Source organism: Pseudomonas sp. XP2 (assembly GCF_053557975.1).
The window spans coordinates 38,741-90,964 of the sequence record NZ_JBNRIK010000016.1 but is presented as its reverse complement, the minus strand read 5'-3'; the positions used below and the strand labels follow the sequence as shown (position 1 = coordinate 90,964).

The 52,224-nt window shown below is 61.4% G+C and carries 53 protein-coding genes and 3 pseudogenes; 29 read left to right on the top strand and 27 right to left on the bottom strand.

The window, feature by feature from the left end:
- Positions 1–36 precede the first annotated feature (36 nt).
- From ACK1VC_RS17975 to ACK1VC_RS17960, 4 genes are read right to left on the bottom strand one after another with little or no spacing between them, the layout of a single operon-like run.
- A complete protein-coding gene (locus ACK1VC_RS17975; RefSeq protein WP_016489089.1) occupies positions 37–1,146 on the bottom strand; it encodes an agmatine deiminase family protein in 1,110 nt (369 codons plus the stop codon).
- A gap of 3 nt (positions 1,147–1,149) precedes the next feature.
- Positions 1,150–2,235, bottom strand: a complete 1,086-nt coding sequence (locus ACK1VC_RS17970) for an extracellular solute-binding protein (protein WP_031311934.1) — start codon at positions 2,233–2,235, stop codon at positions 1,150–1,152.
- A 2-nt stretch (positions 2,236–2,237) separates the two neighbouring features.
- A complete protein-coding gene (aguB, locus tag ACK1VC_RS17965) occupies positions 2,238–3,134 on the bottom strand; it encodes an N-carbamoylputrescine amidase (protein ID WP_191086968.1) in 897 nt (298 codons plus the stop codon).
- Entirely contained in the window at positions 3,131–4,171 is a 1,041-nt protein-coding gene (locus ACK1VC_RS17960; RefSeq protein ID WP_060517409.1) for an agmatine deiminase family protein, read from the bottom strand. The genes aguB and ACK1VC_RS17960 overlap by 4 nt, the downstream gene beginning before the upstream one ends.
- A 135-nt stretch (positions 4,172–4,306) precedes the next feature.
- Here ACK1VC_RS17960 and ACK1VC_RS17955 point away from each other — a divergent pair, with 135 nt between their 5' ends.
- The 3 genes from ACK1VC_RS17955 to ACK1VC_RS17945 all read left to right on the top strand — a co-directional run bounded on the left by ACK1VC_RS17955 (position 4,307) and on the right by ACK1VC_RS17945 (position 7,687).
- Positions 4,307–5,161: a LysR substrate-binding domain-containing protein gene (locus tag ACK1VC_RS17955; RefSeq protein ID WP_016489085.1), complete on the top strand. Its 855-nt coding sequence runs from the start codon at positions 4,307–4,309 to the stop codon at positions 5,159–5,161.
- Between the two features lie 250 nt (positions 5,162–5,411).
- Positions 5,412–6,623, top strand: a complete 1,212-nt coding sequence (gene fabV / locus ACK1VC_RS17950) for an enoyl-ACP reductase FabV (RefSeq protein WP_095116114.1) — start codon at positions 5,412–5,414, stop codon at positions 6,621–6,623.
- Positions 6,624–6,784: 161 nt separating this feature from the next.
- Positions 6,785–7,687, top strand: coding sequence for an alpha/beta hydrolase family protein (locus tag ACK1VC_RS17945; RefSeq protein ID WP_016489083.1), 903 nt, complete (start codon positions 6,785–6,787; stop codon positions 7,685–7,687).
- Positions 7,688–7,798: 111 nt separating this feature from the next.
- Here ACK1VC_RS17945 and ACK1VC_RS17940 read toward each other — a convergent pair whose 3' ends face one another.
- From ACK1VC_RS17940 to ACK1VC_RS17925, 4 genes are read right to left on the bottom strand one after another with little or no spacing between them, the layout of a single operon-like run.
- Positions 7,799–8,140: a HopJ type III effector protein gene (locus tag ACK1VC_RS17940; protein WP_016489082.1), complete on the bottom strand. Its 342-nt coding sequence runs from the start codon at positions 8,138–8,140 to the stop codon at positions 7,799–7,801.
- Positions 8,133–8,429, bottom strand: coding sequence for a DUF1244 domain-containing protein (locus ACK1VC_RS17935; RefSeq protein ID WP_010955294.1), 297 nt, complete (start codon positions 8,427–8,429; stop codon positions 8,133–8,135). Before ACK1VC_RS17935 ends, ACK1VC_RS17940 begins: the two co-directional genes overlap by 8 nt.
- 9 nt (positions 8,430–8,438) lie before the next feature.
- Positions 8,439–9,176, bottom strand: coding sequence for a dihydromonapterin reductase (gene folM / locus ACK1VC_RS17930; RefSeq protein WP_016489081.1), 738 nt, complete (start codon positions 9,174–9,176; stop codon positions 8,439–8,441).
- 33 nt (positions 9,177–9,209) lie between these two features.
- Complete coding sequence (locus tag ACK1VC_RS17925; protein ID WP_016489080.1) at positions 9,210–9,770, bottom strand: antibiotic biosynthesis monooxygenase; 561 nt, start codon at positions 9,768–9,770, stop codon at positions 9,210–9,212.
- Between the two features lie 218 nt (positions 9,771–9,988).
- Here ACK1VC_RS17925 and ACK1VC_RS17920 point away from each other — a divergent pair, with 218 nt between their 5' ends.
- A complete protein-coding gene (locus tag ACK1VC_RS17920) occupies positions 9,989–10,924 on the top strand; it encodes a MerR family transcriptional regulator (RefSeq protein ID WP_096426750.1) in 936 nt (311 codons plus the stop codon).
- On the opposite strand, the gene ACK1VC_RS17915 is transcribed toward ACK1VC_RS17920, so the two are convergent.
- Together ACK1VC_RS17915 and ACK1VC_RS17910 are read right to left on the bottom strand one after the other, a co-directional pair.
- Positions 10,909–11,526, bottom strand: a complete 618-nt coding sequence (locus tag ACK1VC_RS17915) for a PilZ domain-containing protein (RefSeq protein WP_023047711.1) — start codon at positions 11,524–11,526, stop codon at positions 10,909–10,911. The two genes, ACK1VC_RS17920 and ACK1VC_RS17915, sit on opposite strands and share 16 nt — an antisense overlap.
- A gap of 59 nt (positions 11,527–11,585) precedes the next feature.
- The gene (locus ACK1VC_RS17910; protein ID WP_016489077.1) at positions 11,586–12,014 is read right to left on the bottom strand and encodes a PAS domain S-box protein; all 429 of its coding nucleotides are present in this window, start codon (positions 12,012–12,014) and stop codon (positions 11,586–11,588) included.
- A gap of 116 nt (positions 12,015–12,130) precedes the next feature.
- Here ACK1VC_RS17910 and ACK1VC_RS17905 point away from each other — a divergent pair, with 116 nt between their 5' ends.
- Positions 12,131–12,586, top strand: coding sequence for a flavodoxin (locus tag ACK1VC_RS17905; protein ID WP_060517417.1), 456 nt, complete (start codon positions 12,131–12,133; stop codon positions 12,584–12,586).
- A gap of 126 nt (positions 12,587–12,712) precedes the next feature.
- Here ACK1VC_RS17905 and ACK1VC_RS17900 read toward each other — a convergent pair whose 3' ends face one another.
- Positions 12,713–13,606, bottom strand: coding sequence for a LysR family transcriptional regulator (locus tag ACK1VC_RS17900; RefSeq protein WP_191086967.1), 894 nt, complete (start codon positions 13,604–13,606; stop codon positions 12,713–12,715).
- A 97-nt stretch (positions 13,607–13,703) separates the two neighbouring features.
- On the opposite strand from ACK1VC_RS17900, the gene ACK1VC_RS17895 reads away from it, so the two are divergent.
- The 4 genes from ACK1VC_RS17895 (at position 13,704) to ACK1VC_RS17880 (ending at position 16,874) form a co-directional block, all read left to right on the top strand.
- Positions 13,704–14,090, top strand: a complete 387-nt coding sequence (locus ACK1VC_RS17895; protein ID WP_016489074.1) for a CidA/LrgA family protein — start codon at positions 13,704–13,706, stop codon at positions 14,088–14,090.
- Complete coding sequence (locus ACK1VC_RS17890) at positions 14,080–14,766, top strand: LrgB family protein (protein WP_191086966.1); 687 nt, start codon at positions 14,080–14,082, stop codon at positions 14,764–14,766. The genes ACK1VC_RS17895 and ACK1VC_RS17890 overlap by 11 nt, the downstream gene beginning before the upstream one ends.
- A 176-nt stretch (positions 14,767–14,942) precedes the next feature.
- A complete protein-coding gene (locus ACK1VC_RS17885) occupies positions 14,943–15,848 on the top strand; it encodes an alpha/beta fold hydrolase (protein ID WP_016489072.1) in 906 nt (301 codons plus the stop codon).
- A 114-nt stretch (positions 15,849–15,962) separates the two neighbouring features.
- Positions 15,963–16,874: an SDR family oxidoreductase gene (locus tag ACK1VC_RS17880; protein ID WP_060517420.1), complete on the top strand. Its 912-nt coding sequence runs from the start codon at positions 15,963–15,965 to the stop codon at positions 16,872–16,874.
- Positions 16,875–17,260: 386 nt separating this feature from the next.
- On the opposite strand, the gene ACK1VC_RS17875 is transcribed toward ACK1VC_RS17880, so the two are convergent.
- Positions 17,261–18,043: an IclR family transcriptional regulator gene (locus ACK1VC_RS17875; protein ID WP_016489070.1), complete on the bottom strand. Its 783-nt coding sequence runs from the start codon at positions 18,041–18,043 to the stop codon at positions 17,261–17,263.
- Positions 18,044–18,216: 173 nt separating this feature from the next.
- Here ACK1VC_RS17875 and hmgA point away from each other — a divergent pair, with 173 nt between their 5' ends.
- Genes hmgA through maiA form a run of 3 tightly spaced genes read left to right on the top strand, consistent with a single transcriptional unit; the run spans position 18,217 to position 21,459 of the window.
- Entirely contained in the window at positions 18,217–19,518 is a 1,302-nt protein-coding gene (hmgA, locus tag ACK1VC_RS17870; protein WP_016489069.1) for a homogentisate 1,2-dioxygenase, read from the top strand.
- A gap of 3 nt (positions 19,519–19,521) precedes the next feature.
- Positions 19,522–20,814, top strand: a complete 1,293-nt coding sequence (gene fahA / locus ACK1VC_RS17865) for a fumarylacetoacetase (protein ID WP_016489068.1) — start codon at positions 19,522–19,524, stop codon at positions 20,812–20,814.
- 12 nt (positions 20,815–20,826) lie between these two features.
- Positions 20,827–21,459, top strand: coding sequence for a maleylacetoacetate isomerase (gene maiA / locus ACK1VC_RS17860; protein ID WP_016489067.1), 633 nt, complete (start codon positions 20,827–20,829; stop codon positions 21,457–21,459).
- On the opposite strand, the gene ACK1VC_RS17855 is transcribed toward maiA, so the two are convergent.
- Positions 21,453–22,259, bottom strand: a complete 807-nt coding sequence (locus ACK1VC_RS17855) for a SirB1 family protein (RefSeq protein ID WP_016489066.1) — start codon at positions 22,257–22,259, stop codon at positions 21,453–21,455. The genes maiA and ACK1VC_RS17855 overlap by 7 nt on opposite strands.
- 123 nt (positions 22,260–22,382) lie before the next feature.
- Between ACK1VC_RS17855 and ACK1VC_RS17850 the strand changes: the two genes are divergently transcribed.
- Positions 22,383–23,402 carry a Leu/Phe/Val dehydrogenase gene (locus tag ACK1VC_RS17850; protein ID WP_016489065.1) on the top strand — a complete coding sequence of 340 codons (1,020 nt, stop codon included), beginning with the start codon at positions 22,383–22,385 and terminating at the stop codon, positions 23,400–23,402.
- Between the two features lie 106 nt (positions 23,403–23,508).
- On the opposite strand, the gene ACK1VC_RS17845 is transcribed toward ACK1VC_RS17850, so the two are convergent.
- Positions 23,509–23,772, bottom strand: coding sequence for a YebG family protein (locus tag ACK1VC_RS17845; RefSeq protein WP_016489064.1), 264 nt, complete (start codon positions 23,770–23,772; stop codon positions 23,509–23,511).
- A gap of 321 nt (positions 23,773–24,093) precedes the next feature.
- Here ACK1VC_RS17845 and ACK1VC_RS17840 point away from each other — a divergent pair.
- The 6 genes and pseudogenes from ACK1VC_RS17840 to ACK1VC_RS17815 all read left to right on the top strand — a co-directional run.
- Positions 24,094–24,342 (top strand): annotated as a pseudogene (locus ACK1VC_RS17840) (phosphate-starvation-inducible protein PsiE); the annotation flags it as partial.
- Positions 24,343–24,484: 142 nt separating this feature from the next.
- On the top strand, positions 24,485–24,922 hold the full coding sequence (locus tag ACK1VC_RS17835) for a phosphate-starvation-inducible protein PsiE (protein ID WP_232247562.1): 438 nt from the start codon (positions 24,485–24,487) through the stop codon (positions 24,920–24,922).
- 183 nt (positions 24,923–25,105) lie between these two features.
- Positions 25,106–26,062 carry a hypothetical protein gene (locus ACK1VC_RS17830; RefSeq protein WP_191086964.1) on the top strand — a complete coding sequence of 319 codons (957 nt, stop codon included), beginning with the start codon at positions 25,106–25,108 and terminating at the stop codon, positions 26,060–26,062.
- Between the two features lie 201 nt (positions 26,063–26,263).
- A complete protein-coding gene (locus tag ACK1VC_RS17825) occupies positions 26,264–27,940 on the top strand; it encodes a trypsin-like peptidase domain-containing protein (RefSeq protein WP_449118004.1) in 1,677 nt (558 codons plus the stop codon).
- 541 nt (positions 27,941–28,481) lie between these two features.
- Entirely contained in the window at positions 28,482–29,351 is an 870-nt protein-coding gene (locus ACK1VC_RS17820) for an RES family NAD+ phosphorylase (RefSeq protein ID WP_191086962.1), read from the top strand.
- An 84-nt stretch (positions 29,352–29,435) separates the two neighbouring features.
- A pseudogene (locus tag ACK1VC_RS17815) lies at positions 29,436–29,669 on the top strand (phosphate-starvation-inducible PsiE family protein); the annotation flags it as partial.
- Between the two features lie 3 nt (positions 29,670–29,672).
- On the opposite strand, the gene ACK1VC_RS17810 reads toward ACK1VC_RS17815, so the two are convergent.
- Positions 29,673–29,963, bottom strand: coding sequence for a DUF3509 domain-containing protein (locus tag ACK1VC_RS17810; RefSeq protein ID WP_016489056.1), 291 nt, complete (start codon positions 29,961–29,963; stop codon positions 29,673–29,675).
- Between the two features lie 142 nt (positions 29,964–30,105).
- Between ACK1VC_RS17810 and ACK1VC_RS17805 the strand changes: the two genes are divergently transcribed.
- Complete coding sequence (locus ACK1VC_RS17805) at positions 30,106–32,064, top strand: TadG family pilus assembly protein (RefSeq protein WP_031312088.1); 1,959 nt, start codon at positions 30,106–30,108, stop codon at positions 32,062–32,064.
- Here the strand turns inward: ACK1VC_RS17805 and ACK1VC_RS17800 are convergent.
- Both ACK1VC_RS17800 and ACK1VC_RS17795 read right to left on the bottom strand, forming a co-directional pair.
- A complete protein-coding gene (locus ACK1VC_RS17800) occupies positions 32,049–34,694 on the bottom strand; it encodes an ATP-binding protein (RefSeq protein ID WP_191086961.1) in 2,646 nt (881 codons plus the stop codon). The genes ACK1VC_RS17805 and ACK1VC_RS17800 overlap by 16 nt on opposite strands.
- The gene (locus tag ACK1VC_RS17795; protein ID WP_016489053.1) at positions 34,691–35,134 is read right to left on the bottom strand and encodes a TadE/TadG family type IV pilus assembly protein; all 444 of its coding nucleotides are present in this window, start codon (positions 35,132–35,134) and stop codon (positions 34,691–34,693) included. Before ACK1VC_RS17795 ends, ACK1VC_RS17800 begins: the two co-directional genes overlap by 4 nt.
- Before the next feature lie 75 nt (positions 35,135–35,209).
- Between ACK1VC_RS17795 and ACK1VC_RS17790 the strand changes: the two genes are divergently transcribed.
- Entirely contained in the window at positions 35,210–35,647 is a 438-nt protein-coding gene (locus ACK1VC_RS17790) for a prepilin peptidase (RefSeq protein WP_016489052.1), read from the top strand.
- A gap of 279 nt (positions 35,648–35,926) precedes the next feature.
- On the opposite strand, the gene ACK1VC_RS17785 is transcribed toward ACK1VC_RS17790, so the two are convergent.
- From ACK1VC_RS17785 to cpaB, 8 genes are read right to left on the bottom strand one after another with little or no spacing between them, the layout of a single operon-like run.
- Entirely contained in the window at positions 35,927–36,190 is a 264-nt protein-coding gene (locus tag ACK1VC_RS17785) for a DUF3613 domain-containing protein (protein WP_016489051.1), read from the bottom strand.
- Between the two features lie 15 nt (positions 36,191–36,205).
- Entirely contained in the window at positions 36,206–36,907 is a 702-nt protein-coding gene (locus tag ACK1VC_RS17780; protein ID WP_024717469.1) for a tetratricopeptide repeat protein, read from the bottom strand.
- 10 nt (positions 36,908–36,917) lie between these two features.
- Positions 36,918–37,805, bottom strand: a complete 888-nt coding sequence (locus tag ACK1VC_RS17775; protein WP_016489049.1) for a type II secretion system F family protein — start codon at positions 37,803–37,805, stop codon at positions 36,918–36,920.
- Positions 37,806–37,807: 2 nt separating this feature from the next.
- Positions 37,808–38,689: a type II secretion system F family protein gene (locus tag ACK1VC_RS17770; RefSeq protein WP_197884257.1), complete on the bottom strand. Its 882-nt coding sequence runs from the start codon at positions 38,687–38,689 to the stop codon at positions 37,808–37,810.
- Positions 38,686–39,942, bottom strand: coding sequence for a CpaF family protein (locus ACK1VC_RS17765; protein ID WP_016489047.1), 1,257 nt, complete (start codon positions 39,940–39,942; stop codon positions 38,686–38,688). Before ACK1VC_RS17765 ends, ACK1VC_RS17770 begins: the two co-directional genes overlap by 4 nt.
- On the bottom strand, positions 39,939–41,129 hold the full coding sequence (locus tag ACK1VC_RS17760; protein ID WP_016489046.1) for a protein TadZ: 1,191 nt from the start codon (positions 41,127–41,129) through the stop codon (positions 39,939–39,941). The genes ACK1VC_RS17765 and ACK1VC_RS17760 overlap by 4 nt, the downstream gene beginning before the upstream one ends.
- Positions 41,126–42,364 carry a type II and III secretion system protein family protein gene (locus ACK1VC_RS17755; protein WP_016489045.1) on the bottom strand — a complete coding sequence of 413 codons (1,239 nt, stop codon included), beginning with the start codon at positions 42,362–42,364 and terminating at the stop codon, positions 41,126–41,128. The genes ACK1VC_RS17760 and ACK1VC_RS17755 overlap by 4 nt, the downstream gene beginning before the upstream one ends.
- Positions 42,365–42,382: 18 nt before the next feature.
- Positions 42,383–43,336 carry a Flp pilus assembly protein CpaB gene (cpaB, locus tag ACK1VC_RS17750; protein WP_016489044.1) on the bottom strand — a complete coding sequence of 318 codons (954 nt, stop codon included), beginning with the start codon at positions 43,334–43,336 and terminating at the stop codon, positions 42,383–42,385.
- 292 nt (positions 43,337–43,628) lie between these two features.
- Between cpaB and ACK1VC_RS17745 the strand changes: the two genes are divergently transcribed.
- Both ACK1VC_RS17745 and ACK1VC_RS17740 read left to right on the top strand, forming a co-directional pair.
- Positions 43,629–43,799 (top strand): Flp family type IVb pilin, encoded by a 171-nt coding sequence (locus ACK1VC_RS17745; RefSeq protein WP_016489043.1) that lies wholly within the window; start codon positions 43,629–43,631, stop codon positions 43,797–43,799.
- Positions 43,800–43,821: 22 nt separating this feature from the next.
- The gene (locus ACK1VC_RS17740) at positions 43,822–44,229 is read left to right on the top strand and encodes a response regulator (protein WP_016489042.1); all 408 of its coding nucleotides are present in this window, start codon (positions 43,822–43,824) and stop codon (positions 44,227–44,229) included.
- Between the two features lie 65 nt (positions 44,230–44,294).
- Here ACK1VC_RS17740 and ACK1VC_RS17735 read toward each other — a convergent pair whose 3' ends face one another.
- On the bottom strand, positions 44,295–44,642 hold the full coding sequence (locus ACK1VC_RS17735; protein WP_016489041.1) for an HPF/RaiA family ribosome-associated protein: 348 nt from the start codon (positions 44,640–44,642) through the stop codon (positions 44,295–44,297).
- Between the two features lie 604 nt (positions 44,643–45,246).
- Positions 45,247–45,559 (bottom strand): annotated as a pseudogene (locus ACK1VC_RS17730) (hypothetical protein); the annotation flags it as partial.
- A 330-nt stretch (positions 45,560–45,889) separates the two neighbouring features.
- Between ACK1VC_RS17730 and ACK1VC_RS17725 the strand changes: the two are divergent.
- From ACK1VC_RS17725 to ACK1VC_RS17700, 6 genes are all read left to right on the top strand, one after another.
- A complete protein-coding gene (locus ACK1VC_RS17725) occupies positions 45,890–46,195 on the top strand; it encodes a DUF3649 domain-containing protein (RefSeq protein WP_016489040.1) in 306 nt (101 codons plus the stop codon).
- The gene (locus ACK1VC_RS17720) at positions 46,192–47,766 is read left to right on the top strand and encodes a PepSY-associated TM helix domain-containing protein (RefSeq protein ID WP_191086958.1); all 1,575 of its coding nucleotides are present in this window, start codon (positions 46,192–46,194) and stop codon (positions 47,764–47,766) included. The genes ACK1VC_RS17725 and ACK1VC_RS17720 overlap by 4 nt, the downstream gene beginning before the upstream one ends.
- Positions 47,766–48,092 (top strand): DUF3325 domain-containing protein, encoded by a 327-nt coding sequence (locus ACK1VC_RS17715; RefSeq protein WP_016489038.1) that lies wholly within the window; start codon positions 47,766–47,768, stop codon positions 48,090–48,092. Before ACK1VC_RS17720 ends, ACK1VC_RS17715 begins: the two co-directional genes overlap by 1 nt.
- A gap of 4 nt (positions 48,093–48,096) precedes the next feature.
- The gene (locus ACK1VC_RS17710; protein ID WP_016489037.1) at positions 48,097–48,672 is read left to right on the top strand and encodes an RNA polymerase sigma factor; all 576 of its coding nucleotides are present in this window, start codon (positions 48,097–48,099) and stop codon (positions 48,670–48,672) included.
- The gene (locus tag ACK1VC_RS17705) at positions 48,669–49,649 is read left to right on the top strand and encodes a FecR family protein (RefSeq protein WP_096426743.1); all 981 of its coding nucleotides are present in this window, start codon (positions 48,669–48,671) and stop codon (positions 49,647–49,649) included. The genes ACK1VC_RS17710 and ACK1VC_RS17705 overlap by 4 nt, the downstream gene beginning before the upstream one ends.
- A gap of 217 nt (positions 49,650–49,866) precedes the next feature.
- Positions 49,867–52,224 (top strand): TonB-dependent siderophore receptor (locus tag ACK1VC_RS17700; protein WP_449118003.1); only part of this gene is annotated, 2,358 nt, incomplete at its 3' end.

Below are 52,224 nucleotides of genomic sequence, written 5' to 3'. Positions count from 1 at the left end.
TTTCCCCCGCGAAGAGGCCAGGTCAGGCAACACAACTCAAACAGCCGGACACTGATGGGTCACACAGTGAATCCCGCCACCCCCGGCGGCAATGGCATCAATATCCAGCTGCACGATATCGCGCCCCGGGTACAACGCCGCCAGCAACGCCCGAGCCTCTTCATCGGCCTGCGCATCACCAAACTGCGGCGCGATGATCGCGCCATTGATCACGAAGTAATTGACGTATCCGGCCGCAAAGTCTTCATTGCCCTTGCTGAACCTGTTACGCCGCCCGCGCTGTGGCGGTGACACGACATGAATCTGCAACGTCCGGCCTTCTGCATCGGTGGCGCGCTTGAGAATCTCAAGATGCTTGCGCGTCACGCCGTGGTCATACGATTCCGCGTCGTTGTCCAGGTTGGCAATCACCACCCCCGGCCGCACGAAGCGGGCATAGAAATCCACATGCCCGTCAGTGATGTCCTCACCGGCGATGCCCGGCAGCCAGATAACCTTGCTCAACCCCAAGCGCTCCTTGAGCTCGGCCTCGACCTCGGCCTTGCTCCAGCCCTTGTTGCGGTTGGCATTGACCCAGCTGCTTTCGGTCATGATGCCGGTGCCATGGCCATCCACTTCGATGGCACCTCCTTCACCGACCAACTCGCTGCGCTGATAGCGCGCGCCGGCGAGTGTGGCGATCCGCTTGGCCAGCTGTGCATCGTTGCGGTGGCGCTGCTTGTTGCCCCAGCCGTTGAAGTTGAAATCCACCGCGCCCAGCGCGCCGTCGTCATTGAGGACGAAGTTGGCGCCGATGTCGCGCATCCAGATGTCGTCCAGTTCGCACTCGACAAAGCTTGTGCGCGGGCTGGCGCAGTGCTGCTCGGCCAGCTTTCGTTCGCTTGCCCGGCAGAACACGGTGACCGGCTGATAACGCGCGATGGCTTGGGCTATGCGGCCCAGGGCAGCTTGCACATCGGCGGTGAAGTCTTCCCAGATGACATCCTGGGCGCCGAAGGCGATGAAGGCGCGCTGCTGCGGTTCGCCCTCGTCAGGCATGAGCCAGCGCCCGGGCTCGTCGGCGCGAGTCAGGCCCAGGGGCAAGCCAAGGCCGGTGCCGAGGCCGGCCGCCAGTGACAGTTGCAGGAAGGTTCTACGGCTTGGCATGGCTCAGTCCTGTGCAGTCTTGAAGCGTGTCCACACGCGCATGCGTGCCCGCATGTCAGCCTGTGGAATATCGCGGCCCGGTATTAGTCGGGCATAGGTTGCTTCGTCGAGGTAGATATCGGGGTTGTCGCGCATGCGTGGGTCCACCGCCTGGCGCGCCTTGGCGCTGGCAGTGGGGTAACCGGTGAAGTTGCTGATGGCAGCCATGTTCGCCGGGCGCATGACGAAGTTGATGAAACGATAGGCGTATTCCGGGTGCCTAGCGTCGGCCGGGATGGCCATGGTGTCCATCCACACCGTGGTGCCTTGGCGGGGCACGCGGTACTGAAAGTCCAGGTGCTTGCCTGCGGCCTCGGCCGTGCGCTGGGCCTGGATCACGTCGCCGCTATAGCCCAGGGACACGCACAGGTTTTCGTTGACCAGTTCGGTCACCGGCTGCGACTGGAACTTGCGCACATACGGGCGTATGGCCTTGAGCAGCTCGCTGGCGGCGGCCAAGTCTTCACGCTTGGCGCTGCGTGGCTCGCGCCCCAGGTAGTTGAGGACCACAGCCAACACTTCGTCGGGCGAGTCGATGACCGAGATACCGCAGTCGGCGAACTTGGCCGCCAGCTCCGGCTTGAACAGCAGGTCGAGGTTGTCCAGCGGCGCATCGGGCATGCGCTGGCGGACTTTCTCGGCATTCACCGTCAGGCCGATGGTGCCCCAGGTGTAGGGGACGGTCGCCTGGCTGGCCCTGGGGTACCGGGCATGCAGCTGGCGCAGGCCGGGCTCGATGTCGTCCAGTGCCTCAAGGCGGCTGTGGTCCAGTGGCTGCAGGCTGCCGGCGCGCATCAGCCGTTCGGCAACGGTGTCACCGGGGAACACCAGGTCGTAGCCACTGCGCCCGGACATCAGCTTGGCTTCGAGTACTTCACTGCCGTCCATGACGTCGTAGATGACCTGGATGCCGGTTTCGGCCGTGAACTGCTTCAGGGTGTCCTCGGCAAAATAGTCGGCCCAGTTGTACAGGCGCAAAACGGCCTGTTCGGCCTGGGCCTGGCTGGCGCAAATGGCCAGCGCCAATGCGGCTAGAACGTGGTGTTTCATGCTCAGGCCCTCAGGGTATGTGGATGCTTGCCGTCCAGAGTCAGCAGTGGGGCGTACATTTCCGGGCGACGGTCGCGGTAGATGCCCCAGCTCAGGCGGTCATCGCGCATGCGTGCCAGGTCCAGGTCGTGCAGCCAGATGCCGCCGTTGTCACGGTCGGCCTCGGCGAGCATGGCGCCCTTGTGGTCGCAGATGAACGACGAACCATAGAAGCGCATGCTCAACGAAGCGTCGCTGGCGGCGACTTCATCGCCTACGCGATTGGCCGCCACCACCGGCAACAGGTTGGCGGCGGCGTGGCCGCGCATGGCCACCTGCCAATGGTCGCGTGAGTCCAGTTCGGCGCAGCCGGGCTCGGAGCCGATGGCGGTGGGGAACAACAGCACTTCGGCGCCCATCAGTGCCAGGCAGCGAGCGGTTTCGGGGAACCACTGATCCCAGCAGATACCAATGCCCAGGCGGCCAAAGGCGGTATCCCAGACCTTGAAGCCGGTGTCGCCAGGGCTGAAGTACTCCTTCTCCTGGTAGCCGATAGCGTTGGGGATGTGGGTTTTGCGGTACACCCCGAGCAGGCGGCCGTCGGCATCGGCCACGGTCAGCGAGTTGAAGAAGGCATTGCCGGCGCGCTCGTACCAGCTCAGCGGCAGCACCACGCCCAGCTCGCCGGCCAGCGCAGCGAAGCGCTGCAGCATCGGGCTGCCGGGGTAGGGCTGGGCGAGGGCCTGGTGCTGGTGGTCCTGTTCGATGCAGAAGTACGGGGTAGCGAACAGCTCCTGCAGCAGGATCACCTGGGCGCCTTTGGCAGCGGCTTGGCGCACAAGCTGTTCGGCGCAGTCGAGGTTATCGGGCAGGTTCCAGCTGCACGGCATCTGAGTGGTGGCCACCCGTAGCAGGCTCATGGCTGTACCTCCGGCTGCTGCTGGGTAATGCAGTGGATGCCGCCACCGCCGTGGGCTATGTGGTCGATACGCACGGGTACGATCTGCCGGCCCGGGAAAGCGTGGGCCAGCTGTGCAGCGGCCTCCTGGTCGGCGGCGATGCCATAGGCCGGCATGATGATTGCGCCGTTGGCGATGTAGAAGTTGGTGTAGGACGCACAGAACACTTCGGCGTTATGGTCGACCGCGGCGGTGGCTTCGTACAGGTCCAGCAGTTCGAAGTGTCGGCCCCGGGCGTCCGTGGCCAGTTCCAGGGCACGGCGGTTTTCCCGCACAACTTCGGCGTACAACGAGCCTTGATCATGCGTGGCGTCGACCAGCAATACGCCTGGCCGGGCGAAGGCACACACGCCGTCGATGTGGCCGTCGGTCATGTCGCCGGTGACGTATTGCGGGTCACCCGGCAGCCAGACGGTCTTGCTGATGCCCAGATGGCGGGCAAAGCAGGCTTCGAACTCGGCCTTGCTCACACCAGGGTTGCGGTTGGGGTTAAGCAGCACCGATTCTGTGGTGATCAGCGTGCCTTCACCATCGACATGCACCGCGCCACCTTCGTTGCATAGCGAGGTGCTGAAACCGTCGAGGCCTAGCTGGTCGAGGATGCGCCGGCCCAGGCTGCGGTCCAGACCATGCTGCGACTTGTCGCCCCAGGCATTGAAGCGCCAGCTCAGGCCGGCCAGGCCATGCTGCGGGTGGCAGACGAAACTCGGGCCGCTGTCACGGCACCAGCTGTCGTCCACTGCCAGTTCGATCAGCTCGATGTTGGCACCGCAGAGCGCGCGGGCGCTGGCCACGGCAGACGGGTCGACCACCATCTTCACCGGCTCGAAACGAGCGATGGCCGCTGCGACCCGAGCGTAGTCCTGCTGTACATCGGCCAGGCGCACGTTCCAGGCGCTTTCCCACAAGTCCTGATTGTGTGGCCAGATCATCCAGGTTGCCGCGTGACGTGCCCATTCGGCGGGCATGCGCCAGCCACTGTCGAGGAACAGGTGCATAGTGAACTCCGATCTATGAAGGATTTTTATCAACGAAGCCCGCCGTCGCGGGTGTTGGTATTCATGCTATGGCTAGGCCTGGCGGGCGACAAACGATAGATTTAGCGCACATCTGATTAGCAGGGCTTATCAATCATGCTTAAACACTGGCCACCTCTTAATGCCCTGCGCGGTTTCGAGGCTGCGGCGCGGCTGGGCAGTTTCCATAAGGCTGCCGAGGCGCTGAACCTCACGCAGTCGGCCATCAGCCAGCAGATCCGCAGCCTGGAAACCTACCTGGAGCAGCCGCTGTTCCACCGCAGCGGGCGCAGCGTGAGCCTGACCGATGCCGGGCATGACCTGCTCAGCACCACCCAATCGCTGTTGCAGCACCTGGCCGTGGGCATTCGTCGGCTTGACCAGTACCGCAAGCCTGACCAGTTGGTGGTCAACACCAGCCCGGCATTTGCCAGGCATTGGCTGTTGCCGCGGCTGGCTGACTTTCACCGGCGTTGCCCGCAGGTCGACTTGTGGTTGTTCACCAGCTTCGAGGTGCCGGACATGGCCACCGAGACCATCGACCTGGCCATCCGCGATGACCTCAGTGCCCAGGCCGAGTGCAGCTTCAGCGTGCTGCATCAGGATCAACTGTACCCGGCCTGCCATCCTTCAATGGCCGCTTCGGTTGTGCGCACTACCTTGCATGGCGAGCGGGAGATGGACTGGAGCCATTGGCAGCTGGAGGGTGGCGAGGATGTGGGGCAGCAGGGCAAGGGGCTGAATTTTTCCGATCCCGGGCTGTTGCTGGATGCGGCGAGCGAGGGGCTGGGGGTGGCCCTGGTCAGCCAGTTGCTGGCACAGCGGGCGATGGAGGAGGGGCGTCTGCAGGCGTTGTCGGCGCAGCGGGTACGGGGGCCGGCGTGGGCTTGCCTGGTGCATCGGGACAGTCAGGAAGATCCGCTGGCCCGGCAGTTTCTGGAGTGGTTGAAAGGTGCTTTGGCCTCAGAGTGATGTTGGCATTACTGGCCCTATCGCCGCCAAGCCAGCCCCCACAGGTACCCCACAGGGCGGAAGGTTTGCGCAGTCCTTGTGGGAGCTGGCTTGCCGACGATAGGGCCGGTACAGGTAAACCCAGGTTTTGCATCCTTTTGATCACCCCGTAATATGTGTCGGATAACCTGCGGGGGTAGTCTCACCCTCTGATCAATCGGAATCGCCCCACGCGGCGCTTCCCCGGCATAAACCTGACGAGGTACAGACATTGGCCATCATTCATCCTAAGGTTCGCGGTTTTATCTGCACCACGACTCACCCGAAGGGCTGCGAGCTCAACGTCCGTGACCAGATCGAAGCCACCCGCAAGCTGGGCGTGCGCGAGGATGGCCCGAAAAAGGTCCTGGTCATCGGTGCTTCCAGTGGCTACGGCCTGGCCGCACGTATCACCGCAGCGTTCGGTTTCAAGGCCGACACCTTGGGCGTGTTCTTCGAAAAACCAGGCACCGAAACCAAGGCCGGCACTGCTGGCTGGTACAACTCCGCTGCCTTCGACAAGTTTGCCAAGGCCGAGGGCCTGTACAGCAAGTCGATCAACGGTGACGCCTTCTCCGACGAGGCCCGTGCCAAGGTCATCGAGCTGATCAAGAACGAGATGGGTGGCAAGGTCGACCTGGTCATCTACTCGCTGGCCTCGCCTGTGCGCAAACTGCCGCAGACCGGTGAAGTCATTCGCTCGGCACTCAAGCCGATCGGCCAGCCCTACAAGTCGACTGCCATCGACACCAACAAGGACACCATCATCGAGGCCAGCATCGAGCCGGCCACCGAGCAGGAAATTGCCGACACCGTCACCGTCATGGGCGGCCAGGACTGGCAGCTGTGGATCGATGCCCTTGCCGGCGCCAACGTGCTGGCCGAAGGTGCTCGCACCGTGGCCTTCAGCTACATCGGCAGCGACATCACCTGGCCAATCTACTGGCACGGTGCGCTGGGCCAGGCCAAGCAGGACCTGGACAATACCGCTCTGCGCCTGAACAAGAAATTGGCCGACGAAGTGAAAGGCGGCGCCAATGTGGCCGTTTTGAAATCGGTGGTCACCCAGGCCAGCTCTGCCATTCCGGTGATGCCGCTGTACCTGTCGATGGTCTTCAAGATCATGCAGGAGAAAGGCGTTCACGAAGGCACCCAGGACCAACTGGACCGTATGTACCGCGACCGTCTGTATCGCGCCGATGGTGCGCCGGCCGAAGTCGACGAGAAGGGCCGTCTGCGCCTGGACGACTGGGAGCTGCGCGACGACGTACAGGACGAGTGCAAGGCCCTGTGGCCAAAGGTCACCACCGAGAACCTGTTCGACCTGACCGACTATGCCGGTTACAAGAAGCAGTTCCTCAACCTGTTCGGCTTCGAGCGTGCTGACGTCAACTATGACGACGACGTGGCCACCGATGTGAAGTTCGACTGCATCGAGCTGTAAGCCGAACCGGGCTGGCCCTATCGCCGGCAAGCCAGCTCCCGCAGCTAGACCACAAGCCTCATGGCCTGTGGAATTCTGTGGGAGCCGGCTTGCCGGCGATAAGGCCAGCACAGGTTCAAGATTTTTTGCTAGTTTTGGCGCACAACAACAGGGAATGCGCCATGAGTAGCCTCACCCAACCCGCCACCCCTTTTCGCCAGGCCACAGCCGATGGCTACAGCCTCGGCGGCTTCTGCTGGCGTCACGCCCAGCCTGACCCCCAGCGCCCGCTGGTGATCATCAACGCGGCCACTTCGGTACGCTGCCGCTATTACTCCCGCTTTGCCGACTACCTGTTTGCCCAGGGCTGCGATGTGCTGACCTACGACTACCGTGGCATCGGTGAATCTCGTCCGGCTTCGTTGCGTGGCTTCCAGGCATCGTGGAGCGACTGGGGCCGTCTGGACTTCGAAGCGATGTTGGCGCATGCGACCGAGCGTTTCCCCGGCCAGCCAATAGACGTGGTGGGGCACAGTTTTGGCGGTTGCGCAGTCGGCCTGGCACCGTCGGCCGGCCAGATACGCAGGGTAGTGATGGTAGGCGCGCAGTTTGCCTACTGGCGCGATTATGCGGCTGATCAACGCTGGCGGCTGTTCGGCAAATGGCATGTGGTGATGCCTTTGCTTACCCGCGCTTTGGGCTACTTCCCTGGCAAGCGCCTGGGCTGGATGGAAGACACCCCGGCGGGGGTGGTGGATGACTGGACCACCCGTACGCCACGCTATGAGCACCGGCCAAGTGGGCGCCGGCTTGAGAGGGTACCGTTTGCCCACGTCCAGGCAGCGACGCTGGCCATCAGCTTGACCGATGACCCGTTTGGCACTGTGGCGGCGACCGAGCGCTTGCTGAGTTATCTACAGGGGGCCCGGCACCTGCGTATCGCGCCTGTGGATATTTCGGTCGAGGAAATTGGCCATTTCGCGTTTTTCCATGACCGGTTTCGCGAGAGCCTGTGGCCGGTGGCCTTGCAGTGGTTGATGCAGGGAGCGCTGGATGAAGGTGGGCCTGGCACCCTCATGGATTGAGGGTGCATTCTGTAGGAGCGGGCTTGTCCCGCGAATGGAGCCACGCGGTGCCTGGCACCGGCTTTGCCGGTGTTCGCGGGACAAGCCCGCTCCCACAGAGCCCCGCTTATCTCACGGCTTGCGCGACAGCGGCTGCCCGGCAAATTTCACACCGGCCAAACCATGCTCGATCAGCGCACGGATATTGCCATGGTCGCTGCCCTCAGGCGTGGCCAGCACATCACGGTAGTGCTCGCCAAAGGCCAGCAGCGCTTCCTGGTCGCTCAGCCCTTCCAGCAACGCCAGGCCCAGTGTCTTGCACGAGCCTTCGTTTTGCCCGGCTGCGTTCTCCACGCCGCCGTTGTTGAAGGCCTGCGGCTGATAGCTGTAATTGTCGGCAATGAACGCCAAGGTATCGGCAAATACATGGTGGCCGCTGGCCAGGCTGGCGCGCAGGGTGTTCAGATCAGTCACGAGGTTTTCCTTTTTCGAACGCCGCTTGTTGTTCGGCGCTGGCTTCTTTCTGGTATTGGGCTTTCCACTCGGCGTAGGGCATGCCGTACACCGCTTCACGGGCGTCATCCAGGCTCAGGTCGAGCTGGCGCTCGTCAGCTGCGGCCTTGTACCACTTGGACAGGCAGTTGCGGCAGAAACCGGACAGGTTCATCAGGTCGATGTTCTGTACATCGGTGCGCTTTTGCAGGTGTTCGACCAGGCGCCGGAACGCGGCGGCTTCGAGTTCGAGCTGTTGCTGTGGGGTCATGGGCTTCTCTCAGATCATGCGGTTCTTCAAGTGGCGGCCACCGTTGATGACCACCTGGCTGCCAGTGCTGTACTGGCTGGCGAGCAGGTACTTGACTGTCTCGATCAGTGGGCCGGCGCCGGGTTCGAACTCCAGCAGGGCCTTTTTAAGGGTTTGCTGGCGGTAGGCTTCGTCGCCCCCTTCCTTGAGGATCAGCAGCCCGGGCAGGATACCGTTCACATGCACCTTGGGCGCATATTTTTCAGCGAACGACAGCACCATGTTCTGCAGCGCAGCCTTGGTGGCAGCGTAGCCGATGTGGCTTTTGCTGCCGCGCGAAGAGGTTTCGTCGCAGATATGGATGATGTCGGCTTTGTCCACCTTGGCCAGCAGGTCGCCCAGGGCCAGATTGAGGTGGTAGGGCGCTTCAACGTGCAGGCGGAACATGGTCTCGAGGTTGTCGAGCCCGTCATCGAGCCACAGCGAGGCGTTGTGGATGATGGCGCGCAGGCCGTCGTAATGGGTATGCAGGTGATCGATCAGGGCTTGGCGATCGGCTGCCAGGCACAGGTCGGCCTGAAAGTGCACGATGTTCGGGTGGGCCGTCTGTGGATGGACGCTGCGGCTGGCACTGACCACCGTATGGCCGGCCTGTGCCAGTTCAAGGGCCAGGGCCAGCCCGACGCGCTGGCTGGCTCCGGTTACGAGAATGGGGCTGTTCATGTTCGGGGCGGTCAACTTGTCTGTCCTTTGGTTGCCGCCCAGCATACCCGAACTGTTTCCTTGTTGTATGGCCTGGGTTCAGCGGCTGCGCAAGGCGCCAGTGGTGGCCGGGGAGGCATGCAGCCAACTGGCCAGCAGGCGGGTGGACAGGGGGATGAACAGGTACACCATCAGCGGCGTCAGGGCCAAGGTACTGAGCATTACCCGGGGCAGCATGTCCAGCGTCGCCAGCCAGGGGCCGAACAGCAGATTGAACGCCAGCGAGACTGGGAAAAATGCCAGCCAGATGGCCACGGCCTGCTTCCAGCGCGGTGGTTTTTGCACCGTATTGGTGCCAAACCAGTCGTCGATACCACTGACGCGCGCCTCTTTGGGGCGCTCGAACAGCCCGTTGCCGCGCTGCAACCAGGCCCGGCGCGAGGCGGAATGCTCCCAGGCATGCAGGGTGGGTTCGTCGCTGAAGCGGAAGATGATCTGGAATTCGTCGCCATCGGCGGGCGGGGCGAGGATGCCGGAACCGAGGTAGCCGGGGAAGTCGGTGGCCAGCTGCTCGCCTTCATGCAGCCAGGCCAGCAGGTCCTGGTAGCGGCCATGGGCGGCGCGGCGCGACACCATCAAGGTGACGGGTGGGGTAGACATCGTGTATCTCCTGGCAACGGGGCTGGCGGGTAGCTGGCCCCTTTGGCTACGTGGCCCGGGGTGGTGGGCAACGCAGGTGTGCATGCAAGAATCGGGCGCGGATTATCGCGCCTGTGTGATCTTCGGCAAATGTCAGCCGGCAAACGGTTGCACCCTGCGATCGGTGTCGGCGTAGTAGAATGAGCGCTCAACTTCCGCACTCAGGGTACGCCGTGCAGATGAACGAACATGGACGTGATCCGCTGATCGAAGTGGCTCTTGAGCAGCAGGAGCTGTTTCCGATCCGCGAAGTTTCCCGACTGACGGGTGTCAACGCCGTGACCCTGCGTGCTTGGGAGCGCCGCTACGGGCTGATTCAGCCAACCCGCACCGACAGTGGCCACCGTCTTTATTCCCAAGCGGACATCGATGATATCCGCCGTATCCTCGGCTGGCTTGAGCGCGGCGTAGCGGTGAGCAAAGTGGGCAGCATCCTCGCTCGCGGCCATGCCCTTGCCGCGCAGGTCAGCGGGGCGACGGACGCCTGGTTACGCTGGCAGCACCAGGCGCGTCAGGCCGTGCAGCGGTTTGACATGGCCGGCCTGGACCGGCTGTTCGACGAGGTGTTTGCTGCCAACACCCTGGACCAAGTGTTCGCCGAGGTGTTCATGCCGGTTTGGCACGACCTGGCGGCCGGGCAGGGCGTCTATGGGCAGGCCAGCGAGTGGCTGTTCCTTGACCAGTTCTTGCGTGGCCGGGTATTCGCCCGTTTGCAGCTCGCCCATGTGCCGCGTGGCCGCACAGTGCTGCTGGCAGCGTTGCCAGGGCAATGCCACGAACTGGAATTACTGGTGACCGGCCTGAGCCTGGGCAGCGACGAGATTGGCGTGACGCCCTTGGCAAGCGGGCAGCCGCTGCAGGAGCTGGCGCTCGTCTGCGAACGCTTGGAACCCGATGCCCTGGTGCTGTTTTCCCACCACCCACCCACGGCTGAACTCACCCGCCGACTGGTGCGCATGGCTGCGGTACTGGAATGCCCGTTGTTGCTGGCCGGCGAAGCTGCAGAAGTGGCACAGGACCACCTGGCAGGCAGCCAGATCGCCTGTCTGGGGGCGCAAGGTAGTGTGATGCGCCAGCGCTTGCGGCAGTTTCTGGCCGGTCAGCTCGATACTTGAGTGTGCAGTTCGGGGTGCGCCCGGCGATGGGCCTGGAGGATGTAGTCGCGCAGGCGGTCGATCTCTTCTGCCGGGCTCTGGCCCAGGTCGTAGGCTGCCAGGTCCGGGCCGATGCGCCGGCCCAGCACACCATGCAGTTCGATCGGGCTGATGTCGCCCGGTGCGAAGTTCAACTCGAAACGGGTGGGCGCTGTTGGCAAGCCGCGGATCTCAACCAGTACACCTTTGAACGAAATATCGCGGACCCACAGGCCGCTTTGCTGCTCATGGCTGTCGAGCAACGGGCTGGGCGTATCCATCGGCAGCCGCCACGCGCGCAGCATGGGGCCGTCTTCGTAGATTTCCGGTGAACCCACTTGCAGATGCAAGGCGTGGAACTCATCTTCCACCAACTGCAGCGGGAAGCTGATCTGCTGGTTGTTGAACTGGGCCTGCAAAGTCACTTGTTCGTTGGCCACCAGGCGGGTCAGCAAGCTCTGGATGCGACGGTCGCCATTGACCAGCAGGCTCGACATCGAGTCGGCCAGGTTCAACTGTGGCGAATGCTGCATGCTCTGGATGAAATCCAGCTCGTCCTGGGTCAGGAGCGCGTCTGCTTGCATGATCGAACTCGGTGGTGGCGATTTCTTCAACGGTATTGACCGTGCGTGGCGTACTTGGTTCAGGCGCGTTCGTCGGGTAGCAGGCTAGCGCGCAGCTCGGCCAGTTCGCGCTCCAGTGCGACCTGGCGGCTGACATCCTTTTGAATCCCGATGAAATAGGATCGCCGTTCACTTTCGAGCCTTACCGGTGTAATGGACAGCTCGTTCCAGAACGCGCTGCCATCCTTGCGGTAGTTGCGCAGCACTTCGCGACAGGGGCGGCCTTCGGCCAAGGCCCTGCGGATGCGGGCACGGCCAAGCTGGTCACGGTCGTCGGCCTGCAGGAAGCGGCAATCCTGGTAGAGGATTTCGTCGCGGCTATAGCCGGTCAGGCGTTCGAAGGCGGCGTTCACGTAGATCAGGATGGTGTCGTCGCCTTCCTGTTCGGCAACCACGATCCCGTCATTGGACGCATCGACCATCGATTGCAGCAATTGCGCGTTGATCATGTCTGGGCCATTGAGCAAAGAAAGGCTGAAGGCGGCGACTTTGGTAGAGGCGGCCTTTTGCCAGCGCTGAATGCTAGTATCCTACGTTTTCACTCAGTTTCGGAATCCTCTACCCGATGAAAGTCGCCATTATTTCCGGATCGGTCTATGGCACCGCCGAAGAAGTCGCCCGTCACGCCGAATCGCTGCTGAAGGCAGCAGGCCTGGAGGCCTGGCATGCGGCGCGTGCCACCTTGCAGGACCTTGAAGGTTTTGCCCCAGACGCCTTGCTGGCCGTGACCTCGACCACCGGCATGGGCGAGCTGCCGGACAACCTCATGCCGTTGTACAGCGCCATTCGTGACACCCTGCCTGCGGCCTGGCGTGGCCTGCCGGGTGCAGTGATTGCGCTGGGTGACGCCAGCTATGGGGATACCTACTGTGGTGGTGGCGAACAAATGCGCGAGCTGTTTGCCGAGCTGGGCGTGCGCGAAGTGCAGCCGATGCTGCGCCTGGATGCCAGCGAGACGGTGACCCCGGAAGCCGATGCCGAACCGTGGTTGGCGGGGCTGCTTCAAGCGTTGAAAGCCTGACGGAGCATGTTCGCGTGTCCTGGCCTCTTCGCGGGTAAACCCCACATGGAGGGCGCAGTTTTCCCAAACTGTGGTGTCCCTGTGGGAGCGGGTTCACCCGCGAAAGGGCCGGCACAGGCTCAAGCATTAGCTACTGCCCGGCATCGGCCACTCGCGCAGCAACGCCAACCACGCCTGCGCCGCCCGTGACAGGTACGCCCCGCGCCGCCAGATAAAGGCAATATCCCACCGCAAATCCTGCGGCGAACGCAGCGGCAAACGCATCACCCCAGGGCGCTCAAGCGCTTTTGCCACCACCCGGGGCAGCAACACCACGCCTTGGCCCGCTGCCACCAGCGCTGCCAAAAAATCCGCCTGGCCACTGCGGCCGCCTTCTTTCGGGATAAACCCTTGCTGCTGGCACGCCTTCAGCAGCCGGTCATTGAGCACGAAGCTGCGCTGAAACAGCAGGAACGGCGTATCGGCCAGTTGCCCCAGGTCGACCCCGTCCAGGCCCGCCAAGGCATGGCCAGCCGGCAGCAGGGCATCCAGCGGTTCATTGCAAAACGGCTGGTAGTCGAACGTTTCGTCGCTAGGCGTCAGGCTGCCGCCCAGTTCCAGTTCGCCACTCTTCACCGCCTGCTCCACGTTACGGCTGCCACCTTCGAGCAACTGGATCGCGATGTTCGGGTGGCGCCGCCGATACTCGGCGAACAAACTGGCGAACAAGGCGTCACTGCCCAGCATCGGCAACCCCAGGCGCAGCTCGCCACGCTCCATCTGGCTTAGGTCGTCGAGTTCATTTAGCAGTGCCTGGCGTTGGCGTAGCAGGGCCTCGCCGCGCTCCAGCACAATGCGCCCGGCAGCCGTCAGGTGCAGCTGCGAGGCCTGGCGCTCCAGGAGCGGCTGGCCCACATCTTGCTCCAGCCGTGCTACCTGCTTGCTCACCGCCGACTGGCTGATGTGCAGGGATTGCGCCGCCTGGGTAAAACCGCCGCGTTGGACCACTTCGATAAAGCTGCGCAGTTGTTTGAATTCCATGCTCGGATTCCATTATGGAATGGCGACCAGTCTAACAATTCGCTTCTGGCCTAGGCAGCCGAATCTTAAAATGAGGGCTTGTCGAGGAATCCGCACCATGAAACCCGCGTTAATGAAAAAAGCCCTGCGCCTGCTTGTCGAGCTGGCGATCCTTTGTTCTTTGTTCCTGCTCGGCGGCCAGCTCGCCAGTTGGCTGGGCTGGCCGATCCCCGGTGGCGTGATGGGCCTGGCACTGTTGCTGATACTGTTCGCTTCGGGTGTGCTCAAGCCGGCCATGCTGCAATTGGGCGCTGGCTGGCTGATGGCTGAGATGCTGCTGTTTTTCATCCCGGCGCTGATGAGCCTGCTTGATTACGGTTCGCTCATCCGTGAAGAGGGCTGGCGCATTTTGCTGGTGATCGCCGTGAGCACGCTGATGGTGATGGTGGTGACTGCTTTGACCGTGGAGCTGGTGTGCCGCTGGAGTTTGCGCCATGAGCCTTGAACCCATGCCGCTGTTCTGGTTGGCCCTGACCCTGCTGGCGTATCTGGGCAGCCGCTGGCTGTACCGGCGCAGCAAGCGCTACCTGCTGTCGCCGTTGATCCTGGTGCCAGTGTTGCTGCTGGCGGTGCCAGTGCCGCTGCATACAGCCTATGCCGAATATGCCCGCAACACCCACTGGTTGATGAGCGTGCTCGGCCCGGTGACCGTGGCCTTCGCGGTGCCGATCTGGCAGCAGCGGGCCATGCTGGCGCGCCATTGGCCGGCGCTGATGGTGGGCATGGTGGCGGGCAGCAGTGCCTCGATCGCCAGCTCATGGGGCCTTGCGCACCTGCTGGCGCTGGACAACGCAACCAGCCTGTCGCTGGTGCCGCGTTCGATCACCACGCCGTTTGCCATGCCCTTGGCCCATGACCTGGGTGGGGTGCCAGAGCTGACGGCGGTGTTCGTGATGTTCACCGGCGTGCTCGGCGCCATGTTCGGTGGCGTGCTGCTGCGCTGGTTGCCGCTGCGCACGCCGTTGGCACGGGGTGCGCTGTTCGGCGTTGGCGCGCATGGTGCCGGGGTCAGCCGGGCCCAGGAGGTAGGCCGCGAGGAAGGCTCGGTGGCCGGGCTGGTCATGGTCCTGACGGGGCTGTTGAACCTGTTCGCGGCACCGCTGCTGGCCATGCTGCTCTGACCGTTCGTGCCACTGACTCGCTCAGTCATCAAGCTGGCTGGCAACGCAAGTTTCAGCCCATGGCCTGCTGGCTAGACTCTGCCTCGACATAGAGAGCACATGTATGTGCCGAGGTGACATGCAATGACCGCAGCCTTGCCCTATTCCGCCAACACCAAATCACCGGGACCGTTCTGATGCCTATGGCCGAAATTCCATTGTGCGTCTGGCGTACCCGGGGACAGAGTTTCACTTTCCGGGGCCAGAGCATCCGCTACTGGACCGCAGGGCAAGGAGAGCCCCTGCTTCTGTTACACGGTTTCCCCACCGCCAGCTGGGATTGGCACTATTTGTGGGGGCCTTTGAGCCAACGCTTCAGGGTGATCGCTTGCGACATGCTGGGCTTTGGCGATTCGGCCAAGCCGGTCGATCACGCCTACAGCCTGATGGAGCAGGCGGACTTGCAGGAGGCTTTGCTTGGCCACCTGCAGGTCGACCAGCCGGTGCACCTGCTGGCCCACGACTACGGCGGCAGCGTCGCCCAGGAATTGCTGGCACGGCACCATGAACAGCGTGCCGAGGTTGCCAGCTGCGTTTTCCTCAACAGCGGGCTGTTCCCCGAAAGCTGCCGCATGCTGCTGATCCAGAAGCTGCTACTCAGCCGGTTCGGCTGGCTGGTGGGGCGTTCGTTCGGGCGTGATGACCTGGTGCGCAACGTGACGCAGGTCTACGGCCCTTGCACCCACCCCAGCGAAAGTGCTCTGGATGATTTCTGGAGCCTGATTGCCGCCAACCGGGGGACGCGCATCCTGCACAAGCTGGTGGGCTATATGCCCGAGCGCAGATTGCACCGCGAGCGCTGGGTCGGGGCGATGCAGCGCTCAGGCGTGCCACTGCGCCTGATCAATGGCGTGGTCGACCCGCTTTCCGGCACGCACATGCTTGAGCGCTACCGGCAACTGGTGCCGGAACCGGACACCGTGCAGCTACCGGGCATTGGCCATTACCCGCACACTGAAGCGCCAGCCCAGGTGCTGCGCCACTACCTGGCCTTTCGTGAGCAGCCTGTGAGCTTCTATCCGCAGAAAGTGGCGTGGTCCTGACCGGGCCGCATCGCCCTGCGTTATTGCCAGGCATTCAGCCTGCGTGAGCTTTGTTGTCCGCCCGTTGCTTGCGGCGGACACTCGGCTTACCTGAACCTGCCTGGAGCCATGAGCATGAGCGAGCCTGTCCGTCTGCAAGATCGCGTGGTGATTGTCACCGGAGCCGGCGGTGGCCTCGGCCGTGCCCATGCGCTGCTGTTCGCCGCACGTGGCGCCAAGGTGGTGGTGAACGACCTCGGCGGCTCTACCCACGGTGAAGGTGCCAGCGCCTCGGCCGCCGACCGGGTGGTGGAAGAGATCCGCGCCGCCGGTGGCATCGCCATCGCCAACCACGATTCGGTCAGCCAGGGTGCACGTATCGTCGAGCAGGCCCTGGACAGCTTCGGCCGGGTCGACGTGCTGGTAAACAATGCAGGTATCCTGCGTGACAAGACCTTCCACAAGATGGACGACAGCGACTGGGAGCAGGTCTACCAGGTGCACGTTGAAGGGGCCTACAAAGTCACCCGCGCGGCCTGGCCCCACCTGCGTGAGCAGAACTGGGGGCGGGTGATCTTCACCGCTTCTACCTCTGGCATTTACGGCAATTTCGGCCAAGCCAACTACGGCATGGCCAAGCTGGGCTTGTACGGGCTGACCCGCACCCTGGCGATCGAAGGGCGCAAGCACGGTATCCTGGTCAACGCCATCGCCCCCACCGGTGGCACGCGCATGACCGAAGGTCTGATCCCGCCCCAGGTATTCGAGCGGCTCAAGCCCGAGTTGGTCAGCCCGCTGGTGGTGTACCTGGGCAGCGAGCAGTGCCAGGGCACCGGTGAGCTGTTCGAAGTAGGCGGCGGCTGGGTGGGCAAGGTGCGTTGGGAGCGCAGCCTGGGGGTGGGCTTCGATCCGCGCGAAGGCTTTACCCCGGAGCAGGTGGCCGAGAACTGGGCACGGATCGGTGACTTTGAGCGGGCAGTGCATCCGCAGGACAGTTTGCAGGCGCTGCAGCAGATGATGGCGAACCTGCAGAAGTACCCGCTGTAGAGAGCTTGCAGGGTACTTTGTGGGAGCGGCCTTGCGTCGCGATTGGGCCGCAGAGCGGCCCCAGGATATCAGCCGCACTGCATAAATTGCCGGGGCTGCTTTGCAGCCCGATCGCGACACAAGGCCGCTCCCACAGGGGCCGCGTCAGCCAGTCGAGAGCGCATGTTGTTCAGGGCAAAAAAAAGGCCGCTGCAAGCCGCAGCGGCCAATCGAGACGTCAGATCAAGGAGCTTCAAAATCTACGTCGGTGAACCTCGCCGGCATGAAAGGCGGGGGGAGAGCCCTTCATGCCGGCCAGTGAGTAAAGAATAAGCGCTTGATCCGGTAGGAAAAATAGCGGCTTATGACATTCACCTTTACGTATCGGGCAATAGTGCCGCCGGCGTTCAGGCAGCAGGCGAATAGCCCATCCGCCAGCTGGTTTCCCGCGCTGCCGCCAGCAGCCGTTGCGCCGCCGGACCGTGCTCGTCGGCATGGAAGATCGATGTCGGCCCGACCACGGTCATTACGGCAGCAATCTGCCCCAAGGCGTTGAACACCGGCGCCGACAGCGCATCCACGCCCGGCATCAGCAGCCCGTGCACATGGTGCAGGCCGCGTTCGCGGATGCCCGCCAGTACTGCTTGGTAATCGTCTGCACGCTGCTGCAGGGCAGCCAGTTCCCGATCACGCAACTCCAGGGTCTCGCGCTCAGGCAGGTAGGCAGCGAACACCAGGCCTGTGGACGAAGTGAGCAGCGGCAGCACCGAGCCCATCTGCGTGACCACAGTCACTGCACGCACCGCGGGTTCAATGCTGACCACGGTGGCGCCCTGGTTGCCCCACACCGCGATGAAGCAGCTCTCGTTCAGTTCGTCGCGCAGTTGCGACAGCGGCAGTGCGGCAATTTTCAACACATCAATGCTGCCCAGCGCCGCCAGCCCCACCCGCAGTGCCTCGCGGCCCAGGCCGTAATGGTTGGTGGCTGCATCCTGCTCGGCAAAGCCGCTGGCAATCAGTGCCTGCAGGTAGCGGTGCACCTTGCTCGCCGGCATCTGCACATGTTCTGACAGGCGTGACAGCGAGGTGGAAGGGGAGAGCTCGGCAAGGGCTTTGAGGATGTCTGTACCAACCTCCGCCGAGCGAACTTTCTGCTTGCCGTTGTCGGCGGAGGAGCTGGCTTTGGTCATGGACATCTGCTTCCGGATTCGTCGAGTCGCGCCTTTATAGCTTGACGCCATGCGCGTAGCAAATTACGTTATTCGTAATCTGATTACGATAAAAACAATGCAGACGCGCTGTCACCCGCATCGGGCCAGCAGCCAGCTGCCCGCAATGGCTCGACCAGAGCCCGGAGGCATCGATGAATCGCGACACATCACCCGACCTTCACTACCTCAGCGGCTTCGGCAATGAGTTTGCCAGCGAAGCGCTGCCAGGTGCCCTGCCGGTCGGGCAGAACTCGCCGCAGAAGGCACCCTACGGGCTGTATGCCGAGCTGCTCTCGGGCACCGCGTTTACCATGGCCCGCAGCGAGCTGCGCCGTACCTGGTTGTATCGTATTCGCCCGTCTGCATTGCACCCGCGTTTCGAGCGCCTGGCACGCCAGCCGCTGAGCGGGCCGCTGGGGGCCATCAACCCCAACCGCCTGCGCTGGAGCCCCCAGCCGATGCCTGCCGAGCCGACCGACTTCATCGAAGGCTGGCTGCCCATGGTGGCCAACGCCAGCGCGGAGAAACCGGCCGGCGTGAGCATCTACATCTACCGCGCCAACCGTTCCATGGAGCGGGTGTTCTTCAACGCCGATGGTGAACTGCTGCTGGTGCCCGAACAGGGCCGCCTGCGCATTGCCACCGAACTGGGTGTGCTGGAGGTCGAGCCGCTGGAAATTGCAGTGATCCCTCGTGGCATGAAGTTCCGCGTCGAACTGCTCGACGGCCAGGCCCGTGGCTATATCGCCGAAAACCACGGTGCACCGCTGCGTCTTCCGGAGCTGGGCCCGATCGGCAGCAACGGCCTGGCCAACCCGCGCGACTTCCTTGCCCCGGTGGCGCACTACGAAGAGGCCGAAGGGCCGGTGCAGCTGGTGCAGAAGTTTCTCGGCGAACACTGGGGCTGCGAACTGCAGCACTCGCCGCTGGATGTGGTTGCCTGGCACGGCAGCAACGTGCCGTACAAATACGACCTGCGCCGCTTCAACACCATTGGTACGGTCAGCTTCGACCACCCGGACCCGTCGATCTTCACCGTGCTGACTTCGCCGACCAGCGTGCACGGCCTGGCCAACATGGACTTCGTGATCTTCCCGCCACGCTGGATGGTGGCCGAGAACACCTTCCGACCACCATGGTTCCACCGCAACCTGATGAACGAGTTCATGGGCTTGATCAGCGGTGCCTACGATGCCAAGGCAGAGGGCTTCCTGCCCGGTGGCGCGTCGCTGCACGGCGTGATGAGCGCCCATGGCCCCGATGCCGAAACCTGCGAAAAAGCCATTGCCGCCGACCTGGCGCCGCACAAGATCGACAACACCATGGCCTTCATGTTCGAGACCAGCCAAGTGCTGCGCCCGAGCCAGCAAGCCCTTGAATGCCCGCAATTGCAGGCCGACTACGACAGTTGCTGGGCCACCTTGCCGAGCACCTTCAACCCGAACCGGAGATAACCCATGAACCACACTGCCAATGCCCGTAGCTGGGTCGAGCATGCCAACGGGCACAGCGATTTCCCGCTGCAGAACCTGCCATTGGGTATCTTCAGCCGGCCGGGTGAAGCCAGGCGCTGTGGCGTGGCCATCGGCGACGCGATCCTTGACCTGGAGGCGGTGCTGGCCGCCGGCCTGTTCGACGGCGCCGCCAAGGCCGCCGTCGAAGCCACCCGTGGTGGGGCGTTGAACGCATTCTTTGCGCTGGGCCGCAGCGCCCGTGTCGCCCTGCGTGAGCGCTTGCAGGTGCTGCTTGGCGAACACAGCGAACACCAGGCTGCGCTGCAGGCCGCGCTGTACCCGGCCAGCGCCTGCCAGTTGCATGTACCCGCGCAGATCGGTGACTACACCGACTTCTACGTGGGCATCGAGCACGCCAAGAACGTGGGCAAGCTGTTCCGCCCCGACAACCCGTTGCTGCCCAACTACAAGTACGTGCCGATCGGTTATCACGGTCGCGCCTCGACCATCCGCCCGTCCGGCACCGACGTGCGCCGGCCCAAGGGCCAGACCTTGCCGGCCGGGCACACCGAGCCGAGCTTTGGCCCTTGCGCGCGGCTGGACTACGAACTGGAGCTGGGCATCTGGATTGGCCAGGGCAATGACATGGGCCAGGCGATCCCGGTCGGCGACGCCGCCGAGCACGTGGCCGGCCTGTGCCTGCTCAACGACTGGTCGGCGCGTGATATCCAGGCCTGGGAATATCAGCCATTGGGGCCGTTCCTGTCCAAAAGCTTCATTACCACGATCTCGCCCTGGGTGGTCACTGCCGAAGCGCTGGAGCCCTTCCGCTGCGCCCAGCCTGCACGCCCGGAAGGCGACCCGCAGCCGCTGTCATACCTTTTGGACAAGCGCGACCAGGCCGCCGGTGCATACGATATCGAACTTGAAGTGCTGCTGCTGACCGAGCGCATGCGCGAGCAGGGCGTTGCCCCGCACCGCCTGACCCTGAGCAACACCCGCAGCATGTACTGGACCGTTGCCCAGCTGGTGGCGCACCACAGCGTCAATGGCTGCCAGTTGCAGTCGGGCGACCTGTTCGGTTCGGGCACCTTGTCGGGCGCTACGCCGGGTTCGTACGGCAGCCTGCTGGAAATCACCGAAGGCGGCAAGCTGCCGATTGAACTGGCCAGCGGCGAGGTACGCAAGTTCCTCGAAGACGGCGACGAAATCATCCTGCGTGCCCGCTGCACGCGTGACGGCGTGGCCAGCATCGGGTTTGGCGAATGCCGTGGCACGGTTATCGCAGCCAACTGAGGAGGCAGGGGCATGGAGCTGTACACCTATTACCGTTCCACCTCGTCCTACCGGGTGCGCATTGCCCTGGCCCTGAAGGGGCTGGCTTACCAGTCCCTGCCGGTCAACCTGCTGCAGGGCGAGCAGCGCGGTGCGGGCTATGTCGCCGTCAACCCGCAGGGCCGCGTGCCGGCCTTGCGCACCGATGGCGGCGATTTGCTGGTGCAGTCGCCAGCGATCATCGAGTACCTGGAAGAGGTTTATCCACAGCCTGCGCTGCTGCCAGCCACGGCCGAAGCGCGTGCCAAGGTACGTGGCGTGGCGGCAATCATCGGCTGCGACATTCATCCGCTGCATAACGTCAGCGTACTCAACCGGCTGCGCCAGGCGGGCCAGGACGAGGGCCAGGTCAACCAGTGGATCAGCCACTGGATCAGCCAGGGGTTGGCGGCAGTAGAGCAACTGGTTGGTGACCACGGTTACTGTTTCGGTGACCAACCCGGGCTGGCGGATGTTTACCTGATCCCCCAGCTGTATGCCGCCGAACGCTTCAACGTCGACCTCGACAGCTTCCCGCGCATCCTTCGGGTTGCCGCACTGGCAGCTGGGCACCCGGCGTTCGCCAAGGCCCACCCTGCCCAGCAGCCCGACAGCCCGGCTCAGTGAAGCGAACGGTTCGCCGTCGGAAGCTTGCCGATACGTTCGGACAGCTTCAGGCGCTGGACCGGGTCTTCCGTCAGCAGTAACGCATGCTCCAGGTCGAAGCGCTCGGCCTGTGGGCAGTCCAGGTGCTGGTACAGCGAGGCGCGGGTCACGTAGTCGCTGACTTGCACCGGGCCCAGTTGCATGATCCGCTCGGCATCGATCAAGGCCGCCAGGTGGTTATCGTTGCTGATGTGCAACTGGCGCAGGTTGCGTGACAGGCGTTGCAGCATCTGCAGCGGGCTGGCACTGCGCAGGTGTTCTGCCGTCAGCGCAACCTGCGGGCCGAACTGGCGGGCCAGCAGCTCACGGCAATCATTGGGGTACAGGCGTCGGCCACCACAGGGGTCTAGCAGGTGGTCGGCACCCGGCACACGCAGCAGGAAATGGCCAGGGAAGCCCACGCCCTCCAGCGGGATGGACAAGCGCCGGGCCAGCTCCAGGGTAAGGATGGCCAGGGTCAGCGGCTGGCCACGGCGGCGTTGCAGCACCTTGTCCATCAGTGCAGCCTGCGGGCGCAGCGGGTGGTACTCATCCTGCTGAAAGCCAAGGGCATTGAGTTGGCGCAGCAGTGGTTGGGCCAGTTCGCACAGTGGCAGCATCGGCAGGTTGGCGCTGATCTCACGCTGCAGGTCATGCAGAATGGCAAGGCTGTCTGTGGGCTCGACGCTGCGGTCGTGCTCGGCGGCAATCCACAAGGCGGCTTCCAGCAGGGCGACAGGCTCGCGTTCCAGGCAGGCCAGGCAGGCTTGACGTGGCTTCATTGGGTATCTCCACACACGCTTGAGTATTAGCCGTGGCGGGCGGTTTCGTCCAGTGGTCCGGCGACCACCCCGGCTTCGGGCCGGTGCCTATACTGGAAGGAGCACCTCGTGGGGAGCCTGTCGATGTTCGCACTGATGCAAAGCACCCGTACCCAGTCACTGCACCTGTTCAATGACCCACCTACGGGCCTGAAAGCGGTTGTAGCGATCCACAGCGAGCAGTTGGGCCCAGCCATGGGCGGTTGCCGCTACCTGCCCTACGCCGATGATGAAAGCGCCATGACGGATGCCATTCGCCTGGCCCAGGGCATGAGCTACAAGGCGGCGTTGGCGGGCCTGCCGCTGGGTGGCGGCAAGGCGGTGATCATGCGCAACCCGCATGTGGAGAACCGCGCCGCGCTGTTCGAGGCGTTTGGCCGTTTCATCGATACCTTGCATGGGCGTTTCATCATCGCCGTAGACAGCGGCACCTCGACCCTGGATATGGACTGCATCGCCCAGAGTACCCCCCACGTAACCAGCACCACGGCCTCGGGTGACCCCTCGCCGCATGCGGCAATGGGGGTATTCGCTGGCATTCGCGCCACCACCTCGTTCCGGCTGGGCAGCGATGACCTCAGAGGCTTGCGGGTGGCGGTGCAGGGGTTGGGTAATGTCGGTTATGCGCTGGCGGAACAACTGCATGCGGTGGGGGCGGAGCTGCTGGTCAGCGACCTGGACCCAGGTCGGGTGCGGCTGGCGATGGAGCAGTTCGATGCCAAACCGGTGACCAACGATGCATTGATCAGCACCCCTTGCGATATCTTCGCACCCTGCGGTGTGGGGCCGGTATTGAACGGGCAGAGCGTGATGCAGCTGCGCTGTGCGGCAGTGGCGGGGGCGGCGAACAACCAGCTGACTACCTTGCAGGTGGCAGACCAGCTGGAATCACGCGGGATACTGTATGCGCCAGACTACGTGATCAATGCCGGTGGGCTGATCTATGTGGCGCTGACCCACCGTGGCGAGGACCTGGGCACCATTACCGCGCACCTGGCGCGCATTCCTTCACGGCTCACCGAAGTGTTTGGCCATGCGCAGGCGGAAAAGCGTTCGCCGGCGCGGGTGGCGCAGATGTTGGCGGAGCGGCTGTTGTATGGCTGAAGGTTGATACTGGCTTTGCTGGCCTCTTCGCGGGCTTGCCCGCTCCCACAGGTATTGCACAAGCCTCGAAGGCAGTGGGGCCCTGTGGGAGCATGCGCCGCCGATGTCACTCGGCTGCGCCACCTTCCAGCAACTCGGCCAACGCATCCGGCTGGCTCTTGAACGCCCGGGCGAACACATCGCGGTTCTTGGCCATGTAGATACCGGCTTCTTCAACCTGCTGCTCGGTCAGCGACGGCACCGCCTTGTGCAGCACTTCGGCCAGGCGCTCGGCCAGTTCGAGCATCTTGTCGTGACGGTCTGCTTCGGCCTTATCCATAAACAAGCGCTCCGGGTCGCGGCTGCTGCGGTACACCACTTCGACGGCCATTCATCACCTCTATGCCTTTTTGCTGGTTGCGTTGCGATTTACTGTATTTATATACAGTAATGGCAATGTTGGTTGGTTCGCAAGTAGAAATTGTAGCGTTCCCATGGGGCAGCACAGGTTGCAAGGCAGATGCAGAACCTGTGGGAGCGGGTTCACCCGCGAAAGGGCCGGCCCAGGCGACCCGTCTTCTTGCCACGCCCCGACGTGCCTTGCGGCAATCGGTCGCCTTCCAAGACAGGGGCCTGGCCCTTTAACTGCATGGCACAAGCGTCACACCGGTGACGCATCATCCTTACAAGACGTATCGGGGAATGGAACATCGTGAACATCAAATGGGCAGAAAAACTGCGCAAGGGCCTGCACGGCTCGGCCGACTCGCTGGGCAACCTGTGTGTCGAGGCGTTCCATTACCTGGCGCTGTTCGGCATCGGCGCAATCACCGCCTATGCGGCGGTGGTCACCTTCCTGGACATGCTCGGCAAGGGCGGGATCAGTGTCGATGACATCCTGCTGCTGTTCATCTACCTGGAGCTGGGGGCGATGGTCGGCATCTACTTCAAGACCAACCACACGGTACTAACACTCCCTCAATCCTCGGTATTCTTGAAATTCCAACAAAATCAATTTGTTATGGCATAGCTTGTGGTGCTCGCGGCTTTGATTTGCTACTCAAGCATTTTTGTCGATTTGGCGTGTAGATGAGGGGATAGATATGAGATGGGCAGATAGGATGCGGGTGAGGCTACATTCGGGAGCGAACAGTCTCGGGAACCTCGGTGTTGAGCTGTTCCATTATCTTGCTCTGTTTGGCATCGGGGCGATTACCGTCTACGCAGGGATTACTACATTCATTGACATGCTTCATCAAGATAAAATCACCGTCGATGATATTCTACTACTGTTTATCTACCTCGAATTATTGGCGATGAGCGGAATCTACTTTCGCACAAATCATATGCCGCTCAGATTTTTGCTTTATATTGGGGTTACAGCCCTGATTCGACTACTGATTAGCGATGTGTCGCATCACAAATCCCCGGATGAAGGCATTCTCTATCTTACTGGTGGGGTGGTAATGCTTTCCGTTTCGATTCTCGTCGTACGTTATGCTTCTGCTCGATTCCCATCAGTGAAAGAAAAAGCGGACTGACGAGGTATTTGGTAGAGTTAGCCGCTTACGAGCGGCGTTTTTGTTTTTATTTTGTTAAAGATTAGGGTTGTAAAGAGATATATCTTGATTTTTTAGCTAGTGAGTTTGGTTTTTACTGGCGAATATGGTGTGTGCGGGCGATCTTAGAGTGGATAAGTGCTCTATTAATAAGGAATTTGATTGATGCTAGGAGTAAATGAGAATTTATCGCATTTTAACATGTGCAGACTTATTTTAGATGGCCCTAGTACAATAGATTTCAGTTTTAAATCTGCCAGCTATCAATTGGACTTTGCCGACTGTAGGGTGAAAAGTGGTTATGGTTATCTGATACGCCGGATAGATGGTGATGAGGTTGATTGTCAGTTATTGATGTGGTTGACGCTTTACTTTGGAGAGTCAGCCACGGATCCGTATGCTGTGAGGAATTCAACCTGCTCATTCATGAGAGGTGATCTGCCATTTAATACAAGACTTTTCTTAAAGTATATCCGAAAAGTAGAGCGAAGGCCGCTTAAGTCAAACCCTAAATGGAAGAATGATTTTATACATAAATCCCTATCGAGCTACTGTTTGGGGGTCCAGATGGCGGATATGTACATGCCTTATACGTTAGGGCTATTTGCTTTATCTATCGAGTGTTTGGCCAATGCCTCGCTTGATGTCCGAGGCAAGTATAGTCAATTAGGGAGTAAGGGGTACAAGAGGATAATTGGGAAGGTTGTGCGTCAGGATAAAAACAATGATCCTGAACATCGCAGAAAAGTTAGAGAGTTTATGAAGTATCTGGACCAAGAAATAGATGTGATTATGCATATGCGTAATGCCTTTTATGGGCACGGCTTAATTTATGAGCCAGAACACAGGAAAAAGCTGACGCAATGCATGACCGATTGGATGATCAAACATGGGTTGGAGCACAAAAAGTCTAAACGTAAATGGTTTAGCGACAAACAGCTGGAAAGAAGTTTGGAGATAAATAAATTTGCACTATTCAAGCTTGCCCAGAATGTCAACCGTATTCTATTTGCATACTACTTGGGCGTTTCTTTCGAAATTCCCTTTACGCAGTATGACTTTCAGGTAAAGCATGCACCGTGGGATGTCATCGAATATGAGCATCCTCAGCGTATCTCGTAACAAGTAAGGTAGCAGAGGTGTCATATTGACATTACTATGAGGTTTTGGTAGGTTAATGCAATGCCCCTGCTTGCGATTAAACTGGGTTGTTAAAATGCGACCCGATTCAACAATGCTGCAGGCTACAGTCCCTGGGTTATCTCAGGTGCTGAATGTTAAGTTATCTCTAGTCTATAGGGTGAAGTGCAAGCGGGGGCATTTTTGAGTAAGCTGAATTCTAGTATAGATGTCGACGAATTGGCAGGGCTTTTAGGGACTAGTTATGGGAAGATACGTTACTATTACTATTCCAAGCCCATCCCGGACTACTATAAAACATTCGAAATTTCGAAGAAAAGTGGAGGGGTTCGTGTCATATCCGCTCCTCATGATCAATTAAAGGTTCTTCAAGAGCGTCTAAAGATACTTCTGGATGAACTTTACACTCCTAAATCATCGGCGATGGCCTTTATCAAAGGTCGGTCCATTGTTGAAAATGCTAAACAGCATACGCGAAAAAAATTTGTCTTTAATTTAGATCTATCAGATTTCTTCTCCAGTATTACTTTTCCGCGTGTTCGTGGGTTGTTAATGGCTAAGCCTTATTCGCTGCAGTCAGGAGTAGCTACCGTAATCGCTCACTTGTGTACTTTAAATGGCATCCTCCCCCAAGGGTCGCCATGCTCACCCGTGTTATCTAATATGATATGTTCGGGTTTGGATCGTCAGTTGAAGTCCTTTGCCATTAAGCATAGAGCTCGATATTCTAGGTATGCAGATGATATAACTTTTTCGTTTTATGATGATTTGAACTATATATCGCCAGATATGGTTTCGGTTTTGATGGGGGATGGCGTTTCTAATCATTATTACGTTAAATGTGGTAGGCCTCTGGTCACTATAATTGAATCTTGTGGGTTTGGGATAAATCTTTCTAAGGTTAGATTGCAAGGCAGATACGAGCGGCAAATCGTTACAGGACTTGTGGTTAATAAGAAGGTCAATGTCGAGCGGTCTTATATTCGTAAGACAAGTGCGATGATACATTCTATAGAGACGAAAGGTTTAGGCTTTGCAAGGGAGCGTTTTGCAGCCAGTAATCCCCCTGTAGATCCTGACACGGGTGTGCAGGTAGTACTCGATGCCCACCTGCATGGAAGACTTCTGTTTATTAAGCAAGTGGTAGGTGTCGAATCAGAAGTTTATCGCCGATTGGCTATGAGATTTAACTTTTTGGATTTGAACTTCAAACTCCCACTCGGGGTTTCTAAAAACCGTAGGGGGGTGGAGTTTAGAAGATCTACCCCTTGGTATGATAAACGGTGCTGGATTGTCGAAACGGAGCTTGATCTTGAGTTTGGACAAGGTTCAGCATTTTTTGTTGCCGATAATGTTTTGGTTACTTGCTCTCACGTGTCTGAATTTACAGGCCGATTTACTTCTGAATCTGAGGTGTATCGTGCTAATGCTCGGGGGAAAAAGTACAATGCAGGGGTGGTATATCGAGACAAAGCTAGAGATATTTCAATACTGAAGTTGAATGATGAATCACTAGTATTTGAGAAGTTTGAGATATCTACTAGGCTTGCTGATGTCGGAGACGTGTTGAGCGTTTTAGGTTTTCCGAACGATAAGCTTGGGGCCCAGCACGCTGGACGTCAAACTGTTGTTGTTAGAAATAAGTTCTCAATGTCGGGTGTTCAATATTTTGAAGTAGATAAGGAGCTTTATGCAGGGAATAGTGGCGGGCCAGTTTTGGATGAGGATAATAATTTAGTTGGTGTTGTGGCTAAAGGCAACGACGGTCACTATTGTGATCATAGCAGGTTTATTTGTGTTTCCGAATTGCTAGTGGTTTTAGAGGATTATAAAAAAGCTATTCTGCAGGTGTCTGTTTAGTTCTCCTTGGCAACTAGCTGCTCGATATTTTTTGAAGAATTGAAGAATTGAAGAATTGAAGAATTGAAGAATTGAAGAATTGAAGAATTGAAGAATTGAAGAATTGAAGTTTTGTTTTTTTGTGGTGGTGGTCTGTCGAAAGCCTAGATAAGGCTTTTGTTATTTTTTTTTATGTTGTTCTCGGGGGTAGAAATCTCCCTGCTAGTTTTTGTGCCGAGAAATGCTGGTCACTTCTATATTGTGAGCTTTGGTAGGGCTATTGAATATTTAGATGTCTTATTGTTAAGTCACATGTCTGATCGGTACAACTGTATCTTACACTGGTTTTAGGATGTGCTTATCGAAACAAATAAACCCTATCTAACGCAGTTTTCTCTGCGGCCTACTGACTGGTAAGCTTATGGTTCATTCTATTTGGCGTTATTTTTCCTCTCATTGTCGTTTTTAGCGGTTAGGATTGCTTCTAATATATTCCTTGCAGCAAAGTTAGTGATGCGGTGAGGGTTGTTTGTGATGGAATAGGTAAAAAGTAAAATTATATATGGCTACTATTACAGATCAATTTCCGCCGTTGCCTCTCGATGAACTAGTTTATAGGATTGAAAATTTTTCCTCTGCCTCGTTGGATAAAAAGCATTTGCTAATATCTGACCTCGTTCAAGTACATCCGCTGGTTAGTATGGACTTCGGTGCGGGCTCTGTATTTAGGCGGGCGAGGAAAATTGATGAAAATAATTATCCGTCCTCAGTCCAAGATCTTCTATGGAGGGTTGGCGGTGTACCTTCCGTGGGTAGGGCCAATCCCGAAGGGTTTCCGGTTCTTTACATTGCAGATAGGCCAGAAACAGCGTTTAGTGAAACTCACATAAATGACGACGTTGTCTTGCTTTCTGAACTGAGGATTCGAGAAGGTGCTAACTGTAGGATTGTCCCTATAGGTGAAATGCTTCAAATTCAGCGTACAGGGAGAGGATTCCTATCCGGCGATGCTTCGGCTACCATAAATAATATGTTGAATGCCTGTAGTACTGATCAAGCTCGATCTCTTTTAATAACGGATGCATTTTTGTTTAAGTGCTTGGTTGGTGATGATGAGCAGTATTTAATTTCATCATTTGTTTCTGAATCAATCTTTAATAAAAATAGGAATATATCAGCAGTCGCTTATCCCAGTGTTAGACAACATGGGGCAATAAACTTTGCAGTGCGGACTGATGACTTCTGGAACTCTTGGAGTGTAGTCGCTGCTCGCCGTTTGAGGGTACGCCACTTAGCACTCGGCTTCTACGAAACTACACGAACTGAGCATGTCATAGGCATCACTGCAGGAGGGCAACTAGCCTGGGAGAAAGGGAAGATTGAAGACAATATATCTTGCAGATTTGAGCCACCTTGGCATCCAGGACTGTGAGAATGCTTCGTCGATCAGATCTCTCAGTTCCTGCATATGGCTGAGGTCGATCAAAAATGACATTTTTGGGCGGCAGGACTGGTCAAGACCAACCACATGCCGATCCGCTTCCTGCTGTACGTGGCCATCACCGCACTCACCCGCCTGCTGATCGGCGATGTTTCGCACCACAAGGCACCGGACGAAGGCCTGCTGTACCTGTGTGGGGGCATCCTGCTGCTGGCGTTTTCGATCCTGGTGGTGCGCTACGCTTCGTACCGCTACCCCTCGACCAAGGTGCTGGACGCCAACGGCAAGACCGTGGAGGAGGGCAAGTAGCCCTCAGTTGGCAACGAAATGGCGCGGCTCGTGGCGGGCGTCACGGGTCAGCGCGGCCAGCACTTGCATGGGGTTCTGGCTGAGTTCGATGGCGAGGCCCAGGCGGATGCTGTCGATCACCCGTTGCAGGCGCACCGGGTCGTTGCGCTGGGCCTGGGTGATGAGGCGCTTGGCGACTACGCCGGCGTCGTCCGACAGGGTGAGCATGATGCTGCCGTCGAGGTTGGCAATGCTCAGGTTGACCCGGTATTCGGGGGCGAAGGCAGCACTGATTCGGTCGAAAGGGTTATTCATGCCTGAGGGCCTGCAAAGATTGTCTGCTGAAGTTGACCGGCCCCTGTCAGGTTGGTTCCTGGTGGGCAATTAGCCATTATCGTAACTACACTCCTTGAATCGCAGCCGCGACGCATGGCCAATGGCCGGCAAAGGAGTGCCCGTGGTTCCCTCATCTGCTGCCCGTCAGCGTGGCGCAATCGGCCTAATGGCGGTGGTTACCCTGGGCCTTGCCCTGCTGTTCATGCTGGTGGTGATTGACAGCGGCCGCCTGTTTCTTGAACAGCGCAAGCTGCAGCGCATTGCCGACATGTCGGCGCTGGAGGCGGCAGGCCAGTTTGCCGTGTGCACCGGCAGCGGGCCACAGGCGACCGCGATTGCCCGGGCCGCCGCCACACGCAACGGCCATGCGGCCAGCAACCCGCTGACGGCCAGTTGCGGATACTTGCAGACTGGCGCCAACAGCTTGCGAACCTTCACCAGTGACAACACTCGCAATGAAGCCATACGGGTGGATGTCAGCAATACGGTGCCCACCAGTTTTGCTGCTGGGGTGTACACCTTGGCGCAGGGCAATGGCGTGCCGTTGACCACGACCTTGCACGCGCATGCCGTGGCATCGTCGCCTCTGCCGCCGCAGGCGATGTTGAGTATTCGTACCACGCTGGCGACCGTCGACTCGCGGCAGTCGGTTTTGCTCAACGCTCTTCTCGGCGCCCTGGGTGGTAAGGTTCAGCTTGATGTGGCCGGCTGGCAAGGCATCGCCAGTACCCAGCTCAATCTGCTTAGCTACCTTGACCAACTCGCCATCGATCTCAAGCTCAAGGCGGGCGACTACCAGCAACTGCTCACTGCCGATGCCACCGCTACCCAGTTGCTGCAAGCGGCGGTAAAAGTACTGCAGCAGAGTGGTGCGGCGGCAGATGTGGTGACCAACCTGGGCAAGGTGGCACTGGGCGCCAGCAACAGCACGTTATTGCAACTGGGGGACTTGCTCGATATTCAGAACGGCACAGCGCAGGCCGGGCTGGATGCCAGCATTCAATTGCTGCAACTGGTGCAGGGGGTAATCCAGCTGGCGGTCAGCGAAAGTGCGGCAACGGTGGATTTGCCAATCAGCGTGCTGGGGCTGGTCAATGGTCGGGTACGGTTGAAAGTGATCGAGCCGCAGCAGATTTCTGCGGTGGGAGACCCGCGTACCGATGAGCTGCGGGTGCATACCGCACAGGTGCGGGCGATGATTTCGCTGGATTTGCCTTTGCTCAACTCGGTGCTTGGGTTGCTCAATGCCGTGTTGGATCTCGTCGGGCCGATCACCAATGTGCTTAACAATCTGCTCAGCCTGAACCTCGCCAGTACATTGCAATCGGTGCTATGCCTGGTCGGCGTGCCGTGTACGGTCACCGATATAATCCTGGTCCCGGACAAGCTGTCGCTGGACATCGGTCTTGAAGTGGCAGAAGCGACGACGCGGCTCAACCCGTTATCGCCTGAAACGTTCAGTTGCTCACCCAAACGTTTGACGACTCAGACTCAGAGTTCAGCCGCCAAGATTGCGGTGGGGCGTTTTGAGTCCGTGGACGCGTTCTTTACCAGTGGCACCACCGTTGTCAAAGCGTTGCCTTTGGTCGACATCGGGACCAAACGCTGCACCCGGCTGCTCATACTGCCTGCGATCTGTGATGCACGTAGCCCCTTCGCTGGTGGCGGCCTGGGCCTGCGCGTCAACAGCAAGGTGCTGGGCAGCGGAGCGGTCGAACGCCCGCTGGTGTTCCAGGCCCCCAACAGCACGCCGCCGAACATCGGCCTTCCCTCGGTGTACCAGAGCATGCAAACCGCCAACAACAACGTAGTCGGCAGCCTCACCGATACCTTGCAAGGCATACAGCTGGAAGCCTACAAACCCACTGCAAACAGCGGCCTCGGTGAAGTACTGGTAATCGTCGGCAACGTCCTTGGCGGCGTCAAAGGCATCGTCGAACCCTTGATCAAGAATCTGCTCAGCCCGTTGCTGGACCCCTTGGTCAACGTGTTGCTCAAGGTCCTCGGCATCGACCTGGTCAACGCCGAAGTCGGGGCCAACCTCAGTTGCTCCGGCGGCCGTGCTCAGCTGGCGCTGTAGACGGGCAACCAGACCTGGAAGCACGCACCTTCGTTGCGGTTGTGCGCTTCGAGCCGGCCGCCCATGGCTTCGACGATACTGTGGCTGACCGACAAGCCCAAGCCGGTGCCCGCTCCGGCGGCCTTGGTGGTGAAGAACGGTTCGAAGATGCGTTCGAGCAGGCGTGGGTCGATACCGCCGCCGTTGTCTTCCACCAACAGGCACAGCTGCCCGTCCTCGACGCGCTGGCTCACGCTGATCCGCGGCTTGGCAACCCTCCGTTCGAGCAACGCATCCCGGGCGTTGACCAGCAAGTTGATCAGCACCTGCTCGAGCTGGTCCTCATGGCCCAGTACTTCCGGGCACAGGTCTGGCTCTTCAACAAGCAAGGCCACGCCTTTGCCGCTCAACCCCTCAGCCAGCAACCCCAGCGCACCTTGCACCGCCACCCAGGCGGCGAACACCTGCTGTTCTACCTCGGACCGGCGCCCATAGGTGCGCAGATGCTCGACCAGGCGCGCAATGCGTTCGACCTGGGCATCGATCCGCTGCAGCTTGCCCGCCACATACTCGGCATCGACCACGCCACTTTCCAGGCGTTTGAGGGTATTGACCAGCGCAAGGCGCATGGTCGCCAGCGGCTGGTTGATTTCATGCACGAAGCCCGTTGCCAATTCGCCCAGCGTGGCCATCTTGGCACCTTGCAGCAGTTGCTGCTGGCTGTGGCGTACCGCTGTGTTATCGCGCCCCACCGCCTGCACTTCCTGCAACTGACCGTGCTCATCGAACAGGCCACGCTCGGCCCACACCCACCAGGCTGTTCTGCGTCCGGGCAATTGCAGGCAGATTTCGGCACTGGCCAACGGCTGCGCCGGCGTCAACATAGACAGGCGCTGGAGAAAGGCCGCCCGTTGGCTGTCGGACAGCCACTGACCAAGGTTCATGCCCGTCAATTGTTGCGGCGCGCATTCCAGCTGTTCGGCAAGCGGGTGGTTGCCAAACAGCAGCTCGAGGTCTGGGCGATAGCGGCAGATCATGGCTGGCGAGTCCTCTACCAGCACCCGGTAACGCTCCTCGCTCTGGCGCACACGTTCGGCCGCCTCGGTCAATTCGCTGACGTCGAGCCACAGCCCGACAGCCTCCACAGGCTGGCCCAGGTCGTCACGCAGCAGGCGGGCTTCGTCCAGTATCCAGTGGTAACCGCCAAGGTGATCGCGCAGGCGATAGCGGCAGCGTACCTGGCCATCGCGCAGCAGCGTACGGGTGCGTTCGAGCCACGTCGGGTGGTCGTCGGGATGCACGGCCTGAGCAGGGTGGCGCGCCAGTTCACTGTCTTTGGGCCAGCCCAGCAGCGGCATCAGGCTGGCGCTGAAAAATTCACTGTGCAGTGCACCTTCGGCATAGCGCTGGACGTAAATCACTGCGGGCGAGCTGGCGATCAGGTTTTCGAGCCGGGCGCGCGCGGCCCCGGCCTGTAGTTCCTGGGCTTTCAGCGCGCTGATATCGAGCACAAACCCCTGAACCTGACGGCCTTGCAGCTGGCCTGCCCACTGCAGCCAGCGCGGGCTTGCCAGGCGGTTGGCTGGCAGCAGGCGCAGGTTCAGGTTCAACGCAATGCCTGCGCGCAGTTGTTCCAATGCCATGCGTGCGGCTTCGCGATCGGCCGGGTGTATCCGGCCTAGCCATTGCTCTGCGGTGGCTTCGGCCGGTAAACCCAGGCGCAAGGCCAGGGCGGGGTCGAATTGCAGCGGCCCTTGCAGGGGCCATGACCACCAGCCGGCCCCCAATTGCTGTTGCAGTTCATCCAGGTGGCGTGAACGTTGCCGCAACTGGTGCTGGCGCAGGCGACTGAGCAGGGGTTCGATCAGCGCTTGCAGCAGGGCCGCAACCGTTTCGCTAGCAGGCGGCCGCTGTGCCCCTGCGCACAGCAACCAGGCCTGCACGGTATGGCCGTGCAAATAGGGCACGGCCAGTAATGGCAAGCCGGCACACGATGACTGCAACAGCGGGTTTCCGGCAGCCACTTCTCGGCCGCGTGGCGGTAGCGTTTGTAGCCAGGGGCGCAACCGCTCGTCATCGGCCCAGGGCCAGCCGTTGTCGCTGCTGGTGTAGGTGTACCAGCCGCCATCGCCCAGTAGCATCAGACGCAGAGAGCCCGCCTGCCAGTGCTCAGCCAGGTGCTTCAGTTGATCGGTGGCTGTCACCATCAGGCGGTCTTCGTCGCAGTCACGCAGGGCGCGGCCAAGCGCGGCTGCCAGTGCCTGTTGCGTCAGGCGATGGCCTTGTTGCTCGTGCTCGCCCAGCAGGTCGCCGATATCGAACAACTGCAGCAGCCAGCCATCTGCCTGGCGCTGGAGCCAGCCGCGGGTGTGCAGGGCAGGGCCGTGCACGGTCGCGAAGTCGAGGTCCAGCGGTTGCCCCTGCCAGTCGGCAGGGGGGCCTTCAAGCACCAGCCAGCTGTGCCGTTGCAGGTAATCATGCACACGGGGGGCGCTGTGCGAACTCGCAGGGAGCACCGTGCGCAGTGGGCCAGCAAGGCGCAGCACGTGCCCTTGGTCATCCAGCCAAAGTTGCAGCCCCACCGCTTGCGGGGCCGTCGCTGCCTGCTCGGTGGCCTGGCCGCCCAGCCAGCGCTCGAACAACCCGCTCACAGCTGCAAGCTCGCTTCGGCCCGCAGGCGGTCGGGCAGGCGCGGTACTTCACCGATCAGTGGCAGTACCAGCATCGGCAGCACGTTGGTCAGTTTCGTTTTGGGGTAATTGATGGTCACGGTCAGCAATTTGTTGGCGCCCAGGGTTACCTGCGCGTCACTGGCGGGCTGGAAGTTGAACGCGGAGGGCATCCACTGTAATTGTTGGCTGATGACCTGATGGGCCAGGGTTTGCACATCGGTGCTGTAGCTGGCGCTGTTCGGGTCCAGGGCTACGCAACGGCGCACGGCTTCGGCGCTGGCCTGGTTGAATGACTGCAGCATCAGCATCGGCAAGGTGTAACTGACCAGGCCGTAGAACACCGCGAAAAAGATCATGAATACGGCCGCGAACTCAATGGCCGCTGCGCCGTTTTGCCGTTTTGCCGGGCCTGCTTTCATGATTGCGTCTACCCTGACCATGAATCCTGAGTAACAGCATAGAACCGATCGACGAACAGGGATGGCCATTTGCCTATGCATAGCCTTGCAGTGCTTGTCTGGCTTGTGTTGTGCGCGGGGCAGGATGCCTGGGAACGGCAGATTTCCAATGTCCTGACGCTGGGTGCTGCCGCCTGTGCGCTGGCCTGGTTGCTGGCCACCGGGCACAGTTGGCTCGGTGCCCCGGGCAGCGATGCCGCGCTGGCTTTCGTCATCGTGCTGCTGCTGACGCTGCCCGGCTATATGCTGGGCCAATTCGGGGCTGGCGACGTCAAGCTGCTCGGCGCACTGGCCCTGGCCAGCAGCCTGGCCCACGTACTCGGCACTTTTATGGGTGCCGGTGTGGCACTGGTTGTGTGGCAAATGGTACGGCGCAGGGCACGCCAGCCGGGGGAGAAAAGGCCGTTTGCGCCCTGCTTGCTGGCCGGTTTTGCCGTTTCGCTTGCCTGGCTTGAGTATCGCGTCGCCTGTTAGATCGAGCGCCGCCCGCGCGGCGCATCGCGACGCAAGGCCGCTCCCACATTCGTTTCGGGCCAATCCCGCTTGTGCCATTAGCGCGCGACCCCTTGTGTGTTCCATTCGCTATCGAAGGTTGCGTCGCCGCTTCTCTGCCATCTCCAGCCGTGCACCCAGGGAGCGCGCGCCGATGGCGCAGGAATAACTGGCCCGAAACAGATGTGGGAGCGGCCTTGCGTCGCGATGCGCCGCGCGGGCGGCGCTCGATCTAACAGGCGACGCAAAAATACCCGCGAACTAATTATTGCGCTCTGCCATCTTGGTCCAGCGGTAGAAGTCGGGGATTTCATATTTGTAGGTATCCAGCCAGCGCTGCATGGACTGGTCACGCTCCCGCGCGGTTTGCACCTGCAGGCGCCTGGATGCCTGCTCGCCGCTGGACTGCACGCGCAACAGCCGTTCGGTGGCCGTTTCGTCCGGAGCGGCATGGGGCGGGTATTGCTCGGCCATCAAAGTCGCGCTGCCTACGCAGCAGGCCAGTAGCATCACGTACCTGATCATGATCACCTCCGTGTATCAATTGACCATCATGTCCGGGGCCCTGGCCGATGCGATCGGGCCTCGGCCGCCGGCCTTGATCTTGCTGGCGCGTGCCTGGGCTTCGGCAAATTGCCCCGCTTTGAGCTGCAGCCGGCCTACCAGGTCGGTGGCCTGCTGCCAGTTGTCCTGCACCAGCGCCAAGGTCACCAGGTTGACCGCAGGCAGCGGGTTGTCGTCTTTCAGTTCGATGGCCGTCAGCAACTCGAAGCGCGCCTGCTCATAGCGCCCCAGGTTCATCAGCACCACGCCAAGGTCGTTGCGCACCCGCTCATCGGTAGGCGCGAGCCTTACTGCCCGCTGGAGGTTCTGCAGGGCCTGGACGTCGTCGCCCCGGGCCGAGGCCAATTGGCCAAGGCCATGTTCGCCTTCGGCGGCCAGGCAACCGCCCAGCAGGCTGCGGTACAAAGGTTCGGCCTCGCTGAGGCCAAGCAGCCGTGACACCTTGGCCTTGCGCAGGCGAACCTGTTCGAAGGTGTCCGGCAGTTGCTGCAGGTGGGCCAGGCTGGCGTGTGGGCGCCCGTCGTTGAGCATTTCGTCTGCCAGGTTCAATGACAGTTGCTGGTCGGCGTCAGGCTTGCTGCAACTGGCGGTGGCGAACAACTGGCGCAGCCCTTCCGGCTGTTGCCCGGCGCATCCGGTCAGCAACACCAGGCTTGCGCACAACAGGATTGTCTTCATCATTCAGTCCTCATGGGCTCAACGCCCGCGCCAATGCAGAAAAGCCTGGCCCGGCAAGGACAATGAGCAAGGCCGGAAACAGGAACACCATCATCACTGCCGACATCTTTGCCGACATCATCGATACCCGTTCTTGCAGGCGGGTCAGGCGACGGTCGTCGAGCAGCGCCTTCAGTGCCTGCAGCGACTTCATCGCGCCGCTGCCTTGTGCCAGCAATTGGCGCAGGATCACGCAGGTATCGGTGAACTCATCCACAGCCAGCAGCTGGGCGACTTTTTCCAGCTCCGGGCCCAGCGCCATGCCTGAATCCACCCGTTGCAGCACCTGGCGCAACTCTGCGCTGATGTGCGGGATCAGCGTTCGGCCTTCCTGGCTCAGCACACGCAGTGCCTGCTCGACGGCCAGGCCGGTCTCGAAAAGAATCCGCAGCAAGGGGATCATCAGGCTGACTTCTTCGGCGATGCGCTGCTGGCGACGTGCCGCAGCCACGGCCAGCAGGCGCTTGGGCAGCAGGTAACCGACGCCCAGCGCGCACAATGGCCAGACCACCCAGCCGGCTGCCGCGCTGCCCTTGAACCCCTGTTGCAACAGCAGTGTCAGCATCACGGCCAACAGCGGCAGGCCCAGCTGAACAGCGGCAAACAGGGCGCGCTGGCGGCTGCGGCGCCAGCCGATACGTTCGAGCAGGGCCTGGCTTTCGCCGTCGAATCTTTGCAAGCGCTGCCCCCACGCGCTGCTGCCCAGCCAGTGCAGCCAGTCGCCCAGGCGTTCGTCGCGGGTTAGTCGCCCCTGCAGGCGTCGGGTCACCAGTACCCGCGCTCGCCATTGGCGAATGACCTGCAGGCCAAACAGGCTGGCGGCAATGAACAGGCACAGGGCGCAGATCAGCAAGGCCATGGTCACAGGCTCCTCATCATTCGCCACAGCACCAGGCAACCGAGCACCTGCAGGGCAAAGGCCAGCAACAGCATCATCTGGCCGCTGCTGTCCCGCCACATGGCCAGCAGGTAATGCGGGTTGGCCATCAGGAAGTAGCCGACCATCGCCAGCGGCAAGGAGCCGAGAATGATCGCGGTGATGCGGGTCTCGCCGGTCATCGCCTTGAGCTGACGCGCCCCTTGTTCACGCTCGCGGATCAGTTTGATCAGGTTTTCCATCAGCTCGCTGGCATTGCCGCCGTAACGCTGGTTGATGCGCAAGCCAAGGGCGAACAGCCGCAGTTCGTCCTGCTTGTGCAGTTCGGCCAGCTCGCTCACAGCATCCTCCAGCGCCACGCCCAACTGTACGTTGCGCCGCACCCGCGCCATGGCTGAGCGCAGGGGATCGCGGCTACTGTCGATACCGCCCAGCACCGCGTCATTGAGGGTGCGGCCGGCCTTGAGGCTGCGCACGCTGTAGTCCAGCAGGCCAGGCAACTGGTCGACGATTTGCCGCATCTGCCGGCGGCTTTGCCAGCTCAGGATCAGGTACGCAAGGTTTGGCAGGCCGGCCAGCAGCATCAATGCGGCCACCCAGCCGGCGGCGATCAGCCCCAGCAGCACCACGCCCAGCCACGCCAGCAACCAGCGCTGTGGCTCGATGTCGACAGCCCCCAAGCCGGCGCGCTGCAGCAGGGCGTCGAGCCATTCGCGCCGGACGGTGCCATTGCGCACAATGCTGAACGCCCGCCCCAGGCGTTGCAGGATGCGTTCTTCGTGCCGCTTGTACAGGCTACGGCGCAACAGCAGCAGGGCGACGCCCAGCAGCAGCGGGGACAGCGCCAGCAGCAAGGGGCCGGTCACAGCACGCCCTCTGCGCGCAGCTTGCTGCCCGCCGGGTTGGGTGCTTCGCGCAGAAAGGTATCGCCGCCACGACGATCGAGGCGGAACAGGGTGTTGGTCACGTACACCTCATCGCGCACGCCGACCACTTCCAGCACCTCGCTGACGCAGCGTCGGCCGTCGGGCAGGCGGGTCAGCTGGATCACCACATCCAGCGCCGCGCAGACCATCTGCCGCAAGGTCTTCTCGGCAATCTGCCGGCCGCTCAGGCCGACCAGGGTTTCCAGGCGCAGCAGCGCATCCTGTGCGGTGTTGGCGTGCACCGTGCTCATCGAGCCATCGTGGCCGGTGTTCATCGCAGTGAGCACGTCGAGCACTTCGCTGCCGCGGATCTCGCCCAGAATGATGCGGTCTGGGCGCATGCGCAGGGCGTTGCGGATCAGTTCGCTGGCCTTGATTTCGCCATGCCCTTCGGCATTCGGCGGGCGGGTTTCCAGGCGCACCACGTGGGGATGGTGCAGCTGCAGCTCGGCGACGTCTTCGATGGTTACCAGGCGTTCGCGGGGCGCGATCATCTGGCTGAGGATGTTCAGCAGGGTGGTCTTGCCGGTGCCGGTACCGCCACTGACCAGGATGTTGCAACGTTTGCCCACGGCGCGTTCGAAGAAGTCGAAGATGGACTGGTCGATGGCGCGTGTGGCCAGCAGGTCGGCGCTCTTGAGCATGTCCTGGCGGAACTTGCGGATCGACAGGCACGGGCCGTCCAGCGCCACAGGCGGAATGATCGCATTCACCCGGCTGCCGTCGGGCATGCGCGCGTCGACCATTGGCGAGGATTCATCCAGGCGCCGGCCAAGCGGCGCGAGGATGCGCTGCATCACCCGCTCCACATGGTGAGCGTCGATAAAACGCAGGTCGGTCTGTTGCAACAGGCCCGCCCGTTCCACGAACACCCGATGGGGGCCGTTGACCAGGATTTCCGTAACGGTGGGGTCTCGCAGCAACACTTCCAGCGGGCCGAAACCGGTCAGCTCATCTACCAGCTCTTCGGCCAGGCGCTCCATTTCGTAGCGCGACATGGCCAGGCGCAGGCGCGCGACGTAATCGCCCACCTGCTCCAGCACGAACTGGGTCAGTGCTGGCCGGGCGCCTTCGAGCAGGTTGCGGCCGCTGTCCTCGATGGCGTCGATGGCAAAGCGGTGCAGTGCACGCTTTAGCGCGTAGGGGTCGCCGGAGGCGTGTTGCTGGCCACCAAAGGGTTGGTCATTGCTCATTTGCTCCCCCAAAGCCGACGCAGCCAGGTGAAGGCGGGTGGTGCGAGGTTTTCCGAGCGCCGTGCCAGGCGTTCGCCGAGGCTGCGCAGGGCTTGAGTGAGGTTTTCACGCGGGGCCAGTTCGAACAGGCTCAGGCCCTGGTTCTTCACATTCAGGCGCACTTCGGGGCTGTAGGGGATGGCCTTGAGCAAGGGCAGCCCGTAGCGTTTGGCCAGGGTATCGGCATCGGGTGCAACGTTGCTCAGGTAGCGGTCCACCAGCAGGCTGGCGTGCTCCAGCTTCATGCCGTGGTCACGCCACAGGTCGAGCACTTCAAGGTTTCGCCGGCAGTCGAGGATATTCTGGTCGGTGTAGACGATCAGTTTGTCGCAATGGCTCACCAACGTGCGCAGGGCTTCGCTGTCGGCATGCCCAGTCAGGTTCACGACAATGTGCTGGAAGTGCTGGCGCAGGGCGCTGAGCAGCATGTACAGCTCGGCGGCGCTGGTTTGTTGCAGCGGGTCGTCGGCCTCGGCGTAAGTGAGCAGGCGCAAGCCTTTCTTGTCGCGCGTGAATGCGCTGTCGATCAGTGTGGTGTCGAGGCGGCGCAGGTGGCGCAGGGCGTCGCCGAAAAAGAACGAAGCCTCCAGGCCGAGCAGCGCCAGGCTGTCGCCACGCGGCAGGCCCAGGTCCAGCAGCAGGGTTTGCTGGCCGCTCTCCTGCACCACCCGGGCCAGGTGGGTGGTGAGCAATGCGCCGTCTGCATTGGCTTGCACACCGAACAGCACGGTCAGCCCGCCAAGGCTGGGGTTGCTGGTCACCGCCGGCATGCGCTTGCCCAGGCGCCTCACCAGCCCGGCCACTTCGCTGGGGCGTGAGCCATAGGCGACGAAATCGCGGGCGCCTGCGCGCATGGCATGCAGCACCAGTTGGTTGTCCATGCCATCGCCAAGGGCGACAATCGCCAACATCGGCCTGGCCTCCAGCACCCCCTCGATCAAGGCGCACTGGCTGACCAGCTGTTCGCGGTCCAGGCCGATGAACATCAGGTTGCTGAAGGTGGCGTTGACCAGCGCCAGCAGCTCGTCGAGGCTGCCGGCAGTGGCACCGATCACCTGGCCTTGCGGCGCCAGTGCGCCCTGTAGCCAGTGCAGGTCCTCTTCATTGCGGGTGATGGCGAGGAAGGTGGGGTTCAGGCTCTCGTTCATTGGGATAACCCACCCTTGCCGTCGAAGTTGCCGTTTTCCAGGAAGAACAGGCGCCCCCAGCTGGGGTCGTAGTTGCGCAAGTTCTCACCCGGCAGTTCCGGCAGCCGCGCGTTGGCGGCCAGCGGCTGGACCAGGTGTGGAGTTACGATCATCAGCAGTTCGGTTTCTTCGCGTTTGAGCGTCGATTGCCGGAAGAATGCGCCCAGGATTGGGAGGTTACCGAGGCCAGGCAGTTTGTCGACATCGGACCTGGTGTTGCTGCTGACCAAGCCGCTGATGATGAAGCTTTCGCCATCGGCAAGGGCAATGCTGGTGTCGGTGCGTCTTACGGTCAAACCCGGCACTTGCGTGCCGGCGATGGTTACTACGTTGCTGTAGTCCAGCTCGCTGACCTCCGGCGCCACCTTGAGGGTGATCCTGCCGGGGCTGATGATGGTTGGTGTCAGCGCCAGACGTACGCCGAACTCCTTGTATTCGATGGACACGTTGTCGCTGCCCGAGCTGGGGACTGGAATCGGAATTTCGCCACCCGCCAGGAAGCTTGCGGTCTGGCCGCTGAGTACGGTCAGGCTCGGGCGGGCCAACGTGTAGGCGAAGCCGCTGCTTTCCAGTGCGTTGATCATGGCAAGGAAGCGGCTACTGCCGCCGCCCCAGACGATGTTGAAGACGTTCTCTGTGAGCGGGATCTCCGGGTTCGCAATGGGTACCGAACCTGGGGATACAGAGGTGTTAGGCACTGTTCCAGGCGCACCGATCAGGCTGTTGTTCGAACCCTTGAAGAACAGCCGTGCGCCAGCTTCTCTGTACTTGTTTCGGCGTACTTCCACGAAACGGATATCGGCCTGCACCTGGCTGATCAGTTGTGCATCCTGCGACGGCAAAAAACTGTCTTCGGCCATGTCGGCACTGGCCCGGCCTTTGACGAATACCATGGCCCGGTGCGGTGACGGGGCGCATGCTGTCCACAGCATCAACGTGGTATTGCCTTGGCCCACTGCGGTAATCACCACACCGCGGTCACCGCTGGCCTGCACATCGGCCACCTTGGGCTCGCCTACGGCAACCCGGCTGATCGCCAGTGGCAGGCGCAGTTCCTGCTGCAGGCCCTGGTCTATCTCGATGACCGAAGGGAGCTGACTGATCGCCTCGCAGCCTTTGCCCACTGCCTGGGCCTGGGGCAACAGCGCGGCCAGCAGCCCGGTACAACATGCTTGTCTCAAAAAGGAACTACGCATCGCTGCATCCTTGCCGGGTCAGGGGGTTTTATTCGTATCGTCAGCCTGTGCGCCACGGATGATGTGCATGGCGGGTGTGGGTTTGCTGGTCGCCAGGCTGGCAGCGTTGGCCACCGGCGACTGGGAGAGCTGGCTGAAGCGGTAGAGTTCGCGGTTGGCGGCCTCCACCTGCGGTTGGGCACCGGGCTCGTTCCAGTACCGCGCCAGGCGCTGCTCATCGGCACTGCGCACGGCCAGGCGCAAGGTGCCAGCCTGGGCAGCCAGCATCAAACGGCTGGCCAAGGCCTCCGGCACTGCCAGCGCCACGGTGCGGGTACCTGTGCCGTTGTTCATACTGGCTTGTTCGCGCCGGGCCTTTTGCTCTTCGGCGGTCTGCGCCGGGCGGCCGTCGTTGGCCAGGCCCGTCTGGTCGCCGACACTGAGCACGCGCAAGGCCGGCAGCACCACTTGGGCGGAGGATTGCGGGTTGTTGGGCTCTTCACGCAGGAACAGCAACACGTCCACGTAGTCGCCTGGGCGCAGTTGGCCGGCGGCGCCGACCACTTCGTCCACACCGACTGCCACCGCCCGCTCGTTGGCACGGATCATCCGCGCCAGCGGCCCGCCAGCCTGGAAGCTGGACTCATCCAGCCAGGTGCCCGCTGCAAGTGGCCTGGCGCTGGTGCGCCCGATCACCTGGGCGGTTTGCTGGTAGGCCCCGGTGGGGGCAACCTGCAGGCGCTCGATCAGCACATCGTCTTCACTGACCGGCGTATTGGCGGGTAAAGCCTTGCGCAGGACGACCACGGCCGTACGCGGTGGCTCCGGTGGAGTGATGGGGGGTGGGGCAACGGCTGCAATCGGTTGTTCGGCCGCAGGGGTAACCGGTGCGGGCGTGGCCGCCGGGCGGCTCAGCACAACACCCCAGTAGCCGGCCAACAGCGCTGCCAGCAGGAAGAAAGCAGCCAAGGCTAGGGTCAAGCGACTGCTCATCTCGGCCTCCCTGCACGTTGCAACTGATGGCAAAAAGTCACTATTTCGCTATAGGACGGTAGCGCAGCCATTGCCATTTGCCATGAGCGGGAGGGCTTTTTTTTGGAATTGTGATTAAGTCGAGGCAATACAGAGGGTTAGCAGTATTGCGGGTGTTAATTCTCTTGAGCTAATCCTTTGTGATTAATCCTTTGATACATTTGCAGTCCGCCTCAGCTTGGCGATTCTTTGATGGCAAATAGGTGTCACTTTGATACCGCAATCGCCGGCATGTGCCGCAAGGAGCTGAGACATGAAACTGTTCATTCTGCATTGCATGACCTTCCTGCATCGCAAGGACGGTGCGTCCGGTATCGAATACGCGGTCATCGCGACGATGGTCGCAGTGGTGCTGGCCGCCTTCGTTGGCGACATCTCCACGGCCGTCAACACCACCTTCACCACGATCAAAAATGCCCTTTGACCGGTGAGCAGGAGCCAACGCCATGCAGAACGCTTTCTCGCGCCAGCAGATCCTTTTGGTGGATGACGAGCAGGACGCTCTGCTGGAGCTGGCCGAACTTCTCGAAAATGAAGGCTTCGCCTGCCTGACCGCGACATCGGTACAGGTTGCCTTGCAACAGCTTACCCGTCATCCGGACGTTGCCCTGGTGATCACCGACCTGCGTATGCCGGAGGAAAGCGGCATTGGTCTGATCAGGCGCATGCGCAATCACACGGCCCGCCAGCACCTGCCGGTGATTGTCATGTCCGGGCAGGCCGACGTGGATGACGTCAGTGAAATGCTGCACCTGCAGGTGGTGGATTTTTTCCGCAAGCCGCTTTATCACGCGCGTTTGCTGAAGACCCTGGAGAACCTGTTCCCCGTACCAAAGCTGAGGGTAGTGAGTTGAGGAAGGCCTTCAATGGCCTTTAATAAAAACGCCCGGCACTTGGCCGGGCGTTTTTCATTGTGCGGTCAGGCGTCCGGGTCGCTCAGTTCAAGGGCGCCGCGCTTGCTGCGCAGCTTGCCGTAGAAGTGTTCCAGCGCGTGGTTGAGCTTGGTGGCGGCACCGTCGACTGCCTGGTCCACCGAAGTGGCAGTGTGGGTCACGGAAATCGGTTGGTGGCCTTTGGGGCGAGCCTCCATCTGGCAGCGTTTGTCATGCGGTCCGGGCTTGGCGCCGTTCTCGTCGCGCAGGTGAACCTCGATGCGGGTGAGGTCTTCTTCGTAACGTTCCAGGGAGCTTTGCAGTGTACTGCGGACCCACTGGTCGAGACGGGCGTTGCTTTCGAAATGGTTGCTGCTGTTGACCTGGATTTGCATGATTCAATCCTTATTCAGCTTGCTCGCATGGAGACGCGCTCAGGTCCTTGAGACCCTTGGAATTTCTGCGCCTCTTGACTCTAAGGTCAGGCAACCGCGGACCGAATTCAAGCCCTTTTTGAAAATAAATTTCTTGTTGCAAATGGGGCTGGCAGGCGTGGCCACGCCGAGCGATGTGGTGAGCAGCAGGGCGTGGACGAGGGGGCTGGGGCGCAACGGCATGGGTCGGGTCCTGAGAGAGGGGGCTGCCATGTCTGTCACGCAAGGTTGGGAAAATGGCTCAGTTGATTTGATCTTTTTTTTTGCGGGTGTTTTCGCCATGAATTTTTTGTCGCCTGTGAGATCGAGCGCCGCCCGCGCGGCGCTTCGCGGGGCAAGCCCGCTCCCACATTTGTTTCGGGCCAATCAGTCCTGTGACAAAGGAGCGCGATCGCCTTGGCGCATGGCTCGATATCGAGTCGTACAAACAAGGCGGTCGCGCGCCTCTCTTGCAGGCATAACTGGCCCGAAACAAATGTGGGAGCGGGCTTGCCCCGCGAAGCGCCGCGCGGGCGGCGCTCGATCTACGCCCCCTGCAAAACCCGCGGCGGTCACCTGGTAGCCCTCACCCCACATCCACCATCACCCACGACCGGGTGAAGCGCCGCACCCGAACCGGCAGTGCTACCTCCAGCATTTGCAGGATGCGCTCACTGTCATCCAGCGGATACGACCCGGAAATCCGCCAGGCGCATCTGCGAGGCCACCAGCATGCCGTCGACCCAGGCGCCCACATTGTGGTCGAGCGCCGAGACCGACTGCCAGCCCCCGTTGAAGCGGCCGCCGTGCCGGTGTAGCGCCCCTTCGCCGGTACGCAGCAGCAATGGTCGGGGATCGTTGGCCACTTGCAGCGCCAGTTCACCTTCGAACAGCCGCACCCGGGTAAGCCAGTTGTGATGGGCGCGGTACAGGCCTTCGACCGTGGATGTGAGCGCGCTGGGCACCGTGATACTCCGGCGCTGTGTAGCGCAAATAGTAGTAAGAATTGTTCGCGCTGTATTGCAGGGCAAAGTGCTCGGCAATCTCCACCGGCCCTATCGCCCGCAAGCCAGCTCCCACAGAAGCCCGCTGTCTTCAAGCCCTGTGCAATACCGGTGGGAGCCGGCTTGCCGGCGATAGGGCCAGAACAGGCAGCACATCGCTAACTCTTTGCCTATGAGAATTGAAATCATTATTATTGCACCCCCAGAAAACATCCGGACCTTGCCATGACGCGCAAAACTGCCGGCCTTCCGCACAGCTATCGGCTGGCCGTTGCCTCACGCAGCCTGGCCGCGCTATTGGGCGGCTACCTGTTGGCGTCCATGGCCAGCGTCTGCATTGCCCTGGTAGTACCGCTGCCAACGGTCGATGCCACGCTGACCGGCCTGTTGTTGTCGTTCGTCTTTTACCTGCTGGCATTCATCTGGTGCTTTGCCTGTCGCAGCGCCTGGCGTGCCTGGCTGGGCGTGTTGGCGCCCAGCCTGCTGTTGGCCATGATCAGCGGCGTTGCCTACTGGATGAAAAACCCATGAAAGAAGGCTTCCGCCAGGCGATGGCCTGGCTGCACACCTGGACCGGCCTGATCTTCGGCTGGCTGTTGTTTGCCATCTTCCTGACCGGCACGTTGTCGTATTTCAAGGAAGAAATTACCCACTGGATGCAGCCCGAAGTGCGCAGTCATGCCTTGGACCCGGCCCTCAGCCTGGATAAGGCCCAGCAGTATCTGCAAGACAACGCCGGGCATTCCGCGTCCTGGTTCATCCGCATGCCCAACGAGCGCGAGGCGGGCTTGAGCGTTGGCTATCGCGATCCCAATGGCGGGCCGCGTGGCTTTGTCAACAAAACCCTGGATACGCAGACCGGCCAACCGGTTGAGGCGCGCGACAGCCGTGGTGGCGATTTCTTCTACCGTTTCCACTTCCAGCTGCAGATGCCATACCCGTTTGGCCGCTGGCTGTCGACCTTCTGCGCCTTCATCATGCTGCTGGGGCTGGTCACCGGCATCATCACCCACAAGAAGATCTTCAAGGAGTTCTTCACCTTCCGCCCCGGCAAGGGCCAGCGGTCCTGGCTGGACGGGCACAACGCCATAGGCGTGCTGGTGCTGCCATTCCACCTGATGATCAGCTACAGCAGCCTGGTGCTGTTCATGTACATGGTGATGCCGGCGGGCATCATGGCCAGCTATGGCAATGACACCGGCAAGTACTTCAACGACCTGTTCGGGCGCGACGATGCGCCCAAGGCAGCCCAACTGGCGACGCCGCTGGTCGCCCTGCCAAGCCTGTATGCCAAGGTGCAGGCGCTGCAGCCCGGGGCGCGCATTGGCAACATCCAGGTGCAGAACCCGGGTGACAGCAATGCCCGCGTCACCTTTACCCAATCGGCTGCCGACCACGTGGCTTATCGGCGCAGTGCCAACTGGACGTTTGACGGCGCCAGTGGCGCGCTGCTGAGCCAGGGCAAGCCAGAGAGCGGGGCAATGATGACCGCCTTCAGCTTTGCCGGGTTGCACATGGGCAACTTTGCCGGGCCCTGGCTGCGCTGGCTGTACTTCTTTTTTGGCATTGCTGGCACTGCGGTGATCGGCACCGGGCTGGTGATGTGGCTGGGCAAGCGCCAACTCAAACATGCCAAGCGCCCGCACATGCCGGGTGAGTTGCGCCTGGTCGAGGTGCTCAATATCGCCAGCATGAGCGGGCTGTTGCTGGCGGTGGCGGGCTTCTTCTGGGCCAACCGCCTGATTCCGGTGGGCATCGAGGGCCGCGCCACTTGGGAGGTCAATGCCTTCTTCATCGCCTGGGGCTTGTCATTGGTGCATGCCGTGCTGCGCAGCGGGCGCCGGGCTTGGGGCGAGCAACTGGCCCTGGGTGCGCTGGCCTTTGCCCTGTTGCCGCTGCTCAACGGCCTTGGCACCGACCGGGGACTGAACCATTCGTTGCAGGCGGGTGACTGGGCCATGGCGGGCTTCGACCTGACGGCACTGGGTACCGGCCTGTTCCTGGCCTGGCTGGCCGGCAAGATGCTGCGCAGCCCCAAACCGGCAGCCAGGCGAGCACGCGTGGCACAAAAACCGGGCACTGAAACGGCGCAGGTGAGCTGATGCTGGGTAACGCACTGATTGCATTCGCAGGCTTTGTCGCCCTGTGCCTGGCCATGGAAAAGCACTTCAGCGAACTGCTTGGGCGCAAGCCGCGCCCCGGGCAGTTACGGGTGTTGCGGGTTGCCGGTTGGCTGCTGCTGATGCTGTCGCTGGTCCTCAGCGTGCACCTGCGTGGTTGGGCCCATGGCTTGGTGGAGTGGACGGCGGTGATGATGGCGGGGGTGACCGTGTGGGTGTTTGGCTTGCCCTACCAGCCGCGCCTGCTGCTGGGCGCAGCTGCCGCCAGCGTGGTGCTCGGGCCTTTGCTGGCCGTGTTCGCTGTGTGAACCCGTGAGCGAGCAGAGGGATATCATCGAGCCCGAGGCCGACAGCGCGGGCGGGCGTGCACGTTTCGTCCAGGTGTTCCTGGCCCAGCGTGCGCGCATGGAGGCACTGGTCAGCCGGCGTGTAGGCTGTCGCGCCACGGCTTCAGACCTGGTCCAGGAGCTGTTCCTGCGTTTCTGGCGCCGCCCCGAGGTCAAGGTCGAGGCGCTGGACACGTACCTGTTGCGTTGTGCCGGCAACCTTGCGATCGACCACCTGCGCAGTGAAGGCAGCCGTGAACGCGTGGCAGAAGCCGCGCTGCCAATGGACGACACGGGCATGGCTCAGGCGCCCGAGCAGGCGCTGGAGGTCGACCACGACCTGCAGCGCATCGAAGCCGCCTTGCGCGCCTTGCCCGAGCGCACCCGGCAGATCTTTCTGCTCAACCGCATCCACGGCTGCAAGTACGGTGAAATCGCCAAGGCTATGCAGCTGTCCCAGAGTGCCGTGGAAAAGCATATGATGCGCGCCCTTGAAGCGTGCAAGGCGAGTGTTGCCGAGCCCGCGCCCACCCCACGCCGGCCTGGGAGTGCCCGTCGATGAGCCGTTTGCCCCCGATCACCGAGGCGCAGTCCCAGGCCGCTTTGCAATGGCTCAGCCGCATCAATGAGCAGCCCGCGCAAGCGGAAGGGGCTGCGTTCAAACGCTGGTTGCTGGCCGACCCCGGGCACCGTGAGGCCTACCAACAGGCCCAGGCGCTGTGGCAGAAAAGCGCCGCTCCGGCCGCGCGACTGGCCGACGAAGAACAGGACGCCCTGCAGCACTACCTCAATGCAATGGCCAGGCCACCGACCCGTGGCCCGTGGCGGCGGATGGCGGCAATGGCGATGGCGGCCTGCCTGATGCTGGCCGTGGGCGTTGCCGGGGGCTGGCACCCGGGATACTGGTTGCAGGAGCTGCAGGCTGACTACAGCAGTGCCGGGCAGATTCGCCAGATGACCTTGGCCGACCAGTCGCAGGTGACGCTTGATGCAGGTAGCGCCATTGCAGTCGATTTTGCCCAGGGTGAGCGCCGTGTGCGGTTGCTGCATGGCGCGGCATACTTTGAGGTCACTCATAACGGTGAGCCATTCGTGGTCGAAGCGGGCGGTGGCGAAGTGCGAGTGCTCGGTACCCAGTTTGAGGTGCGTGAGCAAGGCGAGGGCGCCCAGGTGACAGTGCGCAGTGGGCGGGTCAGGGTCAGCCCCGCGCAAGGCACTTTGGCGGGTGAACTGACTGCCAACCAGCAGGTGGCCTACAGCGCAGGCAGGGTAGGCGACACCTTGGTGGTGGACAGTGACAACCGCCTGGCCTGGCGGCAGGGGTGGCTGAACTATTACCAGGTGCCGCTGGCGCAGGTGGTCGAAGACCTTGGGCGCTATTACCCGGGGCGCATCCTGTTGCTGGATGGCGAACTGGGGCAGCGCAAGGTCAGCGGCAGCTTTCCGGTGACCGAGCCGCTGCTGGCGCTGGATTCGCTGGGCAAGGTCATGGGCTTTTCGCGGCAGACCGTGTTCGGGCGTTTGACCTTGATCCGGTAGTTGCCTGTGCCGGCCTCTTCGCGGGCATGCCCGCTCCCACAGGTACTGCACCGGATTTGGAACTTGTGCAATCCCTGTGGGAGCGGGCGTGCCCGCGAAGAGGCCGGTACAGGGAAAATATTTTCAGTTAGCGGGTGAGGTAACAGGACGTGGCATCCGTGTAATGAGTGAAAGTGCGATTCATTCGCAATCATCACCCTCTCACAGGTCAGCGTCCATGAAGTTCTCCCCGCGTTGCGTCCCTCTCTGGCTCGGCCTTGCTGCGCTGCCGGCCTTCGCCGTCGCCCCCCTGGCAAGCGCAGCCGAGCAGCTGCAGGCCTTTGCCTTCGCCCAGCCGGCCCAACCGTTGGCCCAGGCGCTCAACGCCTTCAGCCGCACCACCGGCCAGAGCGTGGTCTACACCCTCGAACTGCCAGGTGTACAGGCCCCGGCATTGAATGGCCGGTTCAGCGCCGAGCAGGCGCTGCAACAGCTGCTGGGCAACGCCGGGCTGGCCTGGCGGCGCGTCGACGCACGCACCCTGACCCTCGAACCCGCCGACACTTCAGGCGCCCTCAACCTGCAGGCCACCAACGTAACCTCGCAGCTGGACGACTACAGCTACCAGCCCCCGGCCAGCGCTTCGATCATGCGCGGGCAGGGGCCGAATCAGGACATCCCGCAGGCCATCAACGTGGTACCGGCCCAGGTCATCCGCGACCAAGCCCCGCGCAACCTCGATGATGCCCTGTCCAACGTCAGCGGCATTACCCAGGGCAACAACTTTGGCGGCACATCCGACACGGTGATGAAGCGCGGCTTTGGCGACAACCGCGACGGCTCGATCATGCGCGATGGCATGCCCATCGTGCAGGGCCGCAGCCTCAACGCCAGCACCGAGCGGGTCGAAGTGCTCAAGGGGCCGGCCTCGCTGCTGTACGGCATCCAGGACCCGGGCGGGGTGATCAACGTGGTCAGCAAGCGCCCACAACTGCAGCAGTACAACGCCCTGACCGTGCGTGGCTCGACCTACGGCAGCGGCAAGAACGGCAGTGGCGGCGGGCTGGACAGCACCGGTGCGCTGGGCGACAGCAACTTCGCCTACCGCCTGATCGTCGATCACGAAGACGAAGACTACTGGCGCAACTACGGCGTGCACCGCGAATCGCTGGTGGCGCCGTCGCTGGCCTGGCTGGGCGAAGACACGCAGGTGGTGCTGGCCTACGAGCACCGCGAGTTTCTCTACCCCTTCGACCGTGGCACCGCGTTCGGCAGCAACGGCCACCCGCTGAACATCCCCGCCACGCGCCGCCTGGACGAGCCGTTCAACGACATGGAGGGGCGCTCCGACCTGTACCGCCTGGAAGTCGATCATCAGCTGGCCGACGACTGGAAGCTGCACTTTGGCTACAGCTTCAACCGCGAGACCTACGATGCAAGCCAGGTGCGGGTGACCGGCGTCAACGAAGCCAAAGGCACGCTGACGCGCAGCATCGACGGCACCCACAACGCCATGAGCCGCGACCAGTTCGCTACTCTGAGCCTGGCCGGTAATGTGGAATTGGCCGGCATGCAGAATGATCTGTTGTTCGGCGTCGACCATGAAGACCGCAAAGTGTATCGCGGCGACCTCATTCGCCAGACTGCCCGCTCCACCTTCAGTTACCTGAACCCCGTTTATGGTCAGGAGGTGGAAGGCACCAGCGTACGAGCCAGTGACAGCGACCAGACCGACAAGCTGCGCACCGATGCACTGTTCATGCAAGACGCACTGCACCTGGACGAGCACTGGATACTGGTGGCCGGCGCACGTTTCCAGCAATACGACCAGTATGCCGGCCGTGGCCGGCCGTTCACGGCCAATACCGATACCAGCGGCCAGGCATGGGTGCCGCACGCAGGCATCGTCTACAAGGTTGATGACCAGCTCTCGTTCTATGGCAGCTACAGCGAGTCGTTCAAGCCCAACTCCAGCATTGCACCGCTGACCGGCGGTGTGGTGCTGGACGCTTCGGTCGCACCCGAAGAGGGCAAGTCCTGGGAGCTGGGGGCCAAGCTCGACATGCCCGGTAGCCTGACCGGTACCCTTGCGCTGTTCGACATTACCAAGCGCAACGTGCTGGTCGCCAATTTCGACAGCGGAACCGGCGAGACCGTCTACAGCAATGCAGGGGAAGTCAGTTCACGGGGTGTGGAGCTTGACCTGACCGGGCAGCTCAGCGAGCGCTGGAGCCTGATCGGCAGCTATGCGTTTACCGATGCCAAGGTGACCAAGGACCCTGATCTTGAAGGCAAACGCCTGCAGAATGTGGCCAGGCACAGCGGTTCGTTGTCGGCGGTGTACGACTTCGGCAGCCTGTTCGGTGGCGACAATCTGCGCTTGGGGGCAGGCGCGCGTTACGTGGGTGAGCGGGCGGGCAACGCGACCAACACTTTCGACTTGCCGTCGTACACCGTGGCCGACGCGTTCGCCAGTTACGAGACCAAGCTTGATGAGCACAACGTGCGTTTGCAATTGAACGTGAAGAACCTGTTCGACAAGGTTTATTACAGTTCGGCGGTGAACCAGTACTTTGTGGCGATTGGGGATGCCCGG

Coding starts and splice junctions, on each gene's coding strand:
- ACK1VC_RS17955 (WP_016489085.1), top strand. CDS start 4,307: ATGCTTAAACACTGGCCACCTCTTAATGCCCTGCGCGGTTTCGAGGCT.
- ACK1VC_RS17740 (WP_016489042.1), top strand. CDS start 43,822: ATGCAGAACGCTTTCTCGCGCCAGCAGATCCTTTTGGTGGATGACGAG.
- ACK1VC_RS17875 (WP_016489070.1), bottom strand. CDS start 18,043: ATGACCAAAGCCAGCTCCTCCGCCGACAACGGCAAGCAGAAAGTTCGC.
- ACK1VC_RS17765 (WP_016489047.1), bottom strand. CDS start 39,942: ATGAGCAATGACCAACCCTTTGGTGGCCAGCAACACGCCTCCGGCGAC.
- ACK1VC_RS17960 (WP_060517409.1), bottom strand. CDS start 4,171: ATGCACCTGTTCCTCGACAGTGGCTGGCGCATGCCCGCCGAATGGGCA.
- maiA (WP_016489067.1), top strand. CDS start 20,827: ATGGAGCTGTACACCTATTACCGTTCCACCTCGTCCTACCGGGTGCGC.
- ACK1VC_RS17970 (WP_031311934.1), bottom strand. CDS start 2,235: ATGAAACACCACGTTCTAGCCGCATTGGCGCTGGCCATTTGCGCCAGC.
- ACK1VC_RS17880 (WP_060517420.1), top strand. CDS start 15,963: ATGAGCGAGCCTGTCCGTCTGCAAGATCGCGTGGTGATTGTCACCGGA.
- ACK1VC_RS17935 (WP_010955294.1), bottom strand. CDS start 8,429: ATGACCCCACAGCAACAGCTCGAACTCGAAGCCGCCGCGTTCCGGCGC.
- ACK1VC_RS17720 (WP_191086958.1), top strand. CDS start 46,192: ATGAAAGAAGGCTTCCGCCAGGCGATGGCCTGGCTGCACACCTGGACC.
- ACK1VC_RS17785 (WP_016489051.1), bottom strand. CDS start 36,190: ATGATCAGGTACGTGATGCTACTGGCCTGCTGCGTAGGCAGCGCGACT.
- hmgA (WP_016489069.1), top strand. CDS start 18,217: ATGAATCGCGACACATCACCCGACCTTCACTACCTCAGCGGCTTCGGC.
- ACK1VC_RS17705 (WP_096426743.1), top strand. CDS start 48,669: ATGAGCCGTTTGCCCCCGATCACCGAGGCGCAGTCCCAGGCCGCTTTG.
- ACK1VC_RS17835 (WP_232247562.1), top strand. CDS start 24,485: ATGAGATGGGCAGATAGGATGCGGGTGAGGCTACATTCGGGAGCGAAC.
- ACK1VC_RS17755 (WP_016489045.1), bottom strand. CDS start 42,364: ATGCGTAGTTCCTTTTTGAGACAAGCATGTTGTACCGGGCTGCTGGCC.
- aguB (WP_191086968.1), bottom strand. CDS start 3,134: ATGAGCCTGCTACGGGTGGCCACCACTCAGATGCCGTGCAGCTGGAAC.
- ACK1VC_RS17975 (WP_016489089.1), bottom strand. CDS start 1,146: ATGCCAAGCCGTAGAACCTTCCTGCAACTGTCACTGGCGGCCGGCCTC.
- ACK1VC_RS17895 (WP_016489074.1), top strand. CDS start 13,704: ATGAAACCCGCGTTAATGAAAAAAGCCCTGCGCCTGCTTGTCGAGCTG.
- ACK1VC_RS17760 (WP_016489046.1), bottom strand. CDS start 41,129: ATGAACGAGAGCCTGAACCCCACCTTCCTCGCCATCACCCGCAATGAA.
- ACK1VC_RS17735 (WP_016489041.1), bottom strand. CDS start 44,642: ATGCAAATCCAGGTCAACAGCAGCAACCATTTCGAAAGCAACGCCCGT.
- ACK1VC_RS17920 (WP_096426750.1), top strand. CDS start 9,989: ATGAACGAACATGGACGTGATCCGCTGATCGAAGTGGCTCTTGAGCAG.
- ACK1VC_RS17845 (WP_016489064.1), bottom strand. CDS start 23,772: ATGGCCGTCGAAGTGGTGTACCGCAGCAGCCGCGACCCGGAGCGCTTG.
- ACK1VC_RS17910 (WP_016489077.1), bottom strand. CDS start 12,014: ATGATCAACGCGCAATTGCTGCAATCGATGGTCGATGCGTCCAATGAC.
- ACK1VC_RS17715 (WP_016489038.1), top strand. CDS start 47,766: ATGCTGGGTAACGCACTGATTGCATTCGCAGGCTTTGTCGCCCTGTGC.
- ACK1VC_RS17915 (WP_023047711.1), bottom strand. CDS start 11,526: ATGCAAGCAGACGCGCTCCTGACCCAGGACGAGCTGGATTTCATCCAG.
- ACK1VC_RS17780 (WP_024717469.1), bottom strand. CDS start 36,907: ATGAAGACAATCCTGTTGTGCGCAAGCCTGGTGTTGCTGACCGGATGC.
- fahA (WP_016489068.1), top strand. CDS start 19,522: ATGAACCACACTGCCAATGCCCGTAGCTGGGTCGAGCATGCCAACGGG.
- ACK1VC_RS17790 (WP_016489052.1), top strand. CDS start 35,210: ATGCATAGCCTTGCAGTGCTTGTCTGGCTTGTGTTGTGCGCGGGGCAG.
- ACK1VC_RS17795 (WP_016489053.1), bottom strand. CDS start 35,134: ATGAAAGCAGGCCCGGCAAAACGGCAAAACGGCGCAGCGGCCATTGAG.
- ACK1VC_RS17900 (WP_191086967.1), bottom strand. CDS start 13,606: ATGGAATTCAAACAACTGCGCAGCTTTATCGAAGTGGTCCAACGCGGC.
- ACK1VC_RS17885 (WP_016489072.1), top strand. CDS start 14,943: ATGCCTATGGCCGAAATTCCATTGTGCGTCTGGCGTACCCGGGGACAG.
- ACK1VC_RS17820 (WP_191086962.1), top strand. CDS start 28,482: ATGGCTACTATTACAGATCAATTTCCGCCGTTGCCTCTCGATGAACTA.
- ACK1VC_RS17905 (WP_060517417.1), top strand. CDS start 12,131: ATGAAAGTCGCCATTATTTCCGGATCGGTCTATGGCACCGCCGAAGAA.
- ACK1VC_RS17925 (WP_016489080.1), bottom strand. CDS start 9,770: ATGTCTACCCCACCCGTCACCTTGATGGTGTCGCGCCGCGCCGCCCAT.
- ACK1VC_RS17830 (WP_191086964.1), top strand. CDS start 25,106: ATGCTAGGAGTAAATGAGAATTTATCGCATTTTAACATGTGCAGACTT.
- ACK1VC_RS17725 (WP_016489040.1), top strand. CDS start 45,890: ATGACGCGCAAAACTGCCGGCCTTCCGCACAGCTATCGGCTGGCCGTT.
- ACK1VC_RS17810 (WP_016489056.1), bottom strand. CDS start 29,963: ATGAATAACCCTTTCGACCGAATCAGTGCTGCCTTCGCCCCCGAATAC.
- ACK1VC_RS17775 (WP_016489049.1), bottom strand. CDS start 37,805: ATGGCCTTGCTGATCTGCGCCCTGTGCCTGTTCATTGCCGCCAGCCTG.
- ACK1VC_RS17890 (WP_191086966.1), top strand. CDS start 14,080: ATGAGCCTTGAACCCATGCCGCTGTTCTGGTTGGCCCTGACCCTGCTG.
- folM (WP_016489081.1), bottom strand. CDS start 9,176: ATGCTGGGCGGCAACCAAAGGACAGACAAGTTGACCGCCCCGAACATG.
- ACK1VC_RS17850 (WP_016489065.1), top strand. CDS start 22,383: ATGTTCGCACTGATGCAAAGCACCCGTACCCAGTCACTGCACCTGTTC.
- ACK1VC_RS17945 (WP_016489083.1), top strand. CDS start 6,785: ATGAGTAGCCTCACCCAACCCGCCACCCCTTTTCGCCAGGCCACAGCC.
- ACK1VC_RS17745 (WP_016489043.1), top strand. CDS start 43,629: ATGAAACTGTTCATTCTGCATTGCATGACCTTCCTGCATCGCAAGGAC.
- cpaB (WP_016489044.1), bottom strand. CDS start 43,336: ATGAGCAGTCGCTTGACCCTAGCCTTGGCTGCTTTCTTCCTGCTGGCA.
- ACK1VC_RS17855 (WP_016489066.1), bottom strand. CDS start 22,259: ATGAAGCCACGTCAAGCCTGCCTGGCCTGCCTGGAACGCGAGCCTGTC.